The organism is Jatrophihabitans lederbergiae (genome assembly GCF_031845305.1).
In the GTDB taxonomy this organism is placed as follows: Bacteria; Actinomycetota; Actinomycetes; order Mycobacteriales; family Jatrophihabitantaceae; genus Jatrophihabitans_A; species Jatrophihabitans_A lederbergiae.
The window spans coordinates 1-57,671 of the sequence record NZ_JAVREH010000016.1; the positions used below are offsets into that span (position 1 = coordinate 1).

The following is a 57,671-nucleotide window of genomic DNA, read 5'->3' on the forward strand; positions in this document are numbered from 1 at the left end:
ACCGGACACCGGCCGTCAAGACCTGGTTCGCCCAACGCGCCGCCGAGCTCCCTGCGCCGATGCGTGACGAGCTTGGGATCTGATTCCTGGTGATGCACGACGCAAGCAGCACGTCGCCGCGGCGCAAACCCCGAGCCGAGGCCACGATCAACGTCCAGCTCAACTTCGCGTTGTCCGCACTGCGCGCCTGGGCTGCGGCTGGGATGACCTCGCTGCGCGAGGTGTCCCGCGAGGACGTGCTGATGGTGCTGCCCGCAGACGGCAACGCACGCGCTGGATGCGGCCAGGGCTTGAAGTCGATCTTCGGCGTTCTCAAAGGACGTAAGACGATCTTCGTCAACCCGATCGGGCGGCTGGTCACCGGCCAGTATCAGGAGCGCGAACCGGTGCCCCAGGACTCGGCCGTGCTGCGCGAAGCCCTGCAATCCATCGATCCGGCCCGAGCGGCAATCGTCGCACTCATCGTCTACCACGGCGTGTCGATCGGCGCCGTGCGCCGGCTGCTTCTCACCGACATCCAAGATCGGCTGCTGCACCAAGACGAGCGCGAGATTCCGCTGGCGCCCCCGGTCCGTACACGCGTCGCCGCCTACCTCGACGAACGAGCGATCACCTGGCCCGCGACCGCCAATCCGCATCTGTTCATCAACAGCCGCTCCGCCTCGCGAGACACCGCCGTCGGACTCCGCTGGGTCCAGCTCAAGATCGGAACCGACCTCACCGCATCGGCCGTCCGCGCCGACCGCATCCTGCACGAAGCGCACGCCACCCGTGGCGATACCCGCCGCCTTACCGACCTGTTCGGGCTCAGCATCAAGGCCGCGAGCCGCTATACGAACACCGTCGACCATCCCGGGTTCGGCGAGCTCGGTTCGGTGCCACCAGAGCGATGACTGATGCGAACCCGAACTGCAGTTGCCCGCCACCGCCGGCACCCGTGCAAACACCCACCCGGCTGCGACGAATGTCCAGCGCCGCCGAGCCGCGCATCTGGCAGGCTGTAGATCATGACGAACGAGCGCGCGATCGTCGAGCAAGGCTACGACGCCATGGCCGATGCCTACCTCGACTACGTCGACCAGACGACCGGTGATCCTCGGCTTCGCTTCCTCGACCAGCTGCTCGCACGGCTCCAACCCGGATCGCAGGTTGTCGATCTGGGCTGCGGCGCGGGAATCCCCTGCACAGCCAGGCTCGCCGAACAACACAACGTCCTCGGCATAGACATCTCGACAGAGCAACTGCGCCGCGCTCAAGACCGGATCCCGAGCGCCCGGTTCACCAAGGCCGACATAGCGACTGTCGAGCTGCCGCCACACACGTTTGATGCAGTCACTGCGTTTTACTCGTTGACTCACATTCCGCGCGTCGAGCACGCCGACGTGCTCCGGCGCATCGCCGGCTGGCTGAAAGCAGACGGCTACCTGCTGGCGACCCTCAGCGCGCGTGGAGATACCGACGGGAGGCAGGACGACTTCGTCGGCGTCCCGATGTACTTCAGTGGCTACGGACCCGACACCAATCTCCGGCTGCTCCACGAAGCCGGCTTCGACCCCGTCATCAATGAGATTGTCACCATGAATGAACCCGGCGGTGAATCCTCGTTCCAGTGGCTCCTGGGCCGTAAACGCGGCTGACGACCAAGCCGACTGTCCACCGGTTTGCGAACCCACGTGCCTACTCCGCAACATGGGACGCCTCCGCGCCTCGGTTCGCGTGCAAACGTTCGTCAGTCATCCCGAACCCAAGACCTATCTGGCGGTAATGATCCAGCGGCGACATGGAGGTTGCGGTCAGCGTCTTCGATCCGGGGAACCCAACGACGGTCAGGTCCGCCAGGCTGGCCACGCATGTCACCGTGACCGACACCTGTCCTCCCGGGTGGAAGCCCGAGGTGTTGACGTCAGTGCGCATCGACGTGCAGCTGATGCCGGCCTGGGACAAGGTGTCGGCGGCTTCCTGCCGGGCGGCGGCCTTGGCCTGACCGGGTGTGCTGCCCAGCGCCGCGGTTCGAGCGGCGGCTGCGGCGGCCTGCTCGACCAGTTGCCGGCCGTGGGTGACCCGGCCGAATCCGACGATGAGCAGAACGAATGCCAGCAGAAACGGTGCGACGATGACGAGTTCCAGCGTGGCGAAGCCGTCTTGTCCTCGTAACTGCTCCCTACGGCCGGTGACCCAGGCCCGCATCTCAACCTCCTCCGTTGAACACTTCGACCGGCCCGGTCGCGGACTGATCGACGGCAAAGTCGCCGAAGGGGATGACTGACATGACCTTGGCGTGGACGGTGACGAGCACCGTCTGCGTGCCTCGATCAGCGGTGCACGTTCGATCCCCCAGCATCTTGTTCGCCACCAGGTCCAGGTAGTGGGTGCAGCTCGCAGATCCCTGCGAGCTGGTGGCCTGGTAGCCGCGGGCCACTCTCAACCCGTCGCGGGCGGCCGCTTCAGCGACGTTGCGGGCATGCCAGAGCATCACGTACTGCACCGAGATCATCGACATGATGATCACGACCGGGATGACGACGACGGCTTCCACCGTGGTGAAGCCGTCCTCGCGGTCCCGGACTACCCGTGCCCAGCGCCTGTGCAGTGCCGACAAGGCGGCCATGAAGTCACCGATGATCACTGGACGTTGACATTGTTGGCGCCGTCCTTGGCCTTGTTCATCAGCACCGTGGCGACCACGATCGCGGCGACGATCACAATGCCGGCGATGGCCACCCACTCCAGGGTGGTGAAGCCGTCCTCGTCGCCCTCCTCGCGGATCGTGGCGACGCGTACGTTGGCCCATGCCCGCAGCATCTGGAGCTCGATCATTTTCTGTTCCCCTTGGATTGGTTGTGCCGGTCTAGAACTTGATGTTGACGAACGCGGGATAGCCGATGAACAACATGAAGCCGAAGGCGATGAGCATCTGCGCCAACCGCATCGACTGGTTGCGTTCCTCGGCGTTGCCTTCCTCGTCCGCCAGTCGTGCGCGGCGCATCGAGGCCGCTCGGGCGGTCAGGGTGTTGCGGACCTGGGCGCCGTCGGCGGCGACGAGCTTGATCAGCGCGCCGAGCTCGCGTAGATCTGAGACACCGATGCGCTGACCCAGATCCGAGAGGGCGTCCCACTCGTCCTGACCGGACAGGCGCGCCCGGAAGAGGGTGTCGCGGATCAGCATCATCGGCCAGCCGCCGCCGCGTTGGGCGGCCTCGGGTAGTGCAGCGGCCGCGGCGGCGTGCCCGGCCATCTTCAGCGACACCAGGTCCAGGTATACCGACAGCTGCTCGGTGAACTCCTGCCGCCGCGTGGCAGCGGCCTTGCGGACGTCGATGTCCGGGGCAAGGAACAGCGCCGCCGCGGCGATGATGGCGACCGTTAGTGGCGCGAACCGCGGTAGGCCGATTCCGGCGATGTACTTCAACCCGGAAAGGGTGATGAGGCCGCCCAGGAATCCGGCGACGCCGGCGATGACCTTGCGGCCCATCAGCGTTTCCAGGCTCTGCCCGGTCAGGGCGAGGTCGTGGCGCAGCCCGGTGTACTGGATGCCGCGCTTGGTTAACTCAGCCGTCGCCCACTGCCCCACACGGCCTTGGGCGCCGCCGGCGGGCGGGGTAGGGATCGCTGGGACCTCGGCACCGCGGTAGTGGGCATAGAACCTGCCCAACTCCACGATCGCGCTGTGCCTGGGCGGCAAGATCTTCATGACCAGGTACAGCAGCATCGCCCCGATCGCGCCGCCCAGGACAGCCATCACGATCACGCGGTACCCACCTTCCGACTCCCACCGCGCCTGCGTGTGGGCTCTGCAGGCAACGCCCCGGCGACGCCCCGCCCCGTCCCGGTCAAAGCGGCAATGATCCGCGCATGCATCGGGTCGATCAGCTGACCAGCGACCGGCAGGAACGGGGTCGCCGGCTTGGCCATCGCGAGCTTGCGGATCCACAGGAACGATGTCGCGAACAGCCCCAGCACGACGGCCAAGGCGATCTGACCGGCCACCGTCCGGTACGGGGCTGTGTAGGCGTCACTGAACAGCACCAGGAACGTCGCTACCGCCAGCACGATCAGGAGCATCAGCTGCACCGCGCGGCGGTCCCCGGCCCGACCCGCGGTGATCTTGCGTCGCAGATCCAATTCCTCCCGCCCGGCCAGGGCGAGATTGGTCAGCACCCCGACCAGGCCGTCACCGCGGGTGCGGACGTTCATCTGCAGCGCGGCAATGATCAGATCGGCCGAGTGGTCGAGCTGCTCGGCAAGATCCTGCAAACCCTGCTCCAGCGGGACCTTGCTACGCAGCTGCCCGCTCAGCCGCAGCAGCGCCGGGCGGATCGGTGCGGCCGCGTTCTGGGCTGTAGCCGGAATCGCCTGCTCCAGCCCTGCGTGCCCGGTCGTCGTGTCCCGCAGTGCCTCACACCACGTCACGACTGCTTCCAGACGCACGATCTGCAGTTGCTCATCCTTGGACCCGCCCATCAGCGCGGGCCAGAACGCCATCAGTCCACCGAGCCCAATCGCTGCTACCGGCCAGCGGGTGACGGACTCAATGATGATCCCCAGCAGGAGCCCTCCTACCAGTCGCACCGTGAACAGTGGTGAGCGCGGCGTGCGGATCAGCTCGACCAGGTGGCTCGGCGGCCGCGTGGGGTCGACCACGGTCCCCCGGATGCCGATGATCAGCACCAGGATCGCCGCTCCGAAGCCGCCCGCGATCACGGCGGCAAGCAGGACGTTGAGGTCAGGCACCGATCACCACGCATCCTGACGGGCTGGGGCAGACCAGGCCGGTAGGCCGTCGGTGAACTCACTCGCGCGGGTAAGGCGCTCCATCCGCACGATCGGGATCTCGTGTGACCGGGTCGCTCTGCCGTCCTCCTTCGACGGCGCGAAGATCCTCGACTGGGCGACGCGGCCCTCCATGGTGCCGCCGACCTCGATGATTTCGGTGACCGTTCGGCGCAGCCCCATCCTCGGGTTCTTCTCGACGAAGACCACGAAGTCGATCGCCCCGGCCATCAGCGAGTGCGCGACCTCGAAGGAGGGCATCGCGTTTTGCACGGCGTAGGTCGCGATGCGGTTGAACACCTCGGAGGCGTCGCGGGCGTGGATGGTCGACAACGAGCCGTCGTTGCCCTGCGCCATCGCCGATAGCATCTCCACGACCTCCGGACCGAGGACCTCACCGACAATGACCCGCGACGGGTTCATGCGACGTGAGCGGCGGACCAAGGTGGCGATGTCCAGGCCGGCGAACCGACCCTCGGAGTCGGGAAGAACCTCCTCCATCTCCCGCACGTCGACGTGCAAGTCAGGATGCCGGGACAGCCCCAGCTCCAGCGCCTTCTCGATCGTCAGCAACCGCTCAAGCGGGTCGATGCAGTTGATCAACGCGCGCAGCAGAGTCGTCTTACCTGCATCCGTCGCCCCGCCGACGACGATGTTGCACCGGCTCCGCACTGCCGCGTAAAGAAAATCCGCGACCTCCTGAGTGACCGTGCCCAGCGACACCAAGTCCGGCGGCCGCTCGGTGCCCGGTTTGGTGGCGCCCGCGGCGATGTCTGGACGCAGAAACATCTGCGGGTAGCGGTTGCGTCGAATGCTCACCGACGGCGTCTCGGTGGCCGACATGAGCGCCGACAGCCGCGACCCGTCCTGCAGACGGACGTCCAGCTCGGGTGTGGTGGGTGAGAACGGGCGCGCGTTCATCCCGGCGTAGGAACCGAGGTTCTGCACGATGCTGACCAGATCCTCATTCGTCGCCGCGACCGGCCGCCACAGTTGCTTCACGCCACCGGCGTAGGTCACCCAGGTCTGCTCGCAACCGTTGATGTCGATGTTCTCCACGGAATCGTCTTCGAGCAGCTCCTGCAGTTCGCCAGCGCCGTAGATGGCGCTGTAGATCGCCGAGCGCAGCCGCATCTCATACGACGTGTCGGGCGGCAGCTCCTGGCCGCTGCGAAGCAGGGCGTCCATGTGCGCGGCGACGACGGTGCGGATGAAGCTCTGCGCCTGCTGTTGTTCATCAACCGCCGACCGCACCGGCAAACCACGGGCCTGCAAGCCGCGCCGGTCATCGAGCTGGAAATCGGCGACCTTGGCCTGCAACTCACGGACCAGCCGGTAGTCCAGCAGATCGCTCATGACCAGCCCCCGGTGCTCATCAACGGACCAACCGGCGGTGGACCCATGCCAGGCGGATCAGTTGGCGGCGCAGTTGCCTGGGGCGCGGGCGGCTGTTGCGAAGGCACCGCAGTCAGCGGTGTCGGCTGCCCGGCCTGCTGCTGTTGGCCGCGGACCTGCGGCCACCATGACAGCAGCGTCTCCGCGACCTTGCTCGTCGAGCGAATCAGGTCACTCGTCGTCAGCTTCTTGGTCACCTGGCCATCGCGCATCAATTGCACCGCGCGCGGATCGTCAGCGATCCACCCAGCAATCGGAATGTCGGTGGTTGCGGCATCAGCTTCCAGGTGGGCCTGTAGATCGCTCAGCCGGGCCTTGTGGTCTCGGGCTGAGCAGATCAGTGCGACGGTCAGCGGCGAGCGGCCGTACATACCCTGCCCGAGTCGCGCGGCGAGCGCGCTGGCTCGCTCGCGCAGGTGGTAGAGGGCTTCTGGTGTTGACCGGCCGATCAGCAGCACGATGGTCGACGCTGCTGCCACCGCACCGGACGCTGTTTCCTCCTGCAGGCGACCCACGTCGACGATCACCGTGCCGCGCCACGCGTGCGCCGCCGCCGCGACCGCCGGCCACTGCCGCGCGATCAGAGCGAAGTCTTCGGTGCGCATGTCGGTAGCCGGAATAACCGGCACGCCGAGGCTCGTCTCATGCGCGTAGGCAGTCATCGACGGCAGCGATCCGCTGCGGGCGTCGATACTCAGTCCACGCAGCGTGGGCTGGCGCCCCAACAGCCGGCCTTCGGGAGTCCGGAACCGTAGCGCGGCGTCGCCGCCCGAGGGATCTGCCTCGAGCAGCACTCGCTCCCCCGGCCAGAGCATCGTCAGCGCGGTGGCCACTGTCGACACGCCAGGACTGCCCTTGTCCGAGCAGACAGTGACGATCATGGGCCCACCCGCACCAACGCGACCAGCGAAGCGTTGCTGGCCATCGCGATCACCGCCGCATCCGAACGGGGCACCACGAGCGTCAGCAGTGTCCCTCCCGATTGCGACGGATCCGGTACCGACGCATACACCGCAGCGGTCTCCACGAGCACCGCCGACGGCGACGACCTGACGGCGGCGGCGTTCTTGTCCGGCAGTTGGAGAACTTCGACGGTGTCTCCGACGTTCAACCCGTCGGCCGGGATTTGGCCCGGCTTCACCTGGACCCCGACCTGCGCCTGCGCGCTGTTCAGCGTCGGCGCATTGGTGACCATGGCCCGCTGCAACAGCGTGTGCGGCAGCAGCTCAACGGCCGCGGTCTGGCCCACCAAGGACGACAGGCTCGCACCGCCGAGCGCCGTCACGCCCCCGGCAACCTGGACCGTGCTCAAGTCCGAACGGTGAATCGGGTGCCCCGCGGCGATGTGGTTGACCACCTCGACAACGGGCGTCTTCTTGCCTGCCTGGGTGTAGAGATACGCGCCAACAGCCGCCAAACCGACGATCAACACCACCGCCAACGCCACGAACGCCGGTCGCTTCTCTCGCACCGGCAGCGGTGTACCAGCCCGTGTGACCGGCGCCCGTTGCTTGAGACCATTACCGGACGCCGTCGCCTCCGTCGGTACAGACGCCATAACCCCACCCCCCCGCTAGCGATTCACCGTCTGAACCTGCAGCACGTTCAGCGGCCCGTTCGTCGCCGTCCTCTTCGACGTCAAAGTGCCGTTGCTCTTGTTGGACCCCATCCACGTCAACCGCCACGTGATCGTCTGCGTCGAGGCAACCGGGTGCTCGTAACCAGGCCCCGTAACCTTCGAGTACTGGTAGCCGCACGCCTGCCCACTCGGCGCACTGTCGCCGTCGGACTCCACCCACGGACGACCCGGGCCCACGCACCACACCGAACCCAATCCGTTGCCAGGGTCAAAGGTCAGCGACACCGGCGTAGCAGTAACCGTCGCATAGTTACCGCCGGCCTCAGCGGTCGCCGTCAGCGACCTCCACGTCCCTGGATCAGTCCAATAGAACGTCCACAAGTTGATGTACGTGAACGGATATCCCCCGATGTCCTTGTCCTCAGATGGCGACCTATGACCAGACGGATGAGGCAGCAAGAACGTCGCCGCAGCCCGCTCAGCAAGCTGCGCCGGCGTAGGAGGCGGCGGCGCGGCCCCAGCAGCGACTCCCGGGCAGCCGCTCGCCATAACGAACATGTTGAAGGCAACCACCGGCATCACGCCGTGATACCGGTCGAACAGGTCCAGGCAACCCTGACCCTTCCAGGTCTTGCAGTCCTCGTAATAACCGGCCGGATACTTCGCGCATCGGTCGGGTGGAGTCGGGGCGCCTCTGCCAGTTCGAACGCCACCCTGTCCGGTCCTGCCACCGTCGGCGTCACGTCCACCTACGCCGACGCCGACGCCGACGCCGACGCCGACGCCGACGCAGTCTGGGCTGATGTTGATGTCGCACGCCAAGGCGGGCGACGCAGACATGATCGTTGCAACCATCGGCGCGGCTGTCGCGAGGGCAGTGACTAGGAACGCCAGCCGCCGTTTGGGATGCCTCATCGCGTACAGGTCTTCGTTGGGTCAGTGGTGAACGAGGTGGCTACCCAACCAGCCGCTGTGGGCTTGAACATCTTGATAGTTGTTGGGTATGGCGGTGACACATTCACTGGAGCCGAGGTCGGAACTGCCTTACCCGTTGCAAGCGTGTACTCAGTCCAAGGGTGGGTCGTCGAAAGCAGCACACAGTTCTCCAGCGTCACGGTAGGGACGGTGGTCGTGACGTCGCTCGATTTGACAATCAGCCGGTTGGCGGGGGGCGTTCCTCGAAATGCCCTGCCCTGCGCCTTCTCGTCGGCGAGCGACGCGTCGTAAGCGTTCTTAGCCTGCCCGGCTACGTACTCGTTGAAGGCGGTCGGCGAAGTCGCCGCCGGATTCCGAAGAGCCTCGTTGTACGCCTTGGTGAGCGCGGTGAAGGCGTCTACAGCTGGCTGCGCGTCACCGAAACCCACGGTTTCGGTTGTACTGCTTGAGCTGGTGGGAGCCTCGGCGCGAGACGGGCCGGTCGCTGAGGCTGACGAATCAGGTGGCCTGGCACGGGGCGAACTGCTCTGTGTATCCACGCCGTTGCTGCTGCAGCTTGCGACCCCTGCGCCAAGCAGCAGAGCCAAGACCAACGTTGCCTTCGACCGCCGGCGAGTTGAGCTTCCCACTTACCCTCCAGACTGTAACGAACCGCCTCGTAGGGGTGAAGGCGGATATCGCTGACTTGCCACACCATTCTCCGTCGCCGATCATGTAGTCAAACCGTATACCGGGTGGCAGTCACTTTTCCGGCACTACGGAGGGATCCCTCGGCAAGTGTCAGAAGCGTCCTGGCGACCCGAGACTCCGACAAATTGGTGATGAATCATGTTGGCCCCACGGACCAACTCAGTTTTGGGCTCAGACGAGCTGACACCGCATACATGGGCCCGGATGTCGGTGCCGGCCGAGCAGCCGAGGGACTCAAGTGTGACGTATCAAACGTCAGCGAGGGTCTGCTGCACGGATAGGTCCAACTGACTTGCTGGCCACGAAGGGCTGGGCTGCCCCGACCCGATTTGCGCGCCGTCGAGGAGCGCCTCAACAACCCGCCGCGTAAGACACTCGGCGCTGGCTGACGACCAGCCCCGCTCGACCCTAGCGCCACCGCCTTTGGAGATCCGCGACCGCGATATTCAAGTGCATTTTGCTGGCGACGCGGCAGTCACGAGCCGAAATTTGCGCCTGTTCTCAGTCGACGCACAGAGGATACGTCCCGTCAGCAGTCACCTGCGCGGCGAGGAGTCGAGAGGGAGCAATGCACCAGCCGAGCGCCGGCGAACCGATCGGGTCCTGATGGCCCGCATCGCGGCCGGAAGATAATGATGTCGAGTTCGATGCTTTCCCGCCCTGTCGTCGATGATGGGGCGATGAGTGGTGCCCGGCCTCGGGCCGGTGGTCCGTCTCGGCGGAGAGCCTTTGCTCCAGGCGAGAAGTTGCAGCATCTGGACGCCTACGACGAGGCGTGCCGCGATGGTCAGGGTAGGGCGTATCTGCGGCGGGGAGGAATTATGCTCCTCGCAGATGACCGAGTGGCGCAAGCTGCCTGACGCTGGCGTGCTGGACGGCAAAGCGGCCGGTGCGAAGGTCGGGCGGCTCAGCGCTGAGCAGGCCGAGATCGCCCGGCTACGCTCCCAGCTCGGCCGGGCCGAGCGTCGTCTGGCGCGGACCGAGGTGGCGTTAGACATCATGGGAAAGGCACACGCGCTCCGTCGCCGGCTGGCCCGTCATCTGGCGTGGGTGCGTCCGGAGCTGGTGGCGACCGGGCCGGGTAGGTGTTCGGCTGGGACATCACCAAGGTGCGCGGCCCGGTCAAGGCCAGCTACTACGACGCCTACGTGATGATCGACATCTACTCTCGCGACATCGTCGGTGCGTGCGTGCACGCAGTGGAATTGGCTGTCGTGGCTGAGGAAATGATGCGTTCGGTCTTCACGGTCCACGGCACCCCGCGGGTCGTGCACGCCGACCGCGGCACCTCCATGACGTCCAAGAGCGTCGCCGCGCTGCTCACCGACTTGGGCACCGTGGGCTCCCACTCGCGACCGCGGGTGTCGAATGACAACCCGTTCTCCGACGCCTGGTCAAGACCTTGAAATACGCCCCGGTGTTCCCCGACCGGTTCGGCTCGATGCAGCACGCCCGCAGCTTCCTCAGCGAGTTCGTGCAGTACTACAACCCCGACCACCACCACACCGGTATCGGGCTACACACCCCCACCGACATAGAGGACGGCCTCGCCGCGGACACCGACCAACGACGACGGTGGACCCTCGCCGCCGCCCGGGCAGCCACCCCACACCGGTTCTCAAGAGCCTCGACCCGAAAATCCTCGACCTCCCCGACGCCGCCTGGATCAACCCACCCATCACCCAGACTGGAGATCAAGAACAGGGGATCGACTCCACCGCCGCACAACTCCTGCTGGCCTCAACCACCTTGACAAATTCCGCAGCCGCCGGATACACACATTGGACCGGTCGCAGATCAGCAGCGAGCGCAACCACATCGGGGCCGCAGCCGCCTGCAACGGGGACTACGAGCCGATGCGCGCCATGCTGACCGTCGTCACCCCAGGACCGTCGGGGTCGACCGGGAAACCCCCGCCCTCGATGACCTCGACAAGCTGCTCCACGGCCATGCCTGGGCACGCACAGGCATGGTGTTTGGCACTGACGACGAGCGAGCGACGCTGACGCCGCAGCTCGAGCAACAACCGTTGACCGGTGGCGCGGCCTGGTCGTCTCTGTCATGCCCGCGGTCGTCGAGGTTGATGACTGCCGACCTTCGCCGCCGATCTGGACGAGGACGCCGCGGCGGGCATCAACCACCCAACAGCGTTCAGCGCCACCCAGCCACGACCCGGCGCCGACACCACCGCCGGCCAACGAACTTGCCGCCGCCGTCAGCTCCTACCGGCGCCGTCTGCGGGCCGCGCATTTGACACAGCTCACGCTTGGGGCGCCTTTAGCCGCCAGACCCGAGCGGCCCCATCCGGGTGGCTGGCGAGCACCCGTGACGCCCCCGCCGCCGCGGTGCCCGGCCACCGTTCATGGCCATCAGCGCGCTAGCCAGACGCGGCCCCCAGACCGCGGCGCGCGGCAAATCGGTCGGCGGCGAACTGGTTGCGCCTGCTCACCGCGGCATGGCGATCGGGCACAGCACCGCCGCGACGGCGACAGTTCCGAGCGTGAACGCCACCGTTCAGTGTCGTTGCTGGACGGCCTGCACGATCGCCACCGGGACGCCGGCGACGAGGACCACGCCGAGCAGGCGACGAGGTTGCCGTCCGGACGGGCCAGCGCTACCCCGATGACCAGCCGGGACAGCACCCGCCACGGTCCGGCGAGCCAGTTGCTGAGCGGGGCGAATCGAGTCGCTCCCGTCTGGTGATGACCGGTCGTGGGTCATGATCGCGATGATGTGCGCCTCGCCGAGGCGTCGTGCCGCAAAATCCGCGACGACCCCGGTGGTGACGGCGACACTGCGACCTCCGGACGCGAAGGCATTGACCTGCGCGGAGCGCTGCACGTAGAGGTCCACCTCGTCAGGACGGAGCTGGCAGTAGGCCAGCGCGCGCGCCCACATCGGGTCGAGCAAAGCGGACTGCGCCGCGGTCGGTCGGCGGAAGCCGCAGCCGACGCGCACCGCGATCTGCTCACCTGGCCCGAGAACACGGCCGCACCGGAGCCCAACCAGCCCAAGCCCTCCCAGGCACCCAGCCAGCTGAACAAGACGAGCAACACGAGCAGGCTGCCGATGATCGATGGCAACGCAGCAACAGCTCGCCAGGCGCCGAAATGGCACTCCCGGCGTCGGGTCACCGCTGGCGCCACCCACGCACACATCGCCGTCATTGTGGCCGTCTTCCTCAATCGCCGTCTCCGTGGATCAGCGTGAGACCACGCAGTGACACACACCGGGTCCCGCGAGGGCCGCTATGACCGTTTCGCGGCGCTCGCGGACAGGTTGAGTGCGACACTCGTGAGGACGCTGCGGGCATGGGGAAGAAGGACAGGCGCAGCGTTGCTGGCGACGGGCAACTGTCGTTCGACGCCCTGCTGTGGGGTCCCGCGGCCGAGCCGGGTGAGAACGGAGACAGCGATGAGCGCGACGGTGATGAACCCGTACGGCCAACAGGCCTGGAACCACTGGAAGACGTGGCGGCCGACCGAACTGAGCCAGATCCCGGACCCGGCGGCGTTCTTTTCGAGGTTGGGCCTGGACGTGGAGGCCCAGATCGACCAGGTGGCAGCGGACCTGGCCGGGGACGACCCGGCCGGGGAGGACTACCTGGCGAAGGTGGGCCGGTTGCGGATGGCACGCGCGACCGCGGAGTCGCAGGTGCTGCGGGAACTGGTGCTGCTGCCGGCGGAACCTGGACACCCGGAGTACGACCCGACGACCGAGCAAATGGACCACGAAAACTCGGCCGAGGCACCGTGGCTGCCGGTCGTGATGACACCGCAGGACCCGGGCTACCACGACCTGGACGACGACTCGTCGTCTACGCCATCGGCGAGGACGGCCCAGGCCGCCGACTGGGTAGCGGCGTCGTGGTCGGTCACCCCAGCCCGAACCACGTCACCGTCGAATCGCCCTACGGCACCCGTCGGCACGCCCCCATCAGCCACGTCAGCCGCCCGGGAGAACCACCCACCACGATCTCGCTCACCCAGTCGCCGACCATCACCGCACCACCGGACCGCTGGCGGGAGGTGGTCACCGCGATCGACCCGCGCGTACCCCAAGACCCGTACTGGCCCGCGCTCGTCAGAGTCCTCGATCGCATCGACGCCCAAGGCGGCGACGTCCCCGCCCTTCTGGCGCAGGCCACCACCGACCGCCCGCTGCCGGCCGAACACCCGGCCCGGAGCCTGGACTACTGCCTCGCCGACCTGGCACCCGAACCTGGCGCCGCTGCCCGGACCCGCTTCGAGGCCGAGCAGCACGCCCGACCGGTCACTCCCCCGCCGCCACCGGTACCCGCCCCCAGGCGCGACCCCGGCTACCGACCCGGCCCGCGCCCGTGATGAAGAAGCTCCAGCCCGCTGCCCCCTCGGACACGGTCTGCGGCAAGAAATCGCGCCCGCGGTGTCAGTAACCGCCCCGCGCCTGCGCCTGCCCTTAGTGAGAGCACTTCTCACGAGCGGGAGCACGCATGCCACACGACACGACCACGACGGCGGTCAGGCCGACTGAGGACCAAGGGCACCTAACACCGTGCGCGCCTGCACTCAGGCACACGACCACGAACAACAGATCAGCGAGCAGGAAGTGGCTGCAGGGTCCGGCCTGCCTGCTCGGCGTACGCCTTGATCGCCTCGGTCGACCAAATACGGCCCACCGTGAGCGTCGCGATCGGCTCGGGGAACTCCGGCAGCACCAGCAGCTGGACCAGGCGCGAGCGACTGATGCCCAGCATCGAGGTCATCTCGGCCATCGCCACCACGGGCGGGTAATCGCTCATCCCCAAATCCTAACCAACTCGTGCACTACACAATTTGTGTACTGTACGATCCGTGCACTATACTACTCGTATAGTGCACGACGCGTGCACCTCCATCTTCCCCCACTGGAGGCCAAGAGCATGAACGCCACGCAGAACACGATCAAGCCCAGCTACCAGGTCGGTTCGCGGGTCCTCGTCCAGCACAAGGGCACCACCAGCACCGGCCAGATCAGCTCCATCCACCGCCAGAGCAACGGCACCGAGTACGTCGTGCGGATCGATGCCTGCGACGGCGGCATGGGCAGTGTCCTGAACCTCTGGTCGACCTCGGACAGGCCGATGTCGATGCGACCCGCACCGATGCCCGAGGGCGGTGCGGCGCGATGACCATCACCACCAACGTTGAGCACCTGACCCGGACCCCCCTGGGAGTTCGGAGGGGCTTCACCAGCGAGCAGCCGCAGCGGGAGGAGATCCTCGCCGCCGTCGAGCGGATGGCCTGGACCGACAACCCGACCCTCGTGCCCTACCTCGACGGCCCGGCCGTACGCGCGATCGTGGCCGCCGTCTTCCACCGCCGGCACGACCAGATCCAGGTGGTCGGCATCGCGCAGCTCAACGGCGCCCGCCAGCTCATCGGCCTGGCCGACAACCGAGGCGGCCGCAGCTACGTGCTGGACCTCGACGCCGAAGTGATCCACGTCCTCGCCGAAGTCCCGCACGTGCCGAACCACGCCCGCCACAGCCGCGTCGCCTGAAGCGCGTTTCCCGCGACCGACGCAGAAAGAGAGCCACCCACCATGACCAACCCGACCGGCTACACCCTCGAACACGCGTTCGCCCGCGATGTCCTCACCATCGCCGTCAACGGCGGCATCAACCACTGGGCCCGCGTGCACGGCTACCTCATCGACTGCCCCCCAACCGACGTACGTGCCGAAGGAATCGACGCCCGCGATGAACGGTCGCTGTGGCACCTCGACCTCGACAACGTGCAGGAGGCCATCACCAAGCTGGCGACGCACCCCGAGGACTGCTTCGCCCCTGACAGCGGCATCGATGACACCTTCCGCTCAGCGATTCCCGCCCTGTTGCCTGCGATCCAGAGCGAGCTGGCCACCAACGGCTACCCCCGGGCCCGGTTCTACGCCGACCGGGTCGACGCCACCATGGCCGACCTCGTCGTGCAGGTCGCCGTCGCCGACGAGGTCATCTACTGATGAGCGCCAACGACACCGTGACCATCTCGATGACCGAGACGGTCACCTACGAGATCACCCTCACCCACGCGCGGCTGGCAGAGATCCTCGACGTGCCCGCCGCCGACGTCCCCGCCCTGCTCGCCGACATCGACAACTGGGCTCCCACCGGCCCGATCGAGGACCACAACGAGTTGCTCGACGAGATCGACTGCGACACCTACCGCGCAGGGAGCGAAGACCGCACTTGGGCGGTGCGCGCCGCGCGGAACACGGCCCCGGTCATCACGGACCCGAGCGACATCACCGACGACCTCCGCAGCGCCGCCGCCGACCGCTGCGAGCAGCGCGCCCGCGCACTCATCGCCCAGGGCGTCGCGGAGGACACCGCCCTCGCTCAAGCCGCCGACGAAGCGGTGCTGTTTACCCGCGACCTCACCCAACTAGCGCGCCTGCGCAGCCACACCCTGGCCGAGCTGACGCGGGCCTACGACGGCAACGTCTACCGGCTCCTGCGCGACCTCGGCGACCACCTGGACCTGAGCCTGGCCTACATCGACCGCGCCACCATCAACGCCCATGTCGAACGCAGCCTGACCGACGCCGAATGGCAGGCCATCCACGGCCACTTCACTGCGATGGACTTCGACGATCACGTCGGCGAGCAGGGCACCTTCCGCACCGAGTGGATCGAGAGCGTCCTGGACAAGGCCGGTGTCCCCGGTTACGGCTTCACCACCGAGGGCCACCCGACCACCAACGCGCAGAGCAGCGCCGCATGAGCGCCCTCGGCGACGGCCCCGGTCAGCTCACGGCGCCCGCGCCCAACGCCCTGGTGCTGCCCGGCTTCGTCAGCGAGGGCTGGACCGACATCGACTTCACCGACCTGTTCGCCGGGGCCGGCGGCTCCTCGATCGGGCTCGTCGCGGCCGGGCTGAACCTGTCCCTGGCGGCCAACCACTGGAAGCGCGCGATCGAAACCCACGCGACCAACTTCCCCAACTCCGACCACCTGATCGCCGACGTCACCAACTACGACATGCGCCGGTTGCCGCGCACCAAGGTCCTGTGGGCGTCCCCGTCGTGCGTGTGGCACTCCCCCGCCGGTGGCAACAAGAGCGAGGACCAGATCCGCGCGGAGCTGGACGCCACCTTCGACGACTACGTCCCCAACGAGGCCGCCGAGCGTTCCCGCGCAACCGCGTTCGACGTCATCCGCGCCGCCGAGGTCCACCGCTACAAGGTGATCATCGTCGAGAACGTCGTCGAGTTCGCCACCAAGTGGAAGCTGTTCGACTGGTGGAAGGCCGGGCTGGAAAACCTCGGCTACACCGTGCAGCTGATCAGTGTCAGCAGTGCCCACGTCGGCAGCGAAGGCAACGACCCGGCCGCCCAGTGGCGTGACCGGCTCTACGTCTACTGCACCGCCCAGGGCGTCCCGGTTCCCGACGTCAGCCCGCGACCCACCGCGTGGTGCTCGGACTGCGACGAGACCGTGGCCGCCGTCCAGTCCTGGCGCCGCCCCAACCAGCGCAAGGTCGGCAAGTACCGCCAGCAGTACGACTACCGCTGCCCCAACGCCCGCTGCCGCTACCGCATCATCGAGCCCTACGTCCGCCCGGCCGCGTCGATCATCGACTGGCACGACCTCGGGACCCGCATCGGCGACCGCGCCACAGAAGGCAAGCGCCCCTTGGTCGCAGCCACGATGCGCCGGATCCAGGCCGGGCTTGACACCTTCGGCGTGCCGACGATGCTCAACGTCAACCACGGCGTAGGCGAGGACGGCCGCGCCTACCCTGCCGCCGCAGCACCGGTTCCGGCCCGCACCACCAAGACCGGTGACGGTCTGGCCTGCCCCCCATGTTGGTGCCGGTCGGCGGCGGCTGGAACGACACCTGCAGCAGCACCGAGCACCCGATGCGTACCCGCACCACTCGTGACATCGAGGGTGTCTGCACCCCGTCACCGGCTACACAGCCGTTCATCCCGATGCTGCGCAACCACGCCGAGGCGACCGGGATGGATGAGCCCCTCGCGACAATGGCCACCGCCCGCCACCACGGGGTCACCGTCCCGCCCGGGGCGTTCATCTCCAAGAACCACGGCGGCCTGGACTACGCCGCGATCGGCCACATGAACAAGGACGTCGCCGACCCGATGCCCGGCCTGGTCGCCCGCCCCAACATGTCGCTGGTCATCCCCTACCGCAAGGGCCGCACCAAGACCACCAACGAGCCGCTGCTGACCCAGGCCACCGTGGAGGCCGCCGGGCTGGCCACCCCGGCGATCGACATCAACGACTGCCACTTCCGGATGGTCAAGCCGCGTGAGTCAGCGCGGGCGCAACGGATTCCGGACTCCTACCGATTGACCGGCAACGGCGGCGAGCAGCAGATGCAGGCCGGGAACGCCGTCAGCAGCAACGTCAGCCAGTGGCTGGGCGCGATCACCGTGCAGGTGCTGTCATGAACGGCGACTCAGCCGAGGACCTGACGGCGACCAGTGTCACCGACGACCTGGCCAGCCCGGAGGAGACCGCCGAGCTGCGGGGCGAGGCCCTGGCCTGGCAGCAGATGCTGCACCAGGCCTCGGCTCAGCTCGCCAATCTAGCCGCCTACCCCCACAGCCGCCTGCGGCGGCGCGCGCTCGACGCCGCTGCAGAACATGCCCGCTCGGCCGAGAAGCTGCTCCGCGCTCTCGACGACGTCCTGGACGCCAAGCAGAGCGACGCCGGGCGCAGCCTGTCCACTCGGCAGCTGTCCGCGCGGGTCGAGCGCGAACGGCGCGTGCTGGAAGAGGCCAACTGATGGCCGGCACGAGCACCGAGCAGCTGGACCTGTTCGCCGACCTCGACGCGGCGGCCGAAGCTGTCGCCGAGGCCGAACGGCAACGGGTCTTCGACACGGCTCCCCCGATCTTCGGCGACACCGTGCGTGGCTTCTTCGCTCGCGTCCGTGCCGCCCGCGAGTGGGACGAGCAGTACGGCCACTTCGACTGCCTACGCCGTTCGCACGCCTGGCGCGACGAGATAGGCGGGACGGGCTTCGGACGAGGACGCATCCCAGCCACCGACCAATGCCAACCGGTCACCCTCACCGCCGACCTGCGCTGCGAGCACTACAACAGCGACTGCAGCTGCGTCGGCGACCTGGTCTACCGAGGCGCATGCCTGCACTGCGCGTGGGAAGGCGAGATCGGCGAGGACCACAACGCAGCGGTCGAGGACGCCCACGACCACGCCTGGTCCGGCTGGCGCGACCTGCCGATCGTCGACCGTCGGCCCGAGCCCGGCACCAGTGCACGCCAGCAGGCGACGATGGCCAGCTGGGTCGCCGCCGTCAACGACGTCTACCCGGCAGGGTGGCTTGAGAGCGGCGGCCCGATCCGCACCGTGCGCGGCTACTTCGGTACCCGGCACGTCCCCGCCTACACCGGCTTCGGCGGCTACGACCTGTGCGGTGAAGTCCGACCCGACCCGGACCGGGAGCCGGTCCGGTGAGCGCCAACCGGGTCTGCCCGGAGTGCCGGTTCACGGGCAGCTACGCCACCGACGCGATCGCCGACTACCAACACGGCAGGCACTCCTGCGCCAAGCAACTCCGGCGAGCCGAATGCGCCCGACGCCGAGCCGAACGACGCGCCAATGGCATCAAGCGCGACTGCGACCACCAGCGCGCTCACCACGTGCACGGCACCCGCACGGCTTACGTCCGCGACCGGTGCCGCTGCCAACGCTGCACTGCCGCCAACACCGCCGCGAGCAGATGCGCCAATCGTGACCGGGCCTACGGCCACTGGCAGCCCTACATCGACGCCAGCCCGGCCACCGCGCACATCCACGTGCTGCGCGCGTCCGGGTTCGGCTTGCGGCGCATCGCCGACCTGGCCCACGTCTCGACCAGCACCCTGCGCGCCCTGCTTGGCACCGGCCCGGACGGTGCTACCGCGCGAGCCAAGATACGACCCGACACCGCCGCCCGGATCCTCGCGATCGAACCCGAGCGCGCAGCACCCGCCGCGTACAGCAAGGTAGACCCGACCGGAACCCGCCGGCGCCTGCAAGCACTCGTCGCGATCGGCTGGACTCTGGCCCAGCTCGCCGTACAGCTTCACCGCACCACAACTCATCTGACCCGCACCCTCGCGGCCGCGCACGTCACCGCGCGCACCGCAAAGCAGGTGCGCGACCTGTACAATCGGTTGTGGAACGTGCGTCCCCCCCAGCACACCAGCGCCGAGCGCGCAGCCGTTGAGGCTGCGCGAACCGCGGCCGCGCAGCGCGGCTGGCTGCCGCCGCTCGTTTGGGACGACATCGACTCCGATCCGGACCCAGACCCATACAAGCGCGATCAGGCATCCGCCGGCGCCGCCGACATCGACGGGATCGCCATTGAACGAGCGGTCGCCGGCGACGGCGTCCGCCTGGACCAACTGACCCCGGCCGAGCAGGCCGAAGTTGTCCGTCGCATGACCGAACGCGGCAAGTCGATACGCGACATCGCCACCCAACTGAGCACCACCAGACGCACCGTCTCTCGGAGGCGAGAAACAGTGAACGCGACATGACCAGCGCCGCACGCGTGACCCGACTCAACGCGCCTGCGCACAGTCCGCGCCTGACCAACGCGACGGCACGAAGGAGCACCACAATGGTCACCACCAATACGCCGCAGGCTAACTACGTCGGCCGACTCCTGACGCTGGCGTGCACGCCGCCCTTACCGGATGGTTCCCGGAGGGCTGGCGGTGCCCGGCTGTGTATGGCTTCCGACCAACGGTGCTACCGCACTCGCTGTGGAAGGAGCTGATGGCAATTCGTGGGCCGCGACCCAGCGACGTTGCCCATCGGCCGAGCGCAGCTTGAACCGAAGCGTCCGTTGCGCCCGCTCGATGAGCGCGAACATAGCTGGGAAGTCCCGGGCGGTGCCGCACAGCAGATCGAGTTCCTGTGTGGCCACCCCGGGGGTCAGCGGGCCGGGACACGGCACCAACAGGTGATACGAGGCCACGCCGTCGACGCCGCGGACGTCACCGACGCCAGCTACTGCCTCGATGAAGACGGTGTCGTTCGGGGCCAGCGAGCTGAACTGGAAAGTCACGTCGTCCGTCCGCGACTCCGACGTCGGCAGTGGCCGGCGGCATGCGACGAGCGCCGCCTCGGCCAGGAGGTCGCGTCCCAGGTGCCGCAGTGCGAGGTCGTTGACGAATCCGCCGACCCGGCCGTTCACCTCGATGATTCGCGGACCAGCCGCGGTCAGCTTCAACTCGGTGTGGGTCATCCCGTTGCGAAGGCCCAGTGCGGCCAGCGCCGACGAGGTGAAGTCGCGGGCTGCTCGGGCGGTCGCATCGTCGACCGGAGCGGGCCAGAACTGACCCGACTCGCGGAAGGGCGGAACGAGCGCGAACTTGCCTGTGATGGCGATGTGCTCGACGACGCCGTCCACAGTGTTGGACTCGACGCCGACGTAGTCGCCGAACCGACCGGACGGCACGCCGACGAGCAGTTCCTCGAGCTGAAAGGTGCGGCCGTCCCCCGCGCTCAGCAGCCGGGTGGCCGTAGCCGAACCGGTGTCGGTGTCGTCGATCAGGTAGCTGTCGATGCTGCCTTCCCCGACGGTCGGCTTCAGCACCGCCGGAAGACCCACCGCGGCCACCGCGCCCTGCCAGTCCTTGGCGTGGCGGAGCTGCGCGAAGCGAGGACCGGGCAGGCCAGCAGCATCCAGGGCGATGCGCTGAGCGTTCTTGTCGGTGAGAAGTCGAGCGGTGTCCCCGGCATGGAAGGTGTGCCCCAGAGCGGCCGCCAGCGCGCTGGCCTCACGCAGCCGCCGATCACTGAAGGTGACCACGCCGTCGGTCGTCCCGACGGCCCGAACCGCCTGCGCTGTGGTTTCCGCGTCGATCCAGTCCACCGCCGGCGCGAACGCGCAAATGATGGGCTCCATGGCCACCGCATGCTCGGACGGCGCGAGCACGAAGATCAGGTCGGCGACCGCACCGACATGCCGGACGATCTCTAACGGAGAGGCGGAGCCCACGTCGTACACGACCACGACGGTCGGCTTGGCCGGTGAAAGTTCGGTCACCACTCGGCCACCTGATCGGCATGCAGCGCCTTGCCCAGTGTCTCGACAGCAAGGCGATAGATCTCGTCCACGGCCGCGCCCGTGAGGGAGGAGAACTGGTGCGCGGTCTCGAAGCCGCCGTGGCGGAGCAGCCGGTGGCGGTAATCCGGCAGCGGATCGCGCTTGCCGAGCAGCCCGAGCCACTGCCGGGTGCCGGGATAGGGGCTGTTGACGTTCAACGCGACGCACCCGTCCGGCATCAATCCCTCGCGGTGAAGTTCGGCGACCAAGCGAAGCGTGGTCATTCGCTCTGCGCTGCTCTCACCGAGGCCGAACTGGAGCGAGGTGCCGATCCGCACGCCGGCGGCCCGGCACCAGCCGGCCACTTCTCGCAGCCGTTCAGACCAGCTCAGCCGAGCATTCGTCCGGCGCAACTGAAGCACCTTCTGGACGGCGTCCGGCGTCGGTTCGGCCGACTCCAGACCGAAGTAGATGTAGGTGCAGCCGCTGTCGGCCATTCGCCCGACCATCGCCTCGTCGAGGTCATTGATGGTGGTCTGGCAGCCCCATTCGACCCTTCCCGGAAGCTCCGCGGTCACCAGCGGCAGGAACTGCGCCAGCCACGCGGGATTCTGAGTGAAGGTGCTGTCGTCGAAGAAGAGCGCCCGGTAACCCTGTTCGTAGCGCAGTTGCATCTCGGCGATGACATGCCTCGCCGTGCGTTGCCGAAACTTCGACGAGGCATAGAGAAAGGCATCGGCCGACTCGTGGCAGAACGAGCACGAGTACTTGCAGCCGAGGCAGGCCATGATCTGTGCGGTCAGCTGACCCTCGAAGACCGGAAATCGATTGGGCCGTGCCAGCCCGCGGGTGTCGAAGAATGGAAGCTGGTTGGCATCGACGGTGGACCCGCTGAGCGGCAGCCGGCACACCTGCCCGGTGCTGTCGTCCCAGAACGACAGCACCCCGCTGCCCGGCAGCGCGGCGAAGTTCGCCCGCCGCCGCAACAGGTCGGCCTTGACCGAGGCCAGGTCACCGTCCGGCGAGTCGGCCACCGCCTGCAGGATCTCGACCATGGCGTACGGGGCATCGCCGGCGAAGACGAGATCGACCACCGCCCGCTCGGACGGCGCGGCAAGCGTCTCGAGGTCAGCCAGCCGGTCGCGGGCGGCGTCGGACAGCTCGAAGTCGGCGTAGATGGCGCGTTGCCGCTCCGGCATGCGGCTGACCCGCTCGCTGGCTGAGCGATACACGAGCGGGTTGACGCCGTCCTCGTGCTGGCCGCCGAACAGCACGACCGCAGACGGCACCTCCTCCTTCACGATCGCGGCCACTCGCAGGGCGTAGTGGTGACCCTCGGAGAGGTTGCTCACGCCGACCAGCACGGGCCGGTGCACTCTTAGCACCCGACGCAACTCTGCGACGAAGTCATCGTCGTAGACGCCGGGATTGAGCACGGCGACCGTCCGCGGCGTGCGCTGAGCGGGAAACTCATCGATGAGGACGAGGCGATCGGCCAGGCTGGTTGCGTACAGCAGCGGCGTCGGCATTCCCGGAAAGGTCCCTGTCACGCCGCGCTCGATATGGGGCGCGCTCACGAACAGCACCGGAAAGTACTTCAACACCTCCCGGGAAGGGGCACCGTCGCCCAGCCGCTCGCGCAGCTGCTCCGCTGTCCGCCATAAATCCTGCTCGCGTTGCAATGCAGCCTCGGACACGTCGAGCGGCGACCCGCCGTCACCGGGATACACGCACCAGTCGCGCTCATGCCTCAGCAGGCCGTCGATGCGGGCTCGGCGCTCGGAGCGGATGCGGGTGACAACATCGTCGGTCACGGCGGAGTCTGTCCTCTCGGCGAGGGGTAGCGGGGAAACGTCCACCGCGTCAACCCTTCGACGCCGGTGCAAGCGCCTGCCGCAGCACGACCGCCAACTCGGGATCGGCGAGCAGTCGCGATCCGGGCGCATCGAACCGCCGGCAATTCCCCTCGGCGGCCGGTCCGGCGACTCCCGGATAGTCCGCGGAAACCAGCACCAAGTCAGCGGCGTCTAAGGAGTTGCCGGCGTGCGCGGCCGCCACGAGGTAGGCCAGGTAGCGGTTCCAGCGCGTGGTCAGCTGGTCGACGAAGGCAGCGCCGAGGCCAACTTGCTCGGCCGCCGTCTCCGCGGCCCGCCGGTACCCGGCCGCCAGCGAGCAGGCCAGTGCGCCGACCCGCTCAACCCTCATCGAGGCGCCCGCGCCGGGTGTGGCATCTTCGGAACGGGCACCGAGCGAAGCCAGGGCGGCCAGGTACTCGTTGACGATCGTCCTCTCATCAACCACCTCCGGGTCGATCACCGCCAGGAACGGCCGGCGTGCCCCGTCGGCGAGCCGGGCGGCGAGTCCGGCTGCGAGGGGCGCGCCCGCGCAGTAGCCGATCACCGCGTCGACGGTGGTGATCGCCTTTCCCAGCGCGTCGGACAGCTTGTCCAGGTAGGTCCCCGCTGCCTCGATCGGCGCGGCTAGACGGGCCGGCTGACTGACCAGGAAGTGGCTCGGCCCGAAGTGCTCTGCCAGATCGGCCAACCGCGCCTCGCCCCGTGCCGCTTCGAAGCCGACCACCAGCACGGTGAGCTCGCCGTCGTGGCGACAGCCGTTCCAGACCTCGGGACGCTCAGACATGGGCGTCCGCCCAGAACGAGCCGTACGTGCCGAGCGGGCGGGTGGGCGGCCCTCCGAAGTACGGCTGCTTGCCCATGGCGTCCGCCAGCACATCGAGGCCTTCGAGGAACACCTCGTACGCCTGATCGGGGGTGGCGTGCGCGCTGCTGAACACCGGCGGCAAGTCCTCGTGGTACCGGGAGTAGTCGTGATGCTCGATGTTCATGCCGAAACGTTGCGGATCGGCGTACATGGCGCTGCCTGGATAGGGCACCAGGCCGAACAGGTACGACGCCTGCAGCAGGTCCCGCTCGATGAGCGACGCCACCCAGTCGAGGCTGCGGCGCATGTCGTTCAGGCTCTGATCGGGAAAGCCGTTCACCGTGAACGCGCACGCCGCCAACCCGGCGTCGCGAATGCGTTCCAGCGTCAGCTCGCAGTCGCGCAGTTTCATCCGGTGCTTGTGCGCGTCGAGACTCTCTTGCACGCCGGTCTCCAGACCGATCTCGACCCAACGGCATCCACTGTCGCGCAATGCGTCGAGCACGCTGGAATCGGTGAGGCAGTTCAGCCGGGTCTGGCAGTCGTAACCGATGTCGCCTTCGGCTGCCAGGGCGGCGAGCAACTCCAGCGTGTGGTCGCGGTGCAGCGTGAACGTCTCGTCACCGAAGTAGATGTTGTGGTGGGCACCGTAGTAGTCGCGGTAGGCGCGGATCTCGGCCAACACCCGCTCGACCGGAAAGTAAGCGGGCTTACGGCCGATCGTTTGAATAGTGCAGAAGGTGCACTGGTACGGACACCCCAGTGCATACACCTGACGCAGGTACCGGATGTCGCCACCGGCGGAGGGCGGAAAGAGGTCCACCTTGGGCCACGGCATGTCAGCGGGCGAGACATCGGGATAGCTGAACGGCGTGCGCACGCAACGGGTGCCGTCGGAGTAGACCAGGTGACCGACGGTGTCGGGCCGGGTCACGCCTGCGGCCAGCGCGTCGAGCAGGGCCGGCAGTGCCCGCTCGCCGCGTCCGGCGATCACGTAGTCCACCGCTGGGTGAGAGGCCACTAGCTCTGCAAGCGGCGTTGCGACGACCCCCCCGAACACCGTGTGCGCCGACGGATAGATCGCCTTCGCCTGCTGGGCAATCTGCTGGGCGAAATGCAGGTTCACGGTCATCGGCGAGAAGAGGTAGCAGTCGGCCGGGTGCTCCCGAAGGATCCGCTCGACCGCGACCGGGTCCAGGCGTGAGGTCTCTCCGACCACGCCAGGCTCGGTATAGAAATCGAGCACGTCCAGCTCGCTGTAGCCGTGGGCCTGCAGCGTGCCGCCCAGCCAGTGCATCCAGTGCGGCAGCTCCCACATCGGCCGACGCATCTCTGGCAGGTCCGGATGGGTGGACTGGTACTGGATATCGAAGCGTTGCCAGAAGAGCTGCCGCTGGGGCACTGGAACCGTTGTCATCGGGGTATGTACGAATGCGATGCGCAATTGGGCGCCTTGCCTTCCGCTCAGTAGGGGTGGCGGGTGGTCAGATCATCGGAGCTGGCAGAACTCGCTCTTGCGGGCGAACAGAAGGAACAGCTGGCCGACGGCGTCGCCGCCATGGGCACCGGCACTCACACGGGCGGCCTCATCGAGGGCGGCAAGCAGCGCGATCCACACTTGTCCGTCCACCCCGAGGCTGATTGCGGTCGCCACCGCGTCCGGAAACACCGCGAACGGGCTGACGTCGATACCCTCCAGCCCGGCGGCGCGAGCCTCACCGGCCAGCTCCTCGCGGGTGATCAGGCCGGACCGCAACGCCGCTCGGTCGCCGGCGGAGTACATGGCCAGGAAGTCCTGTGCCAAGCTGCGCGGGTCCCACGCCGTGACGGCAAGTTGGCCCCCGGGTACGAGGGTGCGGCGCGCCTCGGCGAACAGCTCACCGCGCTGCCAGGCGGAGAGGTGGTTGACGGTTCCCATCGCGCACGTGATCAGATCGAAGGTGTTCGGGCCAAAGGGCAGCATCGTGCCGTCGGCCTGGACGAACCGCCGCCGAACGTCGGCCGGCAGGCCGACGACGCCGGAACTCTCGAGATCGATGCCGACCGAGCACGCCCCGAGCCGCGCCAGCGCCTGGGGGTACCGCAAGGTGCCGCTGCCGATGTCCAGCGTGCGCATCCGAGCAACCGGCCTGTCACCCACGTGCCCGAAGACGTTGACCATTTCCAGCGTCTTCTTCGCGGTGTCGGCCGCCGATGCGTGGTCGAAGCTGTGATACCAGCCCGCGTGAAAGCCGGATGCCCCGCTCTCGCTCGGCAGCAGGCCCTGTTCCTGCAGCGCCTGCACCGCGGTGAGCTGGGTCGACAGACCAGCCGAGCCGGCTCCGGCATCCGTTGCGGCCGGGTCAGTGGCGTCCGGGTCAGTGGCGTCCGGCTCGGTGGCGTCCGGGTCGGTGGCCAGTAGCAGCTCGTTGCCTAGCTGGACGGACCGAGGCCGGCCGGATGCGCTCAGGGCGCGCACGGCACTGCGCACGGCGGCCGGGTCCAGCTCCAGGCTCTGCAACTCGGCCAGCCGTGCATATGCGAGCTCGGCGGCTCGAGGCGCATCGAGGACGGCCAGACACCGCGCCGCACCGCGCAGAGCTGCCGCGCGCAGTCCCGGGTCACGAGCGGCGGCCTGGTAGCGAGGCAGGGCGTCCCGGAGCTTCCCCGTCCGGCAGAGGGCGTCGGCCAGCGCCAGGCACTCGCCAGCGGCAAGCGGCCCGTCGCCGCACGCTTGGCCAAGCCGGACCAGGGCGTTGTCGCGCTCCGCGCCGGTCAGGATGCCGGCGGCGTGCAGACCGGACAGCCGCCGGACCGCAAAGCCGGCTCCGAGCAGGGCATGACCAGGGTGCACCGGTCGTTGATCGGCGGCACCGGCCAGCCAGTCCACCTCGGCTGCCGTCAATCGGGCCAGGGTGGCGACCGGGGCGTCGGTCCGCCACCGGCTGAGGTCGCCGTCCGCGGTCAACACGGTGACGGCATCGGCGTCGGCGCTGGTCCACCGCACTGCTCCGGGCATCAGCTGCTCATCGACAACCGTGCCGTCATGCCGAAGCTCGAGCCGGTGCCCCCGGTAGTGAGCCTGGACCGCAGGGCACGGCCGGTGACCGGTCCCCGCGCGGCTCGCGACGGGGTCGTGGCGAAAGCCGTCGACGTCCAGCCGCAACCGGCTGGCGTCAGCCAGGTCGACCGTGACATCACCAGCAGGTCCGACGGCAATGGTCGCAACCGGAAGGTCGAAGTGACGCAGCCACAGAAGCTTCACGACTGGCCGTCCCCGGTGATCGATGCGGCCGGGTCGTCGCTCCAGCCGAGCCAGGCCGCCATCGCGGCCGGGGTGGGGTGGTCCAGCAGCACGTCGAGATCCAGGTCGTCGGATGCGGCCGCCCCCGACGAGCGGTGAGCCGTCAGCTTTTCTATCAACACCATGCCGCTGAGGGACGAGCCGCCCAGGTCGAAAAAGCTGTCATGCGCGCCCACGCCTTCTGCTCCGGTGACTTCCCGCCACAGGCCCGCGAGCGGAGCCCATGCCGCCTCTTCCACCGGCACCTCGGAATCGCCGGCCGAGCCGGTCACCACCACCGGACGGGTGGCCAGACCGAGTCGATCGACCTTGCCGCTCGGGGTCAACGGCAGGCGGTCCAGAACCACGACGGCGACGGGAACCAGGTAGTCCGGCAGCGTGCGGCGGAGTTGTTCGAGCAGGTTACGCGCGGACCGATCCAGCGACTCGACGAAGGCGACCAGCCGTTTGCCGTCCGGCCCGCTGGTCACCACCACCACGCCGTCGGGTACGCCGGGCAGGCTCTTGACAGCGGCCTCAACCTCACCGACCTCGACCCGAAAGCCCCTGATCTTCAGCTGGTGATCCCGCCTGCCCAGCCAGGCGATTGTGCCGTCCGGCTCGATGCGGCCGAGGTCGCCGCTGCGGTACGCCCGTGCTCCTGGCGGCCCGGCCTGCTCGGGACGGAACCGGTCGGCGGTGAGCGCCGGTCGTCCGACGTAGCCCCGGCCGACCATGTTTCCCGCGATGACGATTTCACCGGTCACTCCGTCGGTGACGACATCGCCCCGCTCGTCGACCACGGTTATGCGGGTGCCGTCGATGGGTACGCCGATGGCCGGCAGCTCGGGCCACGCGGTCGGATCGGGGCCTAGCGCCAGCGATGTGACGATGTGGGTTTCCGATGGCCCGTACTGGTTGGTCAGGCGAGCGTGGTGGCAGCGGGCGAACAACGCGCGCAGCGCCGGGGTGACGACGAGTTGCTCGCCGGCCGTGATCACCACGCGCAGCGCGAGCGGATAGCACTTCGCCCGATCGGCCTGCTGAGCCAGGGACTGCAGGGCGACGAACGGCAGGAAGATCCGCTCGATCCGGCGCTCGACGAGGAACCCCAGCAGTCGACCGGCGTCACGCCTGATCGGCTCGGGAATCATCACTAGCGTGCCGCCGGCTGCCCAGGTGCTGAACATCTCCTGGAACGAAGCGTCGAAGCTCGCGGCCGAGAATTGCACGGTGCGGGCGGCCACGCCACATCGAGAAGCACTCACCTGCCAACCGATCAGGGTGGTCATGGCCCGGTGCGGCATCGCCACTCCCTTGGGCACGCCGGTCGAGCCGGACGTGTACATGACATAGACGAGGTCGTCCGGTCCGGCCGTGTCACCCTCAAGGCTGGGCCAGCTGCCGTGGACCGGTCCGTGATCGGCATCAGCATCAGCATCAGCATCAGCATCAGCATCAGCATCAGGGCGCAGGCTGTCGATGTCGATGACGTGCACTCCGGCCGGCACGTCCAGGTCCGTAATAAGATCCGCTTGGGCCAGCACGACGGTGGCTTCGCTGTCGGTGAGCATGAAGCTGCGGCGAGCGGCGGGATAGGCCGGGTCCAGCGGCAGGTACGCCGCACCGGCCGCCAAAATCGCCAGGATCGCAATCGGCAGCCGAGCTGACCGGTCGACGCACAGGCCGACGACCCGGTTCCGGCTGGCTCCCCGAGAGGCCAGCTCGGCGGCCAGCCGGGCAGACCGCGCGGCGAGGGCACGATAGCTGATCGCGACCCCGCGGTCTTCTACCGCAATGGCGTCCGGCGTGAGGGCCACCTGGCGCGCGAACATCGCGAGCACCGAGTCGCCGGCCCCGTCGCGGGCGCGTCCGGCCGGGGTCACGCCTGCGCTCCGGGGGTCTCATCGTCGTCGATGAGGTGGACGAGTTCGCCCGGATCGGCCAACACGGAGAAGTGATCGCCTGCGACGGTGTGAAAGCGGGCGTTCGGCAGCAGGCGGGACCATTCCGCCCGCGCGGCGGCGCGCAAGTCGGCGGGCTGATCGGCAGCGAAGACAACGAGCGTGTGACCGTCGAAATGGCTCGGGCGGTGGACGCCGGCGGCCTCTTGGTGGACCTCGTACCACTCGCGTCGCCGAGCGAGGTCGGCCCGGTCGGCGGCGGGCCAGGACTGCGCCTGCTGATCGAGCTCGGCCAGCGGCGAAAGCACGCGGGCACCGGCGGGATGGGCTGCATGGAACTGGTCCAGAACCTGGGGTGGATAGCACTCGATCAGGATCAGCTGCCGAAGGCGACCTCCCGCGCGTTGCACCTCCCGTGCGGTTTCCAGGGCGATCAGCCCGCCCATCGACCACCCGGCGATATCAGCAGGCCCGCCGCCGGTTCGGGCAATGACCGTCGCGCCGAAACGCTGTCCGGCGGCGTCGATCCGCCAGTGGCCAGCGCGCGGGACAGGGTCCTGCAGCCCCCACACCGGCCGACCGGAGACAAGCCGCGCGGCGAGTGACCCGAACTCCGCGACCTCACCGCCCGCTGAATGGGCGCAGAAGAGGGGCACCGGCCCGGCTCCGGCTCGCAGCGCCACCAGCGGACTGCTGCCGGCATCCTGCGAACGGCGCTGGACGGCCAACGCGGCCAGGCGTTCGACGCTGTCGGCCGCAGTGCCGTCGCCGGCGTCCCGCAACAGGTCGCCGAGCACCAACTGGGTACCGAACTCCTCGTTGAGGCGGGCTATCAGCTGTATCGCGAGCATCGAATGGCCGCCGACGGCGAAGAAGCAAGCCGACGGGTCGTTGATCTCGGCGCGCACAAGCTCGCCCAGATGCCTGGCGACGCGGGCCTCGTCCCAGGTGAGCGGACGGCTGGGAGAACCGGCGGATGCGCTACGGCCCACCTCGCGCAACGCCGCGACGTCGAGCTTGGAATTCACCGTCAGCGGCAGCTCCGCAACCCAGCGCGCCGTGTCCGGAATCATCGCCCTCGGCAGCACGGTACCCAGGTGCTCCTGGATGTCCGCCCACGCCTGCGGGTTCGCATCACCGGCCGCCGTCGGAGTGAGATAGGCGATCAGCCGCGGCGGCCCGGCGGCCTCGGTGTCCAGGACGACGGCGGCCTCCCGCACCATCGGATGGGCGACCAGCGTTGCGCGAACCTCGCCCAACTCGACGCGGAAACCACGAATCTTGACCTGGTCGTCGGCGCGGCCGAGGAACAGCAACGTTCCGTCCGGGCGGCGGCATACCAGGTCGCCGGAGCGGTAGAGCCGCTCGCCGGCGACAGCCGACCATGAGTGCGGCAGGAACCGCTCGGCGGTCGTCCGCGGGTCGTCGAGGTAACCGGTAGCCAGCCCCGGCCCGCCGATGAACAGCTCCCCGACCACGCCGGGCGGTACCGGATCGCCCGCGGTGTCGAGGACGTGTAGGTCCGCGCCGGCGAAAGCGGTGCCAATCGGAACCGGGCCGGCACCGGGATCGGACGGCCCGATCTCGTAGGTGGCGCAACCTACCGTCGCCTCGGTGGGGCCGTACTCGTTGATCAGCCTCGTTCCGCCGGCAGTCGAACGCCACGCGGCGAGGGTGCTGGCGTCCAGGGCCTCGCCTCCGATGACGAGTGCCCTGGCGCGGCCGGCCAGGCCAGTGCTGCCGAGCAGCTGCGTGAGCGCCGCCAGATGCGACGGAGTCAGCTTGAGCAGCGTCAGGTCTTGCTCCCGTCGCAACCGGGCGGCGAGGCTGTCGAGTTCTCGCAGCGCCGGGTCGATGACCACCCGCTGGCCGGCTCCCAGTGGCAGCAACAAACTGGTGACCGTCAGGTCGAAGGCGAGCGAGGTGGGTACCGCCGTGCCCCCGCCGTCGCTCAGGTAGGTCTCGGCGGCCGCCCGGAGATAGTTCTCCAGCGCCGATCGAGTGACGACGACCCCCTTCGGCACCCCGGCCGAGCCGGAGGTGAACAAGACATACGCCGGCGCGGTCGCCACCTCGGGATCCGGCGGCGGCACCGGTTCGCGACGATCGACGGTGGCCGGACCGGTCGCCGACATCAGCTCCACCCCGGTGGGACACGGTGTATCGGCGGCGCCGGTCAGCAACACCTGGCAACCGGCGGCGGCAAGGATCAGGGCGGCGCGAGCGTAGGGCAGCGCCGGGTCGACCGGCACGAACGCGGCTCCACTGCGCAGCACCCCGAGCATGGCGATCACGCTGGACTGGTCGGCCACCGCCCACAGGCCCACCCGGTCACCCGTGCCGATGCCGCGTTGGCGCAGCCGACCGGCCAGGGCTGCCGCCAGGCGGTCCAGGTCGGCATAGTCGAGTGACCCCTCCGGGCCCGCCACGGCTATCCGGTCGGGATGCTGGTGGGCGATGCGGTGCACCCGATGGGTGAGCGTGTCGGTGAGGTGCTCCGGAGCTGGCTGCGGGTGCCGGCTGGGAGACGCTGACGGGAGGGGCGGCACTGCGGTGAGCGGATCGGCCAGCACACATCGCCCGATCGGAGTCTCTGGCGCACCCGCCACCCCGGCCAGCAACGTCAGGTACTGGTTCGCGAGGTCGTCCAGGTAGCCCGCGGGCAGTACCTCCTCGGTCGCGGTGAGCCGGACGCCCACGCGATCGGAAAAGGCCAGGCAGCTCAGGGCTACCGGGTGCCGGCGGGTGTCGGTATAGGCGTCGATCACAAGCAATCTGCTTTCAGGCGCGGCGGGCGGAACCGGCGTGAAGGCGAATCCGGTTCCGCTGGTCAGCGCGTCGTCCCCCGCGCCGGCCGGCAGAAAGTCACCGGCGTCTCGAAGCTCACCGAGCGCCTCAGCAACGGCCCGCGCCGTTGTGGCGATCGACTTCTCCGCCGTCGGCTCCCCGATCAGGCGGGCCCACTTGGCATACGGTCCCACCGCCTGGTCCAGATCGTCACCGCGGGCCGGCACCAGGACGTCTGTCACCACCGACTCCGAGGCGCTGCTGCGTGCCACCAGCGCTTGCCATCCGGCCAGCAGAACCGCCTCGAGGTCGCCCCCGACGGCCTCGGCAATGTCCCGCAGGCCGCGCAGGGTCGTGCCGGAAAGCTTTCGGGTGACGGCAATCCGCCGACTGGCCGTCTCGACAACGCCCGCCTGCAGCGCAAACGGGGTGATCGGCTGCTCGGTTGTGCGGACCTGCTCGGCAGCCGCCGCCAGCTGCTCCGGGCTCCCGGCCAGCGTCTGCTGCCAGTCGGCGTATTCGCTGTACTGCACGGGATCAGCACTGAGCGTATGACCCGTCAGCTCCTCGGACAGCTCGTGTGCGATCACGAGCAGGCCAGCCGTGTCCGTGACCAGAGCCGGCAGTACCAGAGTCCACCGATCGGCATCGCCTGCAGCTTCCGGGCCGCTGAGTTGGCCGCTGGCGGCCGAACCGGCCGGCGAGACCACCTGCACCGGCAAGTCGAATTCGCTGTGGACTTCCAGGCGGGTGCGCAGGATCTCGTGACGGGCGACGACGGCGTCCCAGGCCGCCCGTACCGCCCCGGAGTCGAACCGGGCCGGCAGCGCGAACGACAGCTCGGCGCAACCGCCACCGGACTCCGACCACAGCAACCGCTGCTGCTCCGAGGTCACGTAGACGTCGATGCTGGCTGAGGTTGCTTCGGCAGCCGTCTCGACCCGCGCGCTTGATCCGGTCACCGGTTCTCCACCTCGCCTCCCATGGTGACCAGCAGTCGCCGGGCGCCGGTGTAGCTGTTGCGGGCATGCGCGCACCGGACGTTGTCGATCATGAACAGGTCGCCGACCCGCCAGTCGAAGCTGCGCTCGTGTTCGGCGTACACGGCCAGAACTCGCCGGATGTCCTCGTCGGCCATGGGTGAACCGTCTCCGTAGGTGCAGTCGCGCGGCAGCCGGTCGTGGCTGACCACGTCTCGCAGCGCGGCCCGGGCAGCCTCGGGCAGGCAGGCGTGGTGCCAGTGCTGAGCCTGGTTCGTCCAGCACCAGTCCCCGCTGACCGGATGCCGAATCGCCGCGGGCCGGACGCACTCCGTGCGCAGGGTGTCTGCCTCCCACGACCAAGTGATGCCGCTGCGTCGGCACCGCTCCTCGACCAGCGCGCGGTCAGACGTGCCGAATACGTCCTGCCAGGGCACGCCAAGCTCGGGCAGGTAGACGCGGACGTACCGAACTCCCAGTCGCACAAAGCGGTCGCGCAGCTCGGCCGGAATGGCGTCGAACACAGCCCGCGAGTCGCTGATCGGAGTCTGGCCGCCGGTCTCGGCGACCTGCGCGCAACTGAAGAACAGTCGGGCCGGTGCGGTGGCGTTGAACGTGTTCTCGTTGTGCCACAGCAACTTCTCCTCCGGCGCGAAGAACACCGGGGTGTACACGTTGCCGCTGCCGCCGATGACCGCGCGAGGATGCTCACCGTTGTCAGTCAGCAGCTGGTCGACGAACTGAGCGGCGAACGCCTCGAACGCCTCGGGCTCGGTGACGTCGAAGCCGCGGAACAGCACCGCCCCGTGCACCGCGAGATCGGCCTCGATCTCCGCACGATGCGCCCTTGCCCAGGTGGCCAGCTCGATTCCGGGTCGCCGTCGCAGGTAGCTCACGACGCCGGCCGTTGCGGGCTCCGCCGGTTCGCGGGTCACGTCGGGACCGGCGCCCGAAACCGGCGTCGGCTTCCGGCGCAGACGAGCGCGATGCTGTTTCGGCGCTGGTGCGTCGAGTGCCACACTGGCTTCGCGCACGCCGACCGACGGGCGACGATCTGGCTGAGTCGAGAGCTCGTCGACCAGGGCCACGAAGCGGGCGCACAACCGGCTCATGCCACGGGCGTCGAAGATCTCTCCGTCGTACTCCCAGATTCCGTCGATGCCGCCGTCACTTTCCTCGAGCAGCACCGTGAGGTCGAAGCGAGCGGTCCGCAGCTCGAAGGGCAACGCCGTCACCTGCAGGCCGGTCAGCGAACCCGGCGCCGCCGGCGCGTTGTTGAGAACGATCTTGCTGCTGAACAGGGAACTCTGCTCGCGGGAGCGCCTCGGATTGATCGCTCGCACCACCTGATCGAAGGGCACATGCTGATGGGCATAGGCGTCCAGGACGGTGGTACGAACCCGGTTCACCAATACCCGCCAGAGCAAACCCGATTCCACACCACACCGCAGGACGACCTGGTTGACGAAGAATCCGATCAACCGCTCAACCTCGGTGCCGGCGCGACTGGCGACGTCGGTGCCGATCGCGACGTCGGTGTCGCCGCTGCGCTCGGCCATCGCAACCGCCAGCGCGGTGACCAACAACATGAACAGCGTGGCGTTCTCCATCGTGCCCAGCCGGCGCAGAGCCGCGGTCGTCTCAGCCTCGATGCGGAAGGACAGGCGCTCTCCCACGAACGACGGGCGCGTCGGCCGCGGCCGGTCCAACGGCAGCCCCGAAAGGCCCTCCACGCCGTCGAGTTGCCGGCGCCAGTACTCCAGCGCAGGGGTGAGCGAACCCTTCTCGAGCTGGCGCTGCTGTGCCAGCGCGTAGTCCACGTACTCGGTGGTGAGCGGCGGCACGACCAGCGGCCGGCCCTGGGCATGCGCGGCATAGCCGGCCGCGAGCTCGTCGAAGAAAATCTTCAGGGACCATGCGTCGTAGGCGATGTGATGCAGGGTGAGCAGGATGACATGGCGCTCGTCGGTGAGGGCGATGATGGACAGCCGGATGGGAATGTCGCGGGAGAGATCGAACGGACGGCGGTAGGCGGCTTCGGCGAGCTGGTGGACGTGCTGGTCGGCGGCCGCCGCATCGGCGGTGTACTCGCTGCGCAGATCCAGCTGCTCGACCGGGATCGGCTGCGGGCTCTGCACGAGCTGGCGCAGGGTGCCGTCCACAGTCGCGAACACCGTGCGGAGCGGGGCGTGCCGCGCAACCACCCCGTCGATAGCGGCGGTCAGGGCCGCAACGTCGAGGCGCCCGTCCAGGCTGGCGTAGATGGGAACGTTGTAGTGGAAGGCTGTTGGATCCAGCTGCTGCACGAACCAGAGCCGGGCCTGCGCGGACGAAGCTGGCGGCGGGCCGGTCCAGGCGGGTCCGTCGTCCGGCGCGGTGTCGGTCGGTGCCGGTTGCGCGAGCAGTTCCTCGATGGCGCCGGCGAGCCCGGCCAACGTGGGACGTTGAAACGGCGTGCGCACCGGAAGCTCGACGCCTAGGGCCTCCCGCAGCCGGTAGACGAGCTGAAAGGTCAGCAGGGAATGGCCACCCAGCGCGAAGAAGTCATCGGTCGGGCGCGGGTCGACTACGCCGAGCAGCTCGGTCCACACGGTCGCGATCGCCGCCTGGACGGGCGTGAGTGCGGGTACGGGGCCGGCGGCAACGGCACCCGCTCCGGTTTTCCGTGGCACGGAGCGGAAGGTTCGCAGCGCCGCTACGTCGACCTTGCCGCCGCCCGTGCTGGGAATCGCCGGCACAGCCACCAGCGCTGTCGGAACCATCGCCGGCGGCAGTTGGTCGGCCAGGGCGCTCCGGACATCGGCGAGCAACTGCTCACTGCGTCGCTGGCGCAGCGGATTGTTGGCGCGCGGCGCCCGGCTGTGCGGCCGTCGTCCCCGGCGGGCAGAACATCGAGGCTCAGCTCATATCCGGCCCGTGCGGCGAGTTCGGCCAGCTCGGACGGATGCGGAACCCGCGGCCGCGCGGCCAGTGCCTGATCCGCCGCGCGGGTCACGGTGGCGAAGGCATCGGCCGGATGCGCGGCCACCAGGGCCGTCTGCTCGGCAACGAGCCCGGCGAGCCGGGCGTTCGGCACGCCCCGGACCAGCAGCGCGTCGGGCCGCTCCGCCCGCAGCACGGCCTCGATCGCGCCCGCGCCGTCCTCGGCCGCCCAGCTCAACTCGCGAGGCGCTGGGGCGGGGCGCGGTCGGCCAGGCTGCCCGACGGCTGCTTCCCGATCGACACTCAGTACGACGTCGTAGCGGAAGCGGGTCAGCTCGTTGTCGACCGGAGCTGAGCGCCACTCGATGCGGGCCGCCGAGATTCGGGGATGGGCTGCGACCAGATCGCTGAAGAACGTGGGGCTGAGGCACAGCTCGTCCTCGTGGGTGTCGAGCCGGGCCATCCTGGCCCGCAGGACGGCAACCCGGTCGCCGGGCGCTGCGGCGCGCAGGGCCACCGACGTGTGGAACAACCGCAGCAACTCCAGGCTGCGGACGTCTCCGATGACGATCTGCCCGCCTTCGGACATCACGACCAGGCATTGCTCGATGACCTGGCGGGCGTAGCTGGCGCTCGGAAAGTACTGCACCACCGAGTTGATGACGACGGTGTCCACCGGGTGGCCGGCCTCGACCGCGTCGGCGGCCTCGTGAGCGGCCGCCGGCTCGAGCCGCACGTCGTGAACTTCCGGTGCGGACGCCAGCCGGTCGGCCACGAAGGCCAACGCCTCGGGCGACTGGTCGGTGCCGAGGTAGGAGAGGCAGTGCGGCGCCACCGAACACAGGATCAGCCCGGTTCCGCAGCCGATCTCCAGCACGTGTTTCGGATGCAGTGGCAGGATTCGATCGACGACAGCCTGCCGCCACTGCGCCATGTCTGCGGCGGGCAGTGCGGCGCCGGTGTAGCTGTCGGTCCAGCCGGCGAACTCCGCCCCGGCGTCGGCAGCCGACAGCGGGCCGTACACAGAGGCGTACATCGAGCGCCAGGCCGACCGTCGCTCCTCGGCCAGAGCTCCGGACGTGCCATCGGCGCCGCTTCCCTCATCGGCCGGCTGGACCTCGACGTAGGCCACCAGCTCCTGATGGTGGTCCTCCGAACTCGCCTCGGCCACCACCGCCGCCGCACGCACCCCGGGGCAGGCCAGCAGCGCCGCGCGCACCTCCCCTACCTCGACCCGATTGCCCCGGATCTTGACTTGATCGTCGATGCGCCCCACGTACTGCAATGACCCGTCGACAAGGCGGCGTACCCGGTCACCGGTGGCGTACATGCGCGCCCCCGGCCGTTCGCTGAACGGGTCGGGCAGAAACGCCGACGCGGTGGACGCCGGCCGGCAATGGTAGCCGTGGGCAAGCCCGACCCCGTCGACGTACAGCTGCCCCACCACGCCGTCCGGCACCGGCCGTAGCCGCTCGTCGAGCACGTACCCCACGGTGTTGTCGATGGGGTGGCCGATGCTCACCGCCTCGAACGGCTCCTGGCCGTCGTAGTCGCGGGCGACGCAGGCGACCGACACCTCGGTAGGGCCGTACTCGTTGACGACGCGAAGCTCGGGCCGGCTGCGGCACAGTTCCTCGACGTCGGACCGGTACAGCGCTTCACCGCCGACGACGAGAACGTCGACGTGCCCGGACAGCTGCTCGGTCAACCCGGCCCGGCTGAGCATCCGCAGATGTGACGGCGTCAGCTTGAGCATCGGGGCCGACCCGCCGCCCTTCACCCAATTGATCAGCGACTCACCGGGGGTGATCGACTCAGGCAGCAGCACGATGGTTCCGCCGGCAGTGAGCGGGCCGAGGATGCTGGTGACACTGAGGTCGACCGCCGCGGCCGAGTGCAGCGGCACGCCGCGCGGATCGCTCAGGTTCGCTACCGAGGCGAACCAACGCAGGTAGTTGGCGACGCCCCGGTGTGCAACGGCGACGCCCTTGGGACTTCCGGTCGAGCCCGAGGTGTACATCACGTACAGCACGTCGTCGAGACCGTGAACCCGGTCGGGTGGCGCGCTCGAGGCGCCGGCCGCATCGGCCGGATCGATCACCGGCACAGGCGAGTCGGCCGCTGCCGATCTGCCGATCAGCGCCACCATCGTGCTGTCCAGAAGGATGCGACGCCGGCGCGGCGCCGGATCGCCAGGGTCGACGACCACACAGGCAGCGCCAATTCGAGCCACCGCCACGAGCGCCACCACCAGCTCCGCTGAACGCGGCAGCAGCACACCCACCAGGTCGCCCCGAACCACGCCGCGGCTGCGCAGATGATTGCTCAGCCGGTTCACCTCATCGTCGAACTGCCGGTAGCTCAGGGTGGCCCCGTCCGGCGAGGTGATCGCGATCGCGTTCGGCTGGTCGGCCGCCCGCGCGGCGATCTGGGCGTCGATGCAGCTGAGGTCACCAGCGACCACCGGGCCGGCCAGCCCCCGCGGGGCGGCCTCGATGATCGGGATGTCACGCACTGTCTGGGCCGGGTCAGCGCACAACGCTGTGAGCAACACGGTGAACGAGTCGACGAGCCGCTGGACGGTCGCGCGGTCGAACAGGTCACTGGCGAACTCGATATATCCGGCGTAGCCCGCGTCGTCCCGCCAGATGTTGAGGTCGAGGTCGAAACGGCTGGTGCCGGTGTCGAAGGGCACCTCAGTGATCGTGAGCGCCCCAGCCGCCTTGACCAGTTCCGGTGTGTTGTGCAGCGTGAAGTTCACCTGATAGAGCGGATTCCGGTCGAGGTCGCGCGTCGGCATCAGCTCAGTGGCGATGACGTCCAGCGGAATGTCCTGGTTGGCGAAGGCCGCCGTGCAGGTGGCTCGGACGTCGGCGATCACCTCCGTCAGAAGCTGGTCGGCACGCAGCCGGGTGCGAAGCAGCACCGAGTTGGCGAAGAAGCCCATCACCGAATGGGTCAGCTCGTCCCACCGGTTGGCGATCGGCGTGCCCACCACGATGTCGTCTTGGCCGCTGAATCTGCTCAGCAGCACCGTGAAGCCGGCCAACAGAACCATGAACGGCGAGGCGGAATGCGCGATGGCCAGGGCGGAAAGCCGTTCGGAAAGCTCACCGGGCAAAGCGAAGTGGACCACGCCGCCTCGCCTGGTCTGGGTTGCCGGGCGGGGACGATCGATCGGAAGCGCCAGCAGCTCAGGAAGGCCGACGAGCTGCTCGCCCCAGTACCGCACCTGCTCGCGGGCGGGTTCGCTGTCCAGCCAGTCGTTCTGCCACGCGCTGAAGTCCGCGAAGTCGACCAACGGGCTGGGCAGCGCCGGGTTGCGCCGCTCGACTCCGGCCGCGTAGAACTCGGCGAGCTCGTGGCTGAAGATGGCCAGTGACCAGCCGTCCACCGCGATGTGGTGGAACACCAGCAGCAGTTCGTGATCCTCCGGGCCCAAGCGGACGAGGGTGGCCCGCACCGGTGGGCAGTTGGCCAGGTCGAAGGGGGCCGAGCGCAGCTCGGTGAACACCCGGGTCGTTTCCGTCCGCTGCTCGTCCGGCCCGCGCGCCGCCAGGTCGAGCAGTGGCACGTGCAACGAACCGGTCGTGGCGACGCGCTGGACCGGGACTCCGTTGACGATCGGAAAAGTGGTGCGCAGAATGGCGTGCCGGTCCACCATCGCGTGCAGCGCTGAGCGGAGGGCATCCACCTCGAGCGGTCCGGACAGTCTGCATGCGAGCGGCGTGTGGTAATGAGCCGCGGCCGGATCGAGCCCCTGCAGGAACAGCACCCGGCGTTGCGCGAAGGAGGTCGGCGCACAGGGATGCGCGGAGCCGGCATAGGCCGCCAGCGGAGCCACCGCGCCCCGCGCGCGCAGCTGCTCGCGTAACCGGCCGCGCTCCTCGCCGGTGAGTCGGAGGATGCGTTCGGCAACGTCAGACATGGGGGCCTCCCGAAGTCGACATCGAATCTCCTGCCCCGGGCGAGGTCGGCGGCCGGCTGGCGACCGGTCCGGCGCTGGTCCGCTCGATGTCTGCGAGGACTTCTTCAAGGGCCTTAGCGGCTGACTGGGCGCCGGCGCTGCGTGACAGCTCCTGAGCCAGTCGGGCCGGTGTCGGGTCCGTGAGGAACTCCTCCAGCGGTACGTCGACGCCGAACCGGGCGTGCACCTTGCTCAGAAGGACCATCATCTGCAGGGAGCTCCCGCCGGCCAGAAAGAAGTTCGAGTCCAGTTCCGGCGCCGTGCCCAGCACGTCGGTCCAGACGAGGCCGAGTGCCTCCGCCGTCTCGCTGTCGACGGCCGATGTTCGGGTGGTTACGACGGACCCAACCGGCGCCTCGACCGAGTCAGCGGGAGCGGCCGGGTCGAACGCACCGGTCAGCGTGATCGCGTCGAGAGGCAGCTCCGGATCGTCGAGCACCGCGTCGATCAGCTCCCGCCAGCCGTCGAAGAGCTGCGTCATCGCCTTCCTCAAGTGCCGGTCAGCGCGATAGTCGACCTCTACCCGAAGCTCGCCGAGGGCTTCGGTCACCGTGACGAGCAGGTCGAGGTCAGAGGCGCGACGCTGCCCCGGAAGCGGCTTGATGCGCAGCCCCGGCACTGCCATCCGCGGTGCCGGCGGTATGGCCTGCACCAGCACCGGGAACAACGGATGGCCGTCGCGGGCGCGTTTGTTGGCCACCCGTTCGACGACCAGATCGAAGGGCACCTCCTGCCGCTCATAAACCTGGCCGCAGACCCGGGCTGCCTGGGCCGCGAGCTGGGAGAAACCGACGGTGCCGTCGATCCGCAGCCGGACGGCGACCATGTTGGCGAACAAGCCCAGCATCGTCTCGGTGTCGGGGTTGGTCCGTCCGGCCGGCGACCGTGCTGCCGAGCACGAGGTCGTGCTGTCTAGTGAGCCTTGCGAACGTCGCGTGAAAGGTCGCCAGCAGAGTGGTGGACATGCTGCCGCCGGCGCCTTCGGCGATCGCCCGCAGGGCAGCGGTGCGCCCCTGATCCAGTACCAGGCTCAATCCGGCGACCACCGGCGACGGGCCGGCCGGAACCCGGGTCGACGGCAGCACCAGTCGTGGAGCGCCGGCGAGCTGGTGCTGCCACCAGGACACTTGCTCTGCAAACTCCTCGCTTGCCAGCTGCTCGTCCTGCCAGGCTGCGTAGTCGGCGTATTGCAGCTCCGGAGGTGTTGCCGACAGGTGGTGGCCCTCGCGCCTGGCCCTGAGCCCGGCCGCAACTTCGGCAGTGAGCAGCTCGAGTGACCAGGCATCGGTGATGACGTGATGCGCACTCACCAGAAGCACGTGCTGCTCCGGGCCCACTCGCACCAGCGTGAACCGGATCAGCGGAGCGCGTGTGAGATCGAACGGTTCGCCGGCGTCCGCCGCGGCGAGGACCTCGACCCGAGCCGGGTCCGCGGACACGTCGACGCAGGCTACTTCGGGCGGGGCCGTGGTGATCTCCTGGTACAGGACGCCGTCAAGCATCCGGAAGGCCGACCGGAGCACCTCGTGGCGCGTGCCTGCGGAACGGACCGCGGCGGCGACATCGGCCGGGTCGAGCGCGCCGCTGATGCGCACCCCACCCGACAGCGTGAGAGCGTTGCGGTCTGCTGCCGCGTGATGCAGAAACCACAGCCGTTGCTGGGCATGGGACGCGGCGACCACCAGGCCGGACGCCGCGTTCACTCGACTGCTCCGTCAGAGGGCTCCGCCATCGCCACGGTGACCTGCCTGGGCCCCGTGAACGGCTCGCGTCCGTGCGCGGTCAGCATGTTGTCGATGACCAGCAGGTCGTCGGTCCGGTAGTCGAAGCGGGTGCGTGCCTGCCGGTAGCAATCGCGCAGGTGGTCCAGGACATCGCCCTCGATCGGTGCGCCGTCTCCGTAGTAGGTGTTGCTCGGCAGCTCGTATTCACCCACCATCTCCAGCAGTCCTCGCCGGGCGGTGTCGGGCAGCGTCGAGACGTGAAAGACGGTTAGATGGTTGAACCAGACGTCCGCGCCGGTGACCGGATGACGATGAACCGCGTCACGGAACGCGACGGTCCGCAGCACGTCCGCGCCGAGCCATTCGGTGCGCAGGCCGCGCGACGCGCAGTAACTCTCGACTTGGGCGCGGCTGTCGGTGTCAAAGGCGTAGCGCCACGACAATCCGAGATCCTCCCGATAGGTTCGCGCGACCATCCAGCCCCGACGCCTGAATGCGGACACCACCTCGGGATCGATGCGGGCCAAGATCTGGCGGGTGTCTGCCAGCGGAGTGGCGCCACTGGTGTCGGCTGGTCGGACGCAGTGGAAGAACAGCGTCATCGGCCAGGTCGCCTGGTAGGAGTTCTCGTTGTGCAGAAAGATCTCCTCGGACGCCGGATAGTCGGTGGAGGTGTAGACACGTCCGCTCACCACCCGCCGGGGCGACGAACGCTCGGTGTAGCCGAGGGCCACCCCCGACAGCGCCTCCACCGCACGCTGCTGCCCTTCGCTGCCTCCTACATCGAAGCCCCGGAACAGCAGCGCACCTGAGCTCCGCAGCTCCCGGCGCAATTCAGCCCTCGAATCCGCGACCACGTCGGTCAGGCCCCGGCCGGCGAACGGAACGACGGACGGATACAGCGTCGGCGACGACTCGATCAGTGCCATGGCCGCAGTCCTCCCTCGGCCAGGAGCGACCGGCATCGGTCGCGTTGCACCTTGCCGCTGCTGGTACGCGGCAGAGTGCCGGCGCGCAGGAGCACGACGTCGGCCACAGCGAGGTAGTGGTCGACGGAAACCGCTGTCCGGATGGCCATGGTGATCTGCTCCGCCAGCTCCTGGCGTCGCTGGTGAACCGGGGTCGCAGCGCTCGACTCGGAACCGGCCATCCGATCGGTGCCGAGCTCGCGCGCCGCCTTGGCGTCCCGCCGAACCTCGCAGACGATCGTTATGGCCTTTCGGGCGGCACCCGAATCGGCAAGAAAGGCGGCCGCTCCGCCCCGAAGCAGGGCGGGGTGCGCCTGCTCCGCGGTGCGCTCGACGTCCTCGGCGTAATGGTTACGGCCATTGACGATCATCACCGAGTCACGCCGGCCGATGATGAAGAGCTGCCCCTGATGGACGAAACCGAAGTCTCCGGTGCGCAGCTCGGCGGTCGACTCCCCCTTCGCCGAGACAGCGTCGTCGGCTGCCTCCGTCGTCGTCGGCGACTTCGGGCTGCTCGTCCAATAGCCGGCCGATACGCCCGGACCGCGCAGCCAGATTTCTCCGACACGGTCGGCTGCGCACGACGCACCGGTGGCGGGATCGACGATCCTCAGTTCCAGATTGGCCGGCCAGCGACCGCAGCCGACATATTCGCGGGCATCGCGGACTGCCGGGTTTAGCACAACCTCGCCGCGGGCGTCGATGGCGGAGCCGGAAACCGTAAGGGTGCGCGCGTCATCGGAGCGGCGGAACCCGCTGACGTACACGGTGGCTTCAGCCATGCCATAGGACGGCCGGAACGACTCAGCCACGAAACCGCAGTCCGCGAAGGCCCGGGCGAAGCGGGACAGGGTTTGCGGCCGGACCGGTTCCGAGCCGTTCAGCGCGATCCGCCAGCTGGAAAGGTCGAGCCCGGCCTTCTGCGCCGGATTGACCTGCTCGATGCAGCGGTCGTAGCCGAAGTTGGGCGACGCGGCGCTGTGACCGCGGTAGCGGCTGATGGCGTCCAGCCAGGCGACCGGGGACCGCAGAAACCCGGTGGCCGCCATGCATACCGCCGTGCCACCCACCAGGAGTGGAGCCAGGATCTGGGCCAGCCCCATGTCGTGAAAGTGCGGCAGCCAGCTGACGAAGACGATCTCGTCCGGTTCCCGCTCGCCGAGCTCCTGGGCCTCGGTGGCCGCCCGAAGGTTGTCGATGAAATTTGCGTGGGTGATCCGCACGCCGCGCGGGAAACCGGTCGACCCGGAGGTGTACTGCAGCATCGCCAGCCGGCTCGGCGGCACAGCGGCCGGACCGTCAGAACCGTCGAACTCTGCCTCGACGGCACGGGTGTCGAAGACCGGCAGGGCGGCGATGTCGAGGTCGGCGGGCGCCTGGTCGGCCAGCACCAGCCGGGGGAGGCAGTCACTGGCGATCCGATTGAGGCGGGACGTACGCACTCCGCCGACCGACCCGTCCGGAAGGGGTACCGGCACGGCGACGATCCCAGCATAGAAACATCCGAACAGCGTTGTGGCGAATTCGACTGACGAACCGTAAACAAGCAGGGCCCGATCCCCGGGGATGGTGTGCTCGGCCAGCTGGCCAGCCACCCGGGCCGCGCCTTCGTACAGCTCGCGGTAGTTGAGCCGGGCCGATTCGGTGCCGTCGGCTCCGAGCTGGATGAGGGCGGCCTCGTCCGTACGACTGCGGGCGTGGCTGGTGAGAACCGACAGCAGATCACTGCCGGGCACGTCGACCGGAGTCGGCCAGTGCACCGGGTCGGCCGACCGCTCGCGCAGCTCAGTCACCGGCGGCCATTGCCCGACGGAGGCTGGCCGGGCGCATGTCGGTCCAGATCTGCTCGATGTGGTCCAGGCAGGCCTGCCGATCTCCGACGAAACCGTCGGCATGCCACCCGGCCGGTCGGGCGCGGTCGGCGGGCCACACCGAGTACTGCTCCTCGTCGTTGACAACGACGGCGTACTGCTCGGATTCACTCATGGGCGTTGCGGCTCCCCTCGAGAACTGGCGTGCCGGGCAGCGGACGGCGCTCCACCCGCCGCATGGCCGACCTCGGCCTGGAAACTGGACGCGGCGGTGCCGCGGAGATCACCCCCGCCAACTCGCGCACGGTCGGATGATCGAAGAACTGACGCACGGTGACGTCGACCCCCCACTCCTGCGCGATCTCACCGATCGCCCGCATGAGCAAGAGGGAATCCCCGCCGATGGCGAAGAAGTCGCCATCCACTGGCACCTGGCCGACGTCTAGGTGCAGGGCGCTGGCCCAGATCGCTGACAGCCGTTGGACGACAGCAGCCAGCGGGTGCTCCGCGGATTGGTCAGACGGCGCCTCCGCGGTGGGCCGGGCCACCACCGAGCCGGCTAGACCGGTCAGTGCATCACGGTTCACCTTGCCGTTGACGTTGATCGGCAAGCTGACAACGACAGTCAGCAGCTCGGGCAGCATGTAGTGCGGCAGGTGGCGGCGCAGCTGGCTGAACCATTGGTCGGATTCGCCGTCGTCGGCGCACACGACGTACGCCTCGACATGTCGCCGCTCGGCTGAGCCCGCGCCGACGGCCGCCGCGTCGCTGACCCCGGGCAACTTGCGCAACGCGGCTTCGATTTCACCGAGCTCAAGGCGGTATCCGCGAATCTTGACCTGGGCGTCGGCCCGCCCGAGGTACTCCAGCTGCCAGGCGGCGGGCGTATCGCACCACCGCACCAGATCCCCAGTTCGGTACAGGCGAGCACCTGGCGTCGAGCTGAACGGATCAGGACGGAATGCGGCCGCGGTCTTCGCCGGGTCGCCAAGGTACCCGCGGCTCAGGCCTGCGCCGCCGAGGTGGAGCACTCCGACCTCGCCCCGCTCGACCGGCGTCAGGTCGTCGTTGAGAACTCTGGCTTCCACGCCGGCCATCGGAACGCCGATCAGGGCGTTGCTGTGTTGTTCGTCGTTCCAGACGTAGTCCGCCACGGTGGAGTCGATGGTGCCCTCGGTGACGCCATAGCAGTTGATGACCCGTCCGTCCGTTGCGATGAGCTCGCGGACGGTACGAAGCTCGGCCGTGTGAACCAGATCCGAGCCTACGATCAGCACGGCGAGATTGCCCAATGCGGTGCTCTTCGTCTCCACCGTGTGGGCGACCAACCGGCGCAGAACCAGCGGTACAAAGTCCGCGATCGCCACCTGCCGGTCCGCCATGAGAGCCGACAGGCGACCCGGGTCGAGCATCGTTTCCCGTGCACAGATAAGCAGACAACCGCCGGAACCCAGCGCGCGGATGATCTCGCCGAGAAAGCCGTCGAAGCTGGCGTTGGCCATCTGCAGATGTACTCGCCCGGGCTGGAGGTCCAGCAGCTGCTGCCAGCCCTGGTACGTGCTCAGCAGCCCGGCATGCGTGCCTTGCACGCCCTTGGGCTTGCCCGAAGATCCCGAGGTGTAGACCACATACGCGACAGCGTCAGGGTGCACGGGGCCGAAGATCCGGTGATCGGGCGGGCTGACGCTGTCGTGGACCAGAATGACGGGTAGTCCCAGCGGTCGCAGCCGAGCACGCATGCAGTCGGCGGTGACCAGAACGACCGGTCTGGCGTCGGCAACTATCTGCGCCTGCCGCGCATGCGGATCGTCGACGTTCAGCAGCAGGATCGCCCCGCCGGCCTTCCACACCGCGAGCACCGCCACGAGAAGGTCGACCGACCGATCGAGGGCGACGGCGACCACGCGTTCGGTGCCGACCCCGGCTGCCTGCAGCTGCGCCGCGAGGGAGGCGGCCCGAGCGTCGAGCTCTGCGAACGTCAGCGACCCCTCGTCATCGATCACGGCCGTCGCGTCCGGGGTGACGAGGACGTGACGACTGACGAGGTCGAGCATCGTCATGTCCGCCGTTGCGGTGCGGCGCCTGCTATCCGTAGGCGGGTCGAGCGGCCGAAGCGCTGTCGAGAGCTCCGCTGCGGCGAGTAGGACCAAGGCCGCCTTCATTCGCTCGGCAAGCGCGCGTGCGGTTTCCTGAGACAGGCTGTTTGCCCCGAGGTTGAGGACGAATTCGACGCCACCGTCGACGGGACGGACCGCCGTCTGCCATTCCCCGGGAGCGCCCAGGCGCCCACCCGGGATAACTCGTGCGGTCAACCCGAGGAATTCCGCCGACCGCCCCAGTGGCACCTGATTGAAGACCGGCAGGTGCAGGGCGTCCCTCCCGACCGGTTCGGGAATGGAGCGGATGAGTTCGGCGAGCGGAAACCGTGCGTGCTGAAAGGCACTCGCCAGTCGCCGGCGAATTCGCTCGACGTAGCCGGCGAGCGAGTCACCGGACAGCTGCTCGCTGTCGACAGCGACGGCGAAGACGCAGTTGCCCACGACCTCGGCGGCGCGAGGTCCGAGCGGCATCCGCACCGGCACGGCCACCGTGAGCCGCTGCTGACCGGTCAATCCGTGCAAGGCCTGGGCGAATGCGGCCAGGTACAGCGTGAACGGCGTGCAAGCCAGTGCCCGCCCCCGAGCCTCGACGGCCGCCACGAGCGTGGAGGAGAACACCTCCACGATCTCGCTAGGGCCAGCGTCGACGTCTGAGGCGGGCACTGGGAGGCGCGGCGGAGCGAACCCGGCCGCGTACTGACGGCGCCAGTAAGCCGCATCGATGTCGTGCTCGGACGAGGCCGCGTAGGTGCGCCGCGCCTGGACGTGGGTTCGGTAGCGGGCTGGCGGCCCGAGCTGGGTGGCCGCCTCGGTCCCCGCCGCTGCGTTGTAGAGCGCGGCCAGCTCTTCGAGGATCACCTGAAACGAGCCACCGTCGGCGACCAGGTCATGAGCAGTCAGAGCCACCTGCACGTGCTCCTCGCTCACGACAGCGATCTCGATGCGGTACAGGGGCCCCGTGGTGAGTTCCAATTCCAGCTCGGCGCCGCGACGCGCGAAGGCGGCTAGCTGCGCGGAGCGCTGCGGTTCGGCGACTGCCCTCAGATCCACCGTCGAAATCAGCGGCTCGATCGGGCGGACGTTCTGGCGCTCGCCGCTGGGCGGGAACACGCTGTGCAGGGCTTCGTGCCGGGCGATCGTCTGGCTCAGTGCAGCGGTCAGCGCGGCACGGTCGACGGGTCCACGAAGGTCAAGGATGACGGTTTCGTTGAGTGACCGGTTGAAGTCCCGTCCGCGCTGGCTGACGAACCAGCTCTGCCGCTGCTCCTCGCTCAACGGATAACTGTCCGGATCGACCGGCGCGTTGCCGACACCGTGCGGCGGGAGGTCCGGCGGGCTCGGCACGGCTTGGGACCGTTCGATCAGCGCAGCGATGTCGCGCACGGTCAGGTCGGGGCTCATCACATCGGCGAGCGGAAGGACCACACCGTAGCGCAGCGACACCCCATCGAGCAGGTCGAAAATCTCGAGCGAGTCCAAGCCCAGCGCGACCAGCGGACGGTCAGCCGGGACGTCGGAAGTGCCGACGACCTTGGCAAGCTCGCCGCAGAGCTCAGCGAGAACACCGGCAGCGGATGGAACGTGGGTCAGCGCCATGGGTCATCCTCGGTTGGCTTGTGGACCGACGCTGCTGGTAGCCCCGTCGCGGGAGGATCGCAGCGGCGTGAAGATCCCCGCCAGGGCGATGAGGATGGCAAGGAAGCCAGCCAGCAGAGAGACGCTGGAGACCGAGTACCGGGCGACTGCCGCGGTCAACAGTGCGGCGCCAATGGGGCCGAGCGCGTTGTGGATCGTCCAGAAGGCAGAGGTGACTCGACCGAGCAGGTGATCCGGCGTGATTTCCTGCCGCAACGACAGGGAGCAGGTCCCGGCGACGCCGGTGCAGAACATGAAAGCCACGGCCACAGCGGACACGCTGACCACGTTGTGTGACAAGCCGATGCAGCAGATGGCCACGCCACAGGCGACGTAGGAACCGACCCAGCACCAGCCCAGCCCGAACGCACGGCGAACGTAAGGTACGAGCCCGCCTGCCACCATGGAGCCGATCGTCGCCACCGCCAGCACGTACCCGACCGCCCGGTCACTCTCAACGAGATCGTGCTTGAGGTGGAAGATGAAGACGTCCACCAGGCCGAGAGTGAGAAAGGTTTGCAGCGACAGCAGAATCGTCAGGGTCTTGAGGATCGGGGTCTCCCACAGGAACCGGACGCCGGCCAAGAAGCCGGCTCGGCTGCGCACGCTGCCGGCCGCCTCCGGCCCGGTTGCGGTGACGGACGCGAAGCGGATCACGAACAAGCAGGCCATCGAGAGTGCGAAGCTGGCCGCGTCTACCGCGATGGCCGTCACGGGCCCGAAGGCGGCCGCAACAACGCCCGCAAGCGTCATGCCCACCAAAGTCATGGCGGCGTAGGTGGCCTCCAGCTTGCCGTTCGCTGCGGTCAGATCTTCCTTCGGCACCAGTCCCGGCACCGCGGTTACGTACGCCACGTGGAAGGTCATGCTGAATACCGCCGCGAGGGGAACGATCAGGTACAGCGTCCACACTTGCGGTTCTGCCAGCCACAGCACGGGAATCAGCCCGAACAGCACGGCCCTGGCGCCGTCGCACAGCAGCATCAGCCGACGCCGGTCCACGCGATCGACCACGGACCCTGCGAAGGTCCCGGACGCGATGGAGCCGACCGACGTCAGCCCGGTGAGCAGGCCCATCTGCGTTATCGAGCCGGTTTCCCTGAGCACCAGAAGGGGAATCGCGATTAGCGAAAAGGCGTCTCCGGCAGCCGAAAGCCCTTGAGCTAGCCAGAAGATACCGAACTGTCGCCGGCGCATCATCCGCGTACCCCCTCGCCGACGTTAGAAGTGCGCCAACTTTGATCAGCAAGCGTAGGCGCTGACGATGAACCCGTAACCAATGTGCGACGGTGACTGCCGCCGTCGTCTGACGCGGCGCGAAATTACTCGACGTCGCGACCATACACAGAATCATTCGTCAATACAAGGCCAAAGTCCGCTGATGACCGCGATTGGACGCACAGCCTGCCACGCCACCTTGCGTTCAGGGGCGCTGGCTCAGAATCTCGACCCACCGCGTAGCAGGACACCGAATTCCAACCTGGTCGAATCGACCTCCAGCGGCGGCCCCGCTTCCGCGATCTTCGTCGTTTCGGCGCGGGTGAACAGGTCGTCCCAGTACTTGCGCGGCTCTAGTCGCTGAGCGGTGATCGCATGCAGCAGGAAGTACTCGTTGTAATAGGCCATTGCCAGCGGATGAGCCATCGCCGGCCCGCTGGGCTGGTGATCGACCTCGATGACGATCCACTGCGCCTCCGGAAGCCCGGCTAGCACTCCGCCCACCAGTGCTTCGACGGCCGCATCGCCTTCTTGCTCCAGCATCTCTTGCAGAACAAAGGCTGTCAGGAAGCACACACCAGCTCCCGCAGGCGCCAGCTCCACCTCGAGCGCTGAGCGTGCCGGCGCCTGATGAAACGTGACCCGGTCGCTGAGGCCGGCCGCCGCGGCGAGTTTGCCGGCCTCCTGGCACGCCTCGCCGGAAGGCTCGAGACCGACACCGCGCAGGTTTGGCCGCCGCCGAAGCAGTTCCAGCAAGAAGGCACCGTTTCCGCAGCCCAGATCGACGACTGTGTCTACTGGCCCGTCCGACCGGTCCAGCAACGACTCCACCAGCGGTAGTGCATCGTGCTGGCTGATACCGCAAGATCCCGAACCAACACGATGATCGACCCGCGTAGCGTACGGACTGCCCGCGGCCAATGCGTCGCCGAGCTGGTCGAAGGTGGTGGTGTAGCCGTCGAGCAGCAGTTCGTACCACGGGGCAATCGGCAGCAACTGCCTGGCCTTGTCTGTCAGCTGCCATGCGTCGGCGTCGCGGACGTACTGCTCGTTCTCGAGATAGCGGAGCAACGCCCCGAGCCGCCCCGCATCCAGGGAGTGGTTCGTCGCCAACTCCTGCGTGGTATGCGGACGACGATCCAGGGACGTGAACAAGCCGAGGCGCAGGCAATGTCGCAGCACCTGTGCCAGGGCGAAGAATCGAACCGGCTGAAGCTGCTCGACCAAGCGCTGTTCGAAGTTTTCAGTAGTTGGTTTCACTCGAGTCCCTCCGTTTGGGGCAACGGTGCACCGCCTGCGCGGCGGTGCTGAGCGATGCCGGTCAGGCATTCCAGAACGGCCCGGTTGGCAAGCATCGCCGTGACATTGCTGGGCTGGTCGTAGTGCGGAGCGACCTCCACCACGTCGATGCCGCAGATGGGCAGGCTTGCACAGATCTCTCGCACTGAATCCAGGAGTTGCCGGGAGGTCATTCCGCCAGGTTCGGGAGTGCCGGTTCCAGGAGCGAGACCGGGGTCCACCACGTCAATGTCCACGGACAGGAAGACCACCTTGGCTCGGGACTTCCCGTCGCCGGCGAGCACGGCCTCGATGGCTTCGTCGATGACCGTACGCAGCCCTCGTTCAACGAGTTCGCTCATGAAGTAACTGCGCATCCCCTGCTCGCGCATCCACTGAACCGTCGCCGGGTCCGGCCAGTAACCGCGGAGTCCGATCTGGACGAATCGATGACCCGGAATCGCTCCGGACTCGATGAGGCGCCGCATCGGCGCTCCGTGGCCCATCATCGACGGGTCGCTGTAGACGCCGGTGTCGGCGTGGGCATCGAAATGAACCAGGGCGACATTGCCGAATCCATAAACCTTCGCCGCCGCGGTAGCCGTCGCGAAGGTGATCGAGTGGTCACCGCCGAGGGTGACGGGCACACCGCCGCGAACCGCGACGGCACCGGCGTACCTCTCGATGCTGTCCAGGCTCCGCTCGATGTAACCGCGGAACACGGGAGCATCGCCGGCATCGACGACCGGCAGTTCGGTGAGCGGGTCTATGCCCGTAGCCAGATGTGGCCGCTTTCCGTCCGGCTCCAGGTAGTCCGCGTCGCGAATAGCCCTTGGACCGAAGCGTGCGCCCGGCCGGAAACTGGTACCCCAGTCGAACGGCGCACCGAGCACGACCACTTCGCCGCGACGGACATGGTTGACTGCCCGAACCGGTACCCCACAGAACGTCGCCCGGCTTCCAAACGGTTCGACAGCATCCGATGCGTAGGGAACGAGAAACTCCGCCGGAGGTGGCGGCTCGTCTGAGAACCCGACGTCTGGTTCTTGGGAAAGCTCCGCGGGTTCGGAAGCGTCAGAAGGGGTTCCGTTCGTCATACAGTCACGCCTTCCGCCAGTTGAGCGAGCGCAGCTTCGAGTCGGCTCTGGTCGGCAACTGTGCCGCCCGAGACGCGGATCCAGCCGGGAAGGCCGAGGCTGGCACAGTTCCGGACGCGCACGCCGCGTGCACCCAGCTCGCCGACGAGCGCCTCGCACGCCACCCCGCGCGTCTCGCCGATTATAAAACCGGCTTCAGTGGTGACCACACGATCGAACAGGCTCGACCGCTCCAGGATGCGAGCGAGGTTTGCAGCCGCTTCGCGAGTCGCGGCGACCGAGCGTTCAATGTGCGCCGCGTCAGAGAGCGTGCCGGAAAGCGCATGCAGCGAGAAGGTATCGACGGGCTGGAATCGGCGCCGTTCAGCCAGCACGCGAATCTCCGACGCTTCCCCGACGAGACAGCCAAGCCTCATCCCCGCCAGGCCAAAGGCCTTCGAGAAGCTCCGAAAGATGAAAGTGCCGGGGTGGCGCGCCTGGTACAGGTAACGCGATGACGGACAAAACTCTGCATATGTCGCGTCCAACATCAGACGCTCGACGCCGAGCCGGAACTCGTCGATCCATGAGCGGCGGAACATGTTTCCGGTGGGGTTGTTCGGCTGGGCGAGCAGGCCCACTGAGCCGGTAGCCCGGGTATGCGGAATGGCGCTCGGCTGCCAGTGGTCATCCAGCGCCAGCGCAGTCACCGGAACGGGCCAGACCGCCTGCGCCCGGGCAAGGTAGCCGTCGAAACCGGGACTGACCACGTACGCATGGGTAGCCAACGACAGCACCAGGTCTACCGCCTCGTCAACCCCCGCAGTAAGAAGCAACTCCCCCGATGCCACTCCAAGATATTCGGCAATTTGGTCGGAAACCTGTTCCAGCAGCCCGCGCGGGTACCGGTGCATGGCTGAGGCCGCTTCCCGCACCCGCGCCACAGCACTGGGCGACGGGCCAAGGGGATTCTCGTTCCAATCCAACGAAACCACCGTCGACGTCAGCTGATTCACGCGGCCTCCCGCCGGATGAGAGGCGCGACCGTCTGTGGCCGCGTCGGACGAACATACGAGCCGGTCCGTTTCTTGTCCCGCTCCTGCCGGCCGTTGGGCGCCCTTGAACCCGGGCGGCGCGCCACATCCGCACCACAGAATTCGGTCAGCCGATGAGGGAAAAGGCCTCTCACCACCGACCGCCTCCGACGGTTGTAGGGACAGCGAGTAACGCGGGGCAAGGCTCGATGCCGGTCAGTTCCGCGGGCATGCTCAAAGGGCGTCGACGGCTTCAGAAGATGACCAATTTGCCCGCCGCGAATGATCTACGCCGCACGCTAGCACGGGCATTCCACCTATGGAAGGCATCTGGCGCGTACCCGTCTACCGGCGGCCGGTGCAGCCCGCCGCCGGGGTTTGACGAACCTGCGGCAGTCGAGATTTCCCCGCTCTGGACGAATGCCCTTAATCCCGGCATTGATGCCGTAGCGGCGGTGTGGATTTCCCAACCTGATGAGAGAATGACGCTTGCTGTCCTGGCTTGGTTGGTGACGAACGTGGGTGGTGGTGGCGGAGGTGCAACTGACTGCCCCGCCGCGACCTGCTGCGGATCTGTCCACCGGTTCAGCGGGAGTGTCCGTCTCCGATCTGGGCCGATTGACGGCTACCCGGAAAGGGACTGGTGGGTATTCGACACCGGTGGCTGCGAATACCGCCCGGACGGTTGCCATCGCCGGTCACGCGGGCGTGCCGACGACCGGGGTCGGCGCGTCGGCGTTGGCGGCGATGGTGGCCCGGGTGATGTCAGCTCGCCGAATCGCCTTGGGCACGGTTCAGGCGGCCCGCGGCGGCGGGATCAGACGCTTGAGCTCACCACGTCTGCCCTCGACGATCTCGATGCCGTCGTTCGTGCGTTCAACGAGCTTGCGGTCCACGAGGGCGGAGAGCAGGTGCGCGCCCAGGCCACCACCCAGGTGCGGCCGACGGATCGCGCGGTCCAGGCACGGCGCAAGGAACACCCGGCGGCCGGCCTGAATCGCCGACAGTTCCGGCCCGAAATCGGCCAGCACCGTTTCGGCGGCGTCACCTGGCTCGAAAGCCCCGGCCCTGTCCGCGACCGGCCGCACGGCATCGCGCTGAAGCAACACGTCGAGCATGCCGACCCCGAGCGCTCCCGCGGCGTGGTCGTAGCAAAGCCGGATTGATTGCGCGACGCCCGACGCCCGACGGCATCGGAAACGCGCCGCCAGCGAAGCCGGCGGCCTCCGGTCGGCTACTCACCGTGCCACGATGGTGTGGTTCGACGTCATGCCGAATGACCATGCTGCGGATGGGCACTTGGACCTCACCCGGCTCAGCGGCGAGCGGCCGTGAGCGCCACCATGAACTGGCCACCGCCCGGTTCGATGCTGGTGCTGACCGCGAGTTCCGGCGCCAGCCGGCTGAACCGGTCGACGAGCCACCCGGCGGTCTTGTCCGCATCGGCCCGGCTCGGGCACCGGGCCACGACTTCACGGCCGCCGTTACGCCTCAACCGCTCGGCGACACCAATTAGCGGGGCCGAGTCGGCGACGAACAGCCTCGTTGGCCACGGCACCACTGGCTTGATCGCACCCTTTCGGGTGTTGCAGCCGCGGTGGGCCAACCGCTCGGCCGCGCCGGCGGGGCTCTTGCCCTTGGCGGCCTTGGCCGCCTTGGCGGTCGCCAGGCTGTCGACGCTCGGCCCGCGGTCGTCGTTGACCGACATCAGCGGGTCGACCGGTTCGTCGCAGAGCCAGCACCGCCAACCATCCCGCTCGGCCACCTCATCTAGCCGACTCATCGGGTGGCGGGGCGGACGTCAGCTGTGGTCACGGCGGCCACGCTAGCCTAAGGCGGTGGCCATCAATCCGTCGCCGTAGTTCGTGCTGCACGAGCACCGGGCGCCGGAGCCGCACGTCGACCTGCGACGCGACGGCTCGGCATGGTCGATCTCAACCACAAGCAGGCTGACTGGCGTGCTGGGCTTTCCCTCACGTCACGGCGCCAGGCAGCCGGGCACCGACTCGGCCAATCAGCTGGGCTGATGTTGACGCGCCGCCGCCGCGGCGGGGACCAACGATGCGCGGGCTAACCGAGACGTCGCTGGTGGCGAACACATCGACGTGGTCGACGCCGCGACCGTCGACACGATGATCGGAACCTGGTCGCGTTTCTGCAGGCGCTTCGGCAGTGGCCTGACGTCACGGCTCTGCCGGTCACGATCGAGTCGGGGCCTAACCCTGAACACAAGATCAGCAGTGGAATCGACCCCATGCGCACCGATCAGGCCGTGTCGCCGTTCACCGTGCTGGTGTTCGGCGAGCTGCGCGAGGCCGCCGGCGTCGGTTTGGCTGCCCAGTACACATGGTTGCGGTCGAGTTCGACGGCGCCGGCCGGGACGAGCGCGGCGGGGAGGACATGGCTGCCGAAATCAGCCCCAGCTGCCTGACATCATCGAAGCCCGCACTCGTAAGCCCGGACCAACGGGAACAGCTCCAACGTGAATCCCGCCCGTAGAGAGTCTGCACTGCCGCAGCCAGTCGATAGACGTGGGCACATTGGCCATGCACTCACCTCACAGTCGCCAGGTCAGCATTGTCAACGGCAGCAGAACTTTGACCCCCTTACGGCAGTGCCCGGGGGTCAGCATTCAGGCGCCGTCGACAAGCATCTCACCACTCGTGAAGTCGCCCTGGCCTTGCTCCAAGGAGCGCCTATACGCACTTGACAAGGTTGGTCGAGCGTTCGCGTGTCGAGCAGCGTGGCACCACTACCCGATTGAGCCTGCTCAGTTTGCCGGACGCACCCCGAAGTACCGACCCGCAGGTCTCCGACACGACCCAATCTGAGCGGCTCGGATTACCCCGAGAACCTAGAAATTTCACCCGAATCCTCGAAGAAGTTTCAGTATCGAACGACACACCTCTTGCATCATGGCCCGTTTCGCCTGGTTCGATGGTGCCGGGCGTGGCATAGGGCGGCGCGATAGTCGGTTCGTGATGACGGTCCACAAGCTGACGGCGGGTGACGGGTACACCTACCTGACCCGCCAGGTGGCCGCTCACGACGCGACCAACCGCGGTTACGACAACCTCGGCGCCTACTACGACGAGAAGGGCGAAGCCCCCGGAGTTTGGATGGGTACCGGTGTAGGCGCCGTGCCGGAGTTTCGCCACGACGGCCCGGTGACCGAGGAAGAGATGGTCGCCCTGTTCGGAGAGGGACGTCACCCCGACGCTAATCGGATCGAGCGGGCTGCCATCGCGGCCGGCAAGAACGACTCGCAGGTCGACCAGGCCACTCGGCTGGGCAACCCCTACCGGGTCTACGAGCAGGCGAACATGTTCCACCGTCGCTCAGCGGGGGCGTTCCGCGATCACAACATCGCCTTTGGTCTGCACGCCGACACCCCGGTGCCGCCCGAGGAGCGGGCGCGGATACGGACCGACCTGGCGCGGACGATGTTCGTCGAGACCTATGGCCGTCCTCCGGCCGATGCCCGCGAACTGTCCGGCCACTTGGCCCGGATCTCGCGGCAGTCCACCACCGCGGTCGCCGGATACGACCTTGCGTTCAGCCCGGTCAAGAGCGTGTCCACGTTGTGGGCGGTCGCTCCCCTTGACATCGCCCAGACCATCGAAGGGGCCCACCAAGATGCGGTGAAGGACACCGTGACCTGGTTGGAGAACAACGCGACCTACACCCGTTCCGGGCGTAACGGCGTGGCTCAAATCGACACCCAGGGCCTGGTCGCGGCAGCGTTCACGCACCGCGACTCCCGGTCGGGTGACCCTGATTTGCACACCCATGTTGCGATCTCCAACAAGGTCCGGGCACTGGACGGGCGCTGGCTGGCTCTCGACGGCCGACCGTTGTTCAAGAACGGGGTGGCCGCCTCCGAGAGGTACAACACCCGTTTGGAGGCGCTGCTGATCCAGCGGCTCGGGGTGCAGTTCGCCGACCGACCCGGTGATGATCCGAGCAAGCGGCCTGTCCGCGAGATCGTCGGCGTGGACGGTCCGCTGCCGCGCCAGTGGTCTTCGCGGCGTGCTGCGATCGATGTCCGCCGGGCGGTGCTCTCGGCCCAGTTCCACGTCGACCACGGCCGCCCGCCGACCCCGCACGAGGCGATCGCACTGGCTGGGCAGGCGAACAAAGAAACCCGGCAGGCCAAGCACGAACCGCGGTCCTACGCCGAGCAGCGCGCCACCTGGCGCACCGAGGCGCTGGCTGTGTTAGGGGGAGAAGCCGGGTTACGCGACTACCTCCGGGGCGCACTGCAGCACCGGCACAGCGGTCGCGACGCCCAGGCGATGACGCCGACGTGGGTGAACCAGACCGCCGTCACCGTGCTGTCGGTGGTCCAGTCCGGACGCGCGACGTGGCAACCCAACCACGTCCGGGCCGAGGCCGAACGGCAGGCGCGCGGCGCGGGAGTAAGGCTGGCTGATCTGGACCGCGCCGTCGACGCCGTCGTCGACGAAGCTCTCGTCCCAGCGCGGTCGATGCCGCTGGGCATCATCAGCGACCCAGGAGCAGACGTCGCCGAACCAGCCCCGCTGCGCCGTCGCGATGGAAGCTCCGTCTACACCGTGGCCGGAGCCCAGCTCTACACCTCCAGTGACATCATCGCCGCAGAGGAAGCGATCGTCGCCGCTGCCGGCCGACGCGACGGACGGCTGGTCAGCGCCGAGACCGTCAACCTGGCCTTGCTTGAGTCGAGGGCTAACGGTGTCGAACTCAACCCCGGCCAGGTCCAGATGGTTCACGAACTCGCGACCTCGGGAGCGCGGGCGCAACTCGCGCTGGCCCCCGCCGGCACCGGCAAGACCACCGCCATGCGGGTGCTGTCACGGGCCTGGACGAGGCCGCAGGCCGACGGCGCCAACGGCGGACGCGTCGTAGGACTGGCGCCGTCGGCGGCTGCCGCCGCGGTGCTGCGCGAA

At 68.2% G+C, this 57,671-nt stretch carries 47 protein-coding genes and 1 pseudogene (1 of these 48 running past the window's edge); 15 read left to right on the top strand and 33 right to left on the bottom strand.

Going from position 1 to position 57,671, the window contains the following annotated elements:
• Positions 1-92 precede the first annotated feature (92 nt).
• Both RM423_RS12845 and RM423_RS12850 read left to right on the top strand, forming a co-directional pair.
• Positions 93-893, top strand: a complete 801-nt coding sequence (locus RM423_RS12845) for a hypothetical protein (protein WP_311423429.1) — start codon at positions 93-95, stop codon at positions 891-893.
• Positions 894-1,007: 114 nt separating this feature from the next.
• Positions 1,008-1,637 carry a class I SAM-dependent DNA methyltransferase gene (locus tag RM423_RS12850; protein ID WP_311423430.1) on the top strand — a complete coding sequence of 210 codons (630 nt, stop codon included), beginning with the start codon at positions 1,008-1,010 and terminating at the stop codon, positions 1,635-1,637.
• 40 nt (positions 1,638-1,677) lie between these two features.
• Here the strand turns inward: RM423_RS12850 and RM423_RS12855 are convergent, their stop codons facing one another.
• From RM423_RS12855 to RM423_RS12900, 10 genes are all read right to left on the bottom strand, one after another.
• Positions 1,678-2,187 carry a TadE family protein gene (locus RM423_RS12855; RefSeq protein ID WP_311423431.1) on the bottom strand — a complete coding sequence of 170 codons (510 nt, stop codon included), beginning with the start codon at positions 2,185-2,187 and terminating at the stop codon, positions 1,678-1,680.
• 1 nt (position 2,188) lies between these two features.
• Positions 2,189-2,608, bottom strand: a complete 420-nt coding sequence (locus RM423_RS12860; RefSeq protein WP_311423432.1) for a TadE/TadG family type IV pilus assembly protein — start codon at positions 2,606-2,608, stop codon at positions 2,189-2,191.
• A 14-nt stretch (positions 2,609-2,622) separates the two neighbouring features.
• The gene (locus tag RM423_RS12865; protein ID WP_311423433.1) at positions 2,623-2,817 is read right to left on the bottom strand and encodes a hypothetical protein; all 195 of its coding nucleotides are present in this window, start codon (positions 2,815-2,817) and stop codon (positions 2,623-2,625) included.
• Positions 2,818-2,848: 31 nt separating this feature from the next.
• The gene (locus tag RM423_RS12870; RefSeq protein WP_311423434.1) at positions 2,849-3,748 is read right to left on the bottom strand and encodes a hypothetical protein; all 900 of its coding nucleotides are present in this window, start codon (positions 3,746-3,748) and stop codon (positions 2,849-2,851) included.
• Positions 3,745-4,731: a type II secretion system F family protein gene (locus tag RM423_RS12875; RefSeq protein ID WP_311423435.1), complete on the bottom strand. Its 987-nt coding sequence runs from the start codon at positions 4,729-4,731 to the stop codon at positions 3,745-3,747. Before RM423_RS12875 ends, RM423_RS12870 begins: the two co-directional genes overlap by 4 nt.
• Positions 4,732-4,734: 3 nt before the next feature.
• Positions 4,735-6,126 (bottom strand): CpaF family protein, encoded by a 1,392-nt coding sequence (locus tag RM423_RS12880; RefSeq protein WP_311423436.1) that lies wholly within the window; start codon positions 6,124-6,126, stop codon positions 4,735-4,737.
• Positions 6,123-7,046, bottom strand: a complete 924-nt coding sequence (locus RM423_RS12885) for a hypothetical protein (RefSeq protein ID WP_311423437.1) — start codon at positions 7,044-7,046, stop codon at positions 6,123-6,125. The genes RM423_RS12880 and RM423_RS12885 overlap by 4 nt, the downstream gene beginning before the upstream one ends.
• The gene (locus RM423_RS12890; protein ID WP_311423438.1) at positions 7,043-7,636 is read right to left on the bottom strand and encodes a hypothetical protein; all 594 of its coding nucleotides are present in this window, start codon (positions 7,634-7,636) and stop codon (positions 7,043-7,045) included. Before RM423_RS12890 ends, RM423_RS12885 begins: the two co-directional genes overlap by 4 nt.
• A 102-nt stretch (positions 7,637-7,738) precedes the next feature.
• Positions 7,739-8,584: a hypothetical protein gene (locus RM423_RS12895; protein WP_311423439.1), complete on the bottom strand. Its 846-nt coding sequence runs from the start codon at positions 8,582-8,584 to the stop codon at positions 7,739-7,741.
• Positions 8,585-8,655: 71 nt separating this feature from the next.
• Positions 8,656-9,108, bottom strand: coding sequence for a hypothetical protein (locus tag RM423_RS12900; protein ID WP_311423440.1), 453 nt, complete (start codon positions 9,106-9,108; stop codon positions 8,656-8,658).
• A 942-nt stretch (positions 9,109-10,050) separates the two neighbouring features.
• Between RM423_RS12900 and RM423_RS12905 the strand changes: the two are divergent.
• Positions 10,051-11,047 (top strand): annotated as a pseudogene (locus RM423_RS12905) (transposase); the annotation flags it as partial.
• An 837-nt stretch (positions 11,048-11,884) separates the two neighbouring features.
• Here RM423_RS12905 and RM423_RS12910 read toward each other — a convergent pair.
• A complete protein-coding gene (locus RM423_RS12910) occupies positions 11,885-12,328 on the bottom strand; it encodes a M48 family metalloprotease (protein WP_311423441.1) in 444 nt (147 codons plus the stop codon).
• A gap of 794 nt (positions 12,329-13,122) precedes the next feature.
• Between RM423_RS12910 and RM423_RS12915 the strand changes: the two genes are divergently transcribed.
• A complete protein-coding gene (locus RM423_RS12915) occupies positions 13,123-13,713 on the top strand; it encodes a hypothetical protein (protein WP_311423442.1) in 591 nt (196 codons plus the stop codon).
• Positions 13,714-13,943: 230 nt separating this feature from the next.
• Here RM423_RS12915 and RM423_RS12920 read toward each other — a convergent pair whose 3' ends face one another.
• A complete protein-coding gene (locus RM423_RS12920; RefSeq protein ID WP_311423443.1) occupies positions 13,944-14,150 on the bottom strand; it encodes a DNA-binding protein in 207 nt (68 codons plus the stop codon).
• Between the two features lie 120 nt (positions 14,151-14,270).
• Between RM423_RS12920 and RM423_RS12925 the strand changes: the two genes are divergently transcribed.
• From RM423_RS12925 to RM423_RS12965, 9 genes are read left to right on the top strand one after another with little or no spacing between them, the layout of a single operon-like run.
• Positions 14,271-14,519, top strand: coding sequence for a hypothetical protein (locus RM423_RS12925; protein ID WP_311423444.1), 249 nt, complete (start codon positions 14,271-14,273; stop codon positions 14,517-14,519).
• Entirely contained in the window at positions 14,516-14,890 is a 375-nt protein-coding gene (locus RM423_RS12930; protein WP_311423445.1) for a hypothetical protein, read from the top strand. The genes RM423_RS12925 and RM423_RS12930 overlap by 4 nt, the downstream gene beginning before the upstream one ends.
• 42 nt (positions 14,891-14,932) lie before the next feature.
• On the top strand, positions 14,933-15,352 hold the full coding sequence (locus RM423_RS12935) for a hypothetical protein (protein WP_311423446.1): 420 nt from the start codon (positions 14,933-14,935) through the stop codon (positions 15,350-15,352).
• Positions 15,352-16,113 carry a hypothetical protein gene (locus RM423_RS12940; RefSeq protein WP_311423447.1) on the top strand — a complete coding sequence of 254 codons (762 nt, stop codon included), beginning with the start codon at positions 15,352-15,354 and terminating at the stop codon, positions 16,111-16,113. Before RM423_RS12935 ends, RM423_RS12940 begins: the two co-directional genes overlap by 1 nt.
• Positions 16,110-17,471 carry a DNA cytosine methyltransferase gene (locus RM423_RS12945; protein WP_311423448.1) on the top strand — a complete coding sequence of 454 codons (1,362 nt, stop codon included), beginning with the start codon at positions 16,110-16,112 and terminating at the stop codon, positions 17,469-17,471. Before RM423_RS12940 ends, RM423_RS12945 begins: the two co-directional genes overlap by 4 nt.
• The gene (locus tag RM423_RS12950; RefSeq protein WP_311423449.1) at positions 17,375-17,803 is read left to right on the top strand and encodes a class I SAM-dependent methyltransferase; all 429 of its coding nucleotides are present in this window, start codon (positions 17,375-17,377) and stop codon (positions 17,801-17,803) included. The genes RM423_RS12945 and RM423_RS12950 overlap by 97 nt, the downstream gene beginning before the upstream one ends.
• Positions 17,800-18,141: a hypothetical protein gene (locus RM423_RS12955; RefSeq protein ID WP_311423450.1), complete on the top strand. Its 342-nt coding sequence runs from the start codon at positions 17,800-17,802 to the stop codon at positions 18,139-18,141. The genes RM423_RS12950 and RM423_RS12955 overlap by 4 nt, the downstream gene beginning before the upstream one ends.
• Positions 18,141-18,833 (top strand): DUF6349 family protein, encoded by a 693-nt coding sequence (locus RM423_RS12960; protein ID WP_311423451.1) that lies wholly within the window; start codon positions 18,141-18,143, stop codon positions 18,831-18,833. Before RM423_RS12955 ends, RM423_RS12960 begins: the two co-directional genes overlap by 1 nt.
• On the top strand, positions 18,830-19,900 hold the full coding sequence (locus tag RM423_RS12965; RefSeq protein WP_311423452.1) for a hypothetical protein: 1,071 nt from the start codon (positions 18,830-18,832) through the stop codon (positions 19,898-19,900). The genes RM423_RS12960 and RM423_RS12965 overlap by 4 nt, the downstream gene beginning before the upstream one ends.
• A gap of 152 nt (positions 19,901-20,052) precedes the next feature.
• Here RM423_RS12965 and RM423_RS12970 read toward each other — a convergent pair whose 3' ends face one another.
• The 21 genes from RM423_RS12970 to RM423_RS13070 all read right to left on the bottom strand — a co-directional run bounded on the left by RM423_RS12970 (position 20,053) and on the right by RM423_RS13070 (position 54,526).
• A complete protein-coding gene (locus tag RM423_RS12970) occupies positions 20,053-21,417 on the bottom strand; it encodes an ATP-grasp domain-containing protein (RefSeq protein ID WP_311423453.1) in 1,365 nt (454 codons plus the stop codon).
• Positions 21,414-23,231 carry a B12-binding domain-containing radical SAM protein gene (locus tag RM423_RS12975; RefSeq protein WP_311423454.1) on the bottom strand — a complete coding sequence of 606 codons (1,818 nt, stop codon included), beginning with the start codon at positions 23,229-23,231 and terminating at the stop codon, positions 21,414-21,416. Before RM423_RS12975 ends, RM423_RS12970 begins: the two co-directional genes overlap by 4 nt.
• A 49-nt stretch (positions 23,232-23,280) precedes the next feature.
• Entirely contained in the window at positions 23,281-24,057 is a 777-nt protein-coding gene (locus tag RM423_RS12980; RefSeq protein WP_311423455.1) for a hypothetical protein, read from the bottom strand.
• Positions 24,050-25,495, bottom strand: a complete 1,446-nt coding sequence (locus tag RM423_RS12985; protein ID WP_311423456.1) for a B12-binding domain-containing radical SAM protein — start codon at positions 25,493-25,495, stop codon at positions 24,050-24,052. Before RM423_RS12985 ends, RM423_RS12980 begins: the two co-directional genes overlap by 8 nt.
• A 72-nt stretch (positions 25,496-25,567) precedes the next feature.
• Positions 25,568-27,322 carry a class I SAM-dependent methyltransferase gene (locus RM423_RS12990; protein WP_311423457.1) on the bottom strand — a complete coding sequence of 585 codons (1,755 nt, stop codon included), beginning with the start codon at positions 27,320-27,322 and terminating at the stop codon, positions 25,568-25,570.
• Positions 27,319-29,226, bottom strand: coding sequence for a non-ribosomal peptide synthetase (locus tag RM423_RS12995; RefSeq protein WP_311423458.1), 1,908 nt, complete (start codon positions 29,224-29,226; stop codon positions 27,319-27,321). Before RM423_RS12995 ends, RM423_RS12990 begins: the two co-directional genes overlap by 4 nt.
• Entirely contained in the window at positions 29,223-32,993 is a 3,771-nt protein-coding gene (locus RM423_RS13000) for a non-ribosomal peptide synthetase (protein WP_311423459.1), read from the bottom strand. The genes RM423_RS12995 and RM423_RS13000 overlap by 4 nt, the downstream gene beginning before the upstream one ends.
• Entirely contained in the window at positions 32,990-35,821 is a 2,832-nt protein-coding gene (locus tag RM423_RS13005) for a condensation domain-containing protein (protein ID WP_311423460.1), read from the bottom strand. The genes RM423_RS13000 and RM423_RS13005 overlap by 4 nt, the downstream gene beginning before the upstream one ends.
• Positions 35,707-39,861, bottom strand: coding sequence for a non-ribosomal peptide synthetase (locus RM423_RS13010; protein WP_311423461.1), 4,155 nt, complete (start codon positions 39,859-39,861; stop codon positions 35,707-35,709). The genes RM423_RS13005 and RM423_RS13010 overlap by 115 nt, the downstream gene beginning before the upstream one ends.
• Entirely contained in the window at positions 39,854-40,738 is an 885-nt protein-coding gene (locus tag RM423_RS13015) for an acyl carrier protein (RefSeq protein WP_311423462.1), read from the bottom strand. Before RM423_RS13015 ends, RM423_RS13010 begins: the two co-directional genes overlap by 8 nt.
• Positions 40,638-41,603 (bottom strand): condensation domain-containing protein, encoded by a 966-nt coding sequence (locus RM423_RS13020; protein WP_311423463.1) that lies wholly within the window; start codon positions 41,601-41,603, stop codon positions 40,638-40,640. Before RM423_RS13020 ends, RM423_RS13015 begins: the two co-directional genes overlap by 101 nt.
• Positions 41,600-42,553 (bottom strand): TauD/TfdA family dioxygenase, encoded by a 954-nt coding sequence (locus tag RM423_RS13025; protein ID WP_311423464.1) that lies wholly within the window; start codon positions 42,551-42,553, stop codon positions 41,600-41,602. Before RM423_RS13025 ends, RM423_RS13020 begins: the two co-directional genes overlap by 4 nt.
• A complete protein-coding gene (locus RM423_RS13030; protein ID WP_311423465.1) occupies positions 42,544-44,385 on the bottom strand; it encodes a fatty acyl-AMP ligase in 1,842 nt (613 codons plus the stop codon). Before RM423_RS13030 ends, RM423_RS13025 begins: the two co-directional genes overlap by 10 nt.
• The gene (locus RM423_RS13035) at positions 44,378-44,578 is read right to left on the bottom strand and encodes an MbtH family protein (protein ID WP_311423466.1); all 201 of its coding nucleotides are present in this window, start codon (positions 44,576-44,578) and stop codon (positions 44,378-44,380) included. Before RM423_RS13035 ends, RM423_RS13030 begins: the two co-directional genes overlap by 8 nt.
• Positions 44,571-48,098, bottom strand: a complete 3,528-nt coding sequence (locus RM423_RS13040) for a non-ribosomal peptide synthetase (protein WP_311423467.1) — start codon at positions 48,096-48,098, stop codon at positions 44,571-44,573. Before RM423_RS13040 ends, RM423_RS13035 begins: the two co-directional genes overlap by 8 nt.
• A 3-nt stretch (positions 48,099-48,101) precedes the next feature.
• A complete protein-coding gene (locus tag RM423_RS13045; protein WP_311423468.1) occupies positions 48,102-49,337 on the bottom strand; it encodes an MFS transporter in 1,236 nt (411 codons plus the stop codon).
• A 237-nt stretch (positions 49,338-49,574) separates the two neighbouring features.
• Positions 49,575-50,615, bottom strand: a complete 1,041-nt coding sequence (locus RM423_RS13050; RefSeq protein WP_311423469.1) for a methyltransferase domain-containing protein — start codon at positions 50,613-50,615, stop codon at positions 49,575-49,577.
• Positions 50,612-51,526, bottom strand: coding sequence for an agmatinase (gene speB / locus RM423_RS13055; protein WP_311423470.1), 915 nt, complete (start codon positions 51,524-51,526; stop codon positions 50,612-50,614). The genes RM423_RS13050 and speB overlap by 4 nt, the downstream gene beginning before the upstream one ends.
• A 200-nt stretch (positions 51,527-51,726) precedes the next feature.
• Positions 51,727-52,725: a pyridoxal phosphate-dependent aminotransferase gene (locus RM423_RS13060; RefSeq protein ID WP_311423471.1), complete on the bottom strand. Its 999-nt coding sequence runs from the start codon at positions 52,723-52,725 to the stop codon at positions 51,727-51,729.
• An 812-nt stretch (positions 52,726-53,537) separates the two neighbouring features.
• Positions 53,538-53,861 carry a hypothetical protein gene (locus RM423_RS13065; RefSeq protein WP_311423472.1) on the bottom strand — a complete coding sequence of 108 codons (324 nt, stop codon included), beginning with the start codon at positions 53,859-53,861 and terminating at the stop codon, positions 53,538-53,540.
• A gap of 197 nt (positions 53,862-54,058) precedes the next feature.
• Positions 54,059-54,526 carry a hypothetical protein gene (locus RM423_RS13070; protein WP_396327708.1) on the bottom strand — a complete coding sequence of 156 codons (468 nt, stop codon included), beginning with the start codon at positions 54,524-54,526 and terminating at the stop codon, positions 54,059-54,061.
• A 471-nt stretch (positions 54,527-54,997) separates the two neighbouring features.
• Here RM423_RS13070 and RM423_RS13075 point away from each other — a divergent pair, with 471 nt between their 5' ends.
• Together RM423_RS13075 and mobF are read left to right on the top strand one after the other, a co-directional pair.
• Positions 54,998-55,174 (top strand): hypothetical protein, encoded by a 177-nt coding sequence (locus tag RM423_RS13075; RefSeq protein WP_311423474.1) that lies wholly within the window; start codon positions 54,998-55,000, stop codon positions 55,172-55,174.
• Positions 55,175-55,724: 550 nt separating this feature from the next.
• On the top strand, positions 55,725-57,671 hold the 5' end (the start) of the coding sequence (gene mobF, locus RM423_RS13080; protein WP_311423495.1) for a MobF family relaxase. The gene runs 3,960 nt beyond the window's last position; the window shows 1,947 of its 5,907 coding nt (coding positions 1-1,947); it begins with the start codon at positions 55,725-55,727; the stop codon falls past the right edge of the window.

Bases quoted from the DNA above. Each gene is read 5' to 3' on its own strand.
- RM423_RS12885 (WP_311423437.1), bottom strand. From the start codon at position 7,046: ATGATCGTCACTGTCTGCTCGGACAAGGGCAGTCCTGGCGTGTCGACA.
- RM423_RS13065 (WP_311423472.1), bottom strand. From the start codon at position 53,861: ATGCTCGACGTGTTGCTTCAGCGCGATGCCGTGCGGCCGGTCGCGGAC.
- RM423_RS13010 (WP_311423461.1), bottom strand. From the start codon at position 39,861: ATGTCTGACGTTGCCGAACGCATCCTCCGACTCACCGGCGAGGAGCGC.
- RM423_RS12980 (WP_311423455.1), bottom strand. From the start codon at position 24,057: ATGTCTGAGCGTCCCGAGGTCTGGAACGGCTGTCGCCACGACGGCGAG.
- RM423_RS12945 (WP_311423448.1), top strand. From the start codon at position 16,110: ATGAGCGCCCTCGGCGACGGCCCCGGTCAGCTCACGGCGCCCGCGCCC.
- RM423_RS13040 (WP_311423467.1), bottom strand. From the start codon at position 48,098: ATGGCGCTGACCCACGTTCCATCCGCTGCCGGTGTTCTCGCTGAGCTC.
- RM423_RS13025 (WP_311423464.1), bottom strand. From the start codon at position 42,553: ATGGCACTGATCGAGTCGTCGCCGACGCTGTATCCGTCCGTCGTTCCG.
- RM423_RS12845 (WP_311423429.1), top strand. From the start codon at position 93: ATGCACGACGCAAGCAGCACGTCGCCGCGGCGCAAACCCCGAGCCGAG.
- RM423_RS12950 (WP_311423449.1), top strand. From the start codon at position 17,375: ATGGCCACCGCCCGCCACCACGGGGTCACCGTCCCGCCCGGGGCGTTC.
- RM423_RS12960 (WP_311423451.1), top strand. From the start codon at position 18,141: ATGGCCGGCACGAGCACCGAGCAGCTGGACCTGTTCGCCGACCTCGAC.
- RM423_RS13045 (WP_311423468.1), bottom strand. From the start codon at position 49,337: ATGATGCGCCGGCGACAGTTCGGTATCTTCTGGCTAGCTCAAGGGCTT.
- RM423_RS12920 (WP_311423443.1), bottom strand. From the start codon at position 14,150: ATGAGCGATTACCCGCCCGTGGTGGCGATGGCCGAGATGACCTCGATG.
- RM423_RS12865 (WP_311423433.1), bottom strand. From the start codon at position 2,817: ATGATCGAGCTCCAGATGCTGCGGGCATGGGCCAACGTACGCGTCGCC.
- RM423_RS12895 (WP_311423439.1), bottom strand. From the start codon at position 8,584: ATGTCTGCGTCGCCCGCCTTGGCGTGCGACATCAACATCAGCCCAGAC.
- RM423_RS12925 (WP_311423444.1), top strand. From the start codon at position 14,271: ATGAACGCCACGCAGAACACGATCAAGCCCAGCTACCAGGTCGGTTCG.
- RM423_RS12880 (WP_311423436.1), bottom strand. From the start codon at position 6,126: ATGAGCGATCTGCTGGACTACCGGCTGGTCCGTGAGTTGCAGGCCAAG.
- RM423_RS12930 (WP_311423445.1), top strand. From the start codon at position 14,516: ATGACCATCACCACCAACGTTGAGCACCTGACCCGGACCCCCCTGGGA.
- RM423_RS13035 (WP_311423466.1), bottom strand. From the start codon at position 44,578: ATGAGTGAATCCGAGCAGTACGCCGTCGTTGTCAACGACGAGGAGCAG.
- RM423_RS13070 (WP_396327708.1), bottom strand. From the start codon at position 54,526: ATGAGTCGGCTAGATGAGGTGGCCGAGCGGGATGGTTGGCGGTGCTGG.
- RM423_RS12860 (WP_311423432.1), bottom strand. From the start codon at position 2,608: ATGGCCGCCTTGTCGGCACTGCACAGGCGCTGGGCACGGGTAGTCCGG.
- RM423_RS12940 (WP_311423447.1), top strand. From the start codon at position 15,352: ATGAGCGCCAACGACACCGTGACCATCTCGATGACCGAGACGGTCACC.
- RM423_RS12935 (WP_311423446.1), top strand. From the start codon at position 14,933: ATGACCAACCCGACCGGCTACACCCTCGAACACGCGTTCGCCCGCGAT.
- RM423_RS12850 (WP_311423430.1), top strand. From the start codon at position 1,008: ATGACGAACGAGCGCGCGATCGTCGAGCAAGGCTACGACGCCATGGCC.
- RM423_RS13075 (WP_311423474.1), top strand. From the start codon at position 54,998: ATGCGCACCGATCAGGCCGTGTCGCCGTTCACCGTGCTGGTGTTCGGC.
- RM423_RS12855 (WP_311423431.1), bottom strand. From the start codon at position 2,187: ATGCGGGCCTGGGTCACCGGCCGTAGGGAGCAGTTACGAGGACAAGAC.
- RM423_RS12955 (WP_311423450.1), top strand. From the start codon at position 17,800: ATGAACGGCGACTCAGCCGAGGACCTGACGGCGACCAGTGTCACCGAC.
- RM423_RS12985 (WP_311423456.1), bottom strand. From the start codon at position 25,495: ATGACAACGGTTCCAGTGCCCCAGCGGCAGCTCTTCTGGCAACGCTTC.